Annotated in this window: 58 protein-coding genes and 1 pseudogene; 24 read left to right on the top strand and 35 right to left on the bottom strand. The window is 71.0% G+C overall.

Translation table 11 applies throughout. The annotated features are described in order from the left end of the window. Positions 1-200: 200 nt before the first annotated feature. From tatB to sigE, 4 genes are all read right to left on the bottom strand, one after another. Positions 201-659 carry a Sec-independent protein translocase protein TatB gene (gene tatB, locus IF64_RS0117960; protein ID WP_030533300.1) on the bottom strand — a complete coding sequence of 153 codons (459 nt, stop codon included), beginning with the start codon at positions 657-659 and terminating at the stop codon, positions 201-203. Positions 660-705: 46 nt separating this feature from the next. Further along, positions 706-2241 carry a S1C family serine protease gene (locus IF64_RS0117955; RefSeq protein ID WP_030533299.1) on the bottom strand — a complete coding sequence of 512 codons (1536 nt, stop codon included), beginning with the start codon at positions 2239-2241 and terminating at the stop codon, positions 706-708. A 184-nt stretch (positions 2242-2425) separates the two neighbouring features. Next, positions 2426-3361, bottom strand: coding sequence for an anti-sigma factor family protein (locus IF64_RS25545; RefSeq protein WP_084705939.1), 936 nt, complete (start codon positions 3359-3361; stop codon positions 2426-2428). Beyond that, complete coding sequence (gene sigE, locus IF64_RS0117945) at positions 3358-4122, bottom strand: RNA polymerase sigma factor SigE (RefSeq protein WP_281292273.1); 765 nt, start codon at positions 4120-4122, stop codon at positions 3358-3360. The genes IF64_RS25545 and sigE overlap by 4 nt, the downstream gene beginning before the upstream one ends. 214 nt (positions 4123-4336) lie before the next feature. On the opposite strand from sigE, the gene IF64_RS0117940 reads away from it, so the two are divergent. Further along, positions 4337-5002: an O-methyltransferase gene (locus tag IF64_RS0117940; protein WP_030533296.1), complete on the top strand. Its 666-nt coding sequence runs from the start codon at positions 4337-4339 to the stop codon at positions 5000-5002. On the opposite strand, the gene IF64_RS0117935 is transcribed toward IF64_RS0117940, so the two are convergent. Next, positions 4934-6244: an MFS transporter gene (locus IF64_RS0117935; RefSeq protein WP_246134842.1), complete on the bottom strand. Its 1311-nt coding sequence runs from the start codon at positions 6242-6244 to the stop codon at positions 4934-4936. The genes IF64_RS0117940 and IF64_RS0117935 overlap by 69 nt on opposite strands. Before the next feature lie 65 nt (positions 6245-6309). Between IF64_RS0117935 and IF64_RS0117930 the strand changes: the two genes are divergently transcribed. Then, positions 6310-7218 (top strand): LysR family transcriptional regulator, encoded by a 909-nt coding sequence (locus IF64_RS0117930; RefSeq protein WP_030533294.1) that lies wholly within the window; start codon positions 6310-6312, stop codon positions 7216-7218. A 52-nt stretch (positions 7219-7270) separates the two neighbouring features. Here the strand turns inward: IF64_RS0117930 and IF64_RS0117925 are convergent, their stop codons facing one another. Further along, positions 7271-8782, bottom strand: a complete 1512-nt coding sequence (locus tag IF64_RS0117925) for a leucyl aminopeptidase (protein WP_030533293.1) — start codon at positions 8780-8782, stop codon at positions 7271-7273. A gap of 93 nt (positions 8783-8875) precedes the next feature. Next, positions 8876-9043, bottom strand: a complete 168-nt coding sequence (locus IF64_RS26680; protein WP_048807468.1) for a DUF3117 domain-containing protein — start codon at positions 9041-9043, stop codon at positions 8876-8878. Between the two features lie 190 nt (positions 9044-9233). On the opposite strand from IF64_RS26680, the gene IF64_RS0117915 reads away from it, so the two are divergent. After that, positions 9234-10037, top strand: a complete 804-nt coding sequence (locus IF64_RS0117915) for an enoyl-CoA hydratase-related protein (RefSeq protein WP_030533292.1) — start codon at positions 9234-9236, stop codon at positions 10035-10037. A 136-nt stretch (positions 10038-10173) separates the two neighbouring features. Here IF64_RS0117915 and IF64_RS0117910 read toward each other — a convergent pair whose 3' ends face one another. Genes IF64_RS0117910 through IF64_RS0117900 form a run of 3 tightly spaced genes read right to left on the bottom strand, consistent with a single transcriptional unit; the run spans position 10174 to position 11521 of the window. Continuing rightward, the gene (locus tag IF64_RS0117910; protein WP_030533291.1) at positions 10174-10746 is read right to left on the bottom strand and encodes a DNA-3-methyladenine glycosylase I; all 573 of its coding nucleotides are present in this window, start codon (positions 10744-10746) and stop codon (positions 10174-10176) included. Further along, a complete protein-coding gene (locus tag IF64_RS0117905) occupies positions 10743-11198 on the bottom strand; it encodes an SRPBCC family protein (protein WP_030533290.1) in 456 nt (151 codons plus the stop codon). The genes IF64_RS0117910 and IF64_RS0117905 overlap by 4 nt, the downstream gene beginning before the upstream one ends. Then, positions 11195-11521 (bottom strand): DivIVA domain-containing protein, encoded by a 327-nt coding sequence (locus IF64_RS0117900; protein WP_030533289.1) that lies wholly within the window; start codon positions 11519-11521, stop codon positions 11195-11197. Before IF64_RS0117900 ends, IF64_RS0117905 begins: the two co-directional genes overlap by 4 nt. A gap of 77 nt (positions 11522-11598) precedes the next feature. On the opposite strand from IF64_RS0117900, the gene IF64_RS0117895 reads away from it, so the two are divergent. Beyond that, entirely contained in the window at positions 11599-12273 is a 675-nt protein-coding gene (locus tag IF64_RS0117895) for a lysophospholipid acyltransferase family protein (protein WP_030533288.1), read from the top strand. Between the two features lie 168 nt (positions 12274-12441). Here the strand turns inward: IF64_RS0117895 and IF64_RS26190 are convergent, their stop codons facing one another. The 4 genes from IF64_RS26190 to dapE all read right to left on the bottom strand — a co-directional run bounded on the left by IF64_RS26190 (position 12442) and on the right by dapE (position 15938). Beyond that, the gene (locus IF64_RS26190; protein WP_051757958.1) at positions 12442-13191 is read right to left on the bottom strand and encodes a DUF4232 domain-containing protein; all 750 of its coding nucleotides are present in this window, start codon (positions 13189-13191) and stop codon (positions 12442-12444) included. 259 nt (positions 13192-13450) lie between these two features. Further along, the gene (locus IF64_RS0117885; RefSeq protein WP_036877052.1) at positions 13451-14041 is read right to left on the bottom strand and encodes an LOG family protein; all 591 of its coding nucleotides are present in this window, start codon (positions 14039-14041) and stop codon (positions 13451-13453) included. Beyond that, complete coding sequence (locus tag IF64_RS0117880) at positions 14023-14799, bottom strand: LOG family protein (RefSeq protein WP_030533285.1); 777 nt, start codon at positions 14797-14799, stop codon at positions 14023-14025. The genes IF64_RS0117885 and IF64_RS0117880 overlap by 19 nt, the downstream gene beginning before the upstream one ends. A 62-nt stretch (positions 14800-14861) precedes the next feature. Further along, complete coding sequence (gene dapE / locus IF64_RS0117875) at positions 14862-15938, bottom strand: succinyl-diaminopimelate desuccinylase (protein ID WP_030533284.1); 1077 nt, start codon at positions 15936-15938, stop codon at positions 14862-14864. A 124-nt stretch (positions 15939-16062) separates the two neighbouring features. Between dapE and IF64_RS0117870 the strand changes: the two genes are divergently transcribed. Further along, on the top strand, positions 16063-16509 hold the full coding sequence (locus IF64_RS0117870) for a hypothetical protein (RefSeq protein ID WP_246134841.1): 447 nt from the start codon (positions 16063-16065) through the stop codon (positions 16507-16509). Between the two features lie 30 nt (positions 16510-16539). Next, positions 16540-17526 (top strand): 2,3,4,5-tetrahydropyridine-2,6-dicarboxylate N-succinyltransferase, encoded by a 987-nt coding sequence (gene dapD / locus IF64_RS0117865; protein WP_030533282.1) that lies wholly within the window; start codon positions 16540-16542, stop codon positions 17524-17526. A 53-nt stretch (positions 17527-17579) separates the two neighbouring features. Here the strand turns inward: dapD and IF64_RS0117860 are convergent, their stop codons facing one another. After that, positions 17580-18200: a TetR/AcrR family transcriptional regulator gene (locus IF64_RS0117860; RefSeq protein WP_030533281.1), complete on the bottom strand. Its 621-nt coding sequence runs from the start codon at positions 18198-18200 to the stop codon at positions 17580-17582. A 105-nt stretch (positions 18201-18305) separates the two neighbouring features. Here IF64_RS0117860 and IF64_RS0117855 point away from each other — a divergent pair, with 105 nt between their 5' ends. Then, complete coding sequence (locus IF64_RS0117855; RefSeq protein ID WP_051757957.1) at positions 18306-19766, top strand: FAD-dependent monooxygenase; 1461 nt, start codon at positions 18306-18308, stop codon at positions 19764-19766. A gap of 134 nt (positions 19767-19900) precedes the next feature. Here the strand turns inward: IF64_RS0117855 and dapC are convergent, their stop codons facing one another. From dapC to IF64_RS0117840, 3 genes are all read right to left on the bottom strand, one after another. Further along, positions 19901-20992 carry a succinyldiaminopimelate transaminase gene (gene dapC, locus IF64_RS0117850; protein WP_030533279.1) on the bottom strand — a complete coding sequence of 364 codons (1092 nt, stop codon included), beginning with the start codon at positions 20990-20992 and terminating at the stop codon, positions 19901-19903. Next, entirely contained in the window at positions 20989-21309 is a 321-nt protein-coding gene (gene fdxA / locus IF64_RS0117845; RefSeq protein WP_030533278.1) for a ferredoxin, read from the bottom strand. Before fdxA ends, dapC begins: the two co-directional genes overlap by 4 nt. A 148-nt stretch (positions 21310-21457) precedes the next feature. After that, positions 21458-21667, bottom strand: coding sequence for a hypothetical protein (locus IF64_RS0117840; protein ID WP_030533277.1), 210 nt, complete (start codon positions 21665-21667; stop codon positions 21458-21460). A 37-nt stretch (positions 21668-21704) separates the two neighbouring features. Here IF64_RS0117840 and IF64_RS0117835 point away from each other — a divergent pair, with 37 nt between their 5' ends. From IF64_RS0117835 to IF64_RS0117815, 5 genes are read left to right on the top strand one after another with little or no spacing between them, the layout of a single operon-like run. After that, on the top strand, positions 21705-22454 hold the full coding sequence (locus tag IF64_RS0117835; RefSeq protein ID WP_030533276.1) for a GNAT family N-acetyltransferase: 750 nt from the start codon (positions 21705-21707) through the stop codon (positions 22452-22454). A gap of 40 nt (positions 22455-22494) precedes the next feature. Beyond that, the gene (cofD, locus tag IF64_RS0117830) at positions 22495-23496 is read left to right on the top strand and encodes a 2-phospho-L-lactate transferase (RefSeq protein ID WP_030533275.1); all 1002 of its coding nucleotides are present in this window, start codon (positions 22495-22497) and stop codon (positions 23494-23496) included. Next, on the top strand, positions 23489-24835 hold the full coding sequence (locus IF64_RS0117825; protein ID WP_030533274.1) for a coenzyme F420-0:L-glutamate ligase: 1347 nt from the start codon (positions 23489-23491) through the stop codon (positions 24833-24835). The genes cofD and IF64_RS0117825 overlap by 8 nt, the downstream gene beginning before the upstream one ends. A gap of 41 nt (positions 24836-24876) precedes the next feature. Next, entirely contained in the window at positions 24877-25449 is a 573-nt protein-coding gene (locus IF64_RS0117820) for an NUDIX hydrolase (RefSeq protein WP_051757956.1), read from the top strand. A gap of 55 nt (positions 25450-25504) precedes the next feature. Next, entirely contained in the window at positions 25505-25879 is a 375-nt protein-coding gene (locus IF64_RS0117815; protein ID WP_030533272.1) for a GntR family transcriptional regulator, read from the top strand. A gap of 156 nt (positions 25880-26035) precedes the next feature. Here IF64_RS0117815 and IF64_RS0117810 read toward each other — a convergent pair whose 3' ends face one another. The 4 genes from IF64_RS0117810 to IF64_RS0117795 are packed head-to-tail and all read right to left on the bottom strand — an operon-like array spanning position 26036 to position 29707. Next, positions 26036-26818: a putative hydro-lyase gene (locus IF64_RS0117810; protein WP_030533271.1), complete on the bottom strand. Its 783-nt coding sequence runs from the start codon at positions 26816-26818 to the stop codon at positions 26036-26038. Between the two features lie 44 nt (positions 26819-26862). Next, positions 26863-27729: a 5-oxoprolinase subunit C family protein gene (locus IF64_RS0117805; protein ID WP_030533270.1), complete on the bottom strand. Its 867-nt coding sequence runs from the start codon at positions 27727-27729 to the stop codon at positions 26863-26865. Next, on the bottom strand, positions 27723-28394 hold the full coding sequence (gene pxpB / locus IF64_RS0117800) for a 5-oxoprolinase subunit PxpB (protein ID WP_246134840.1): 672 nt from the start codon (positions 28392-28394) through the stop codon (positions 27723-27725). The genes IF64_RS0117805 and pxpB overlap by 7 nt, the downstream gene beginning before the upstream one ends. Positions 28395-28438: 44 nt before the next feature. Next, positions 28439-29707, bottom strand: coding sequence for an NRAMP family divalent metal transporter (locus tag IF64_RS0117795; protein WP_048807474.1), 1269 nt, complete (start codon positions 29705-29707; stop codon positions 28439-28441). Between the two features lie 122 nt (positions 29708-29829). Between IF64_RS0117795 and IF64_RS0117790 the strand changes: the two genes are divergently transcribed. Next, complete coding sequence (locus IF64_RS0117790) at positions 29830-30534, top strand: GntR family transcriptional regulator (RefSeq protein ID WP_030533267.1); 705 nt, start codon at positions 29830-29832, stop codon at positions 30532-30534. A gap of 141 nt (positions 30535-30675) precedes the next feature. On the opposite strand, the gene IF64_RS0117785 is transcribed toward IF64_RS0117790, so the two are convergent. The 3 genes from IF64_RS0117785 to manB form a co-directional block, all read right to left on the bottom strand. Continuing rightward, positions 30676-30924, bottom strand: a complete 249-nt coding sequence (locus tag IF64_RS0117785; RefSeq protein WP_030533266.1) for a hypothetical protein — start codon at positions 30922-30924, stop codon at positions 30676-30678. A gap of 231 nt (positions 30925-31155) precedes the next feature. Next, positions 31156-32052, bottom strand: coding sequence for a DNA-3-methyladenine glycosylase family protein (locus tag IF64_RS0117780; RefSeq protein WP_030533265.1), 897 nt, complete (start codon positions 32050-32052; stop codon positions 31156-31158). After that, the gene (gene manB, locus IF64_RS0117775) at positions 32045-33133 is read right to left on the bottom strand and encodes a mannose-1-phosphate guanylyltransferase (RefSeq protein WP_030533264.1); all 1089 of its coding nucleotides are present in this window, start codon (positions 33131-33133) and stop codon (positions 32045-32047) included. Before manB ends, IF64_RS0117780 begins: the two co-directional genes overlap by 8 nt. Positions 33134-33281: 148 nt before the next feature. On the opposite strand from manB, the gene IF64_RS0117770 reads away from it, so the two are divergent. Beyond that, complete coding sequence (locus IF64_RS0117770; protein WP_030533263.1) at positions 33282-33743, top strand: hypothetical protein; 462 nt, start codon at positions 33282-33284, stop codon at positions 33741-33743. A 78-nt stretch (positions 33744-33821) separates the two neighbouring features. On the opposite strand, the gene IF64_RS0117765 is transcribed toward IF64_RS0117770, so the two are convergent. Further along, a complete protein-coding gene (locus tag IF64_RS0117765; protein ID WP_030533262.1) occupies positions 33822-34478 on the bottom strand; it encodes a response regulator in 657 nt (218 codons plus the stop codon). Next, positions 34475-35620, bottom strand: coding sequence for a sensor histidine kinase (locus tag IF64_RS0117760; RefSeq protein WP_030533261.1), 1146 nt, complete (start codon positions 35618-35620; stop codon positions 34475-34477). Before IF64_RS0117760 ends, IF64_RS0117765 begins: the two co-directional genes overlap by 4 nt. A 141-nt stretch (positions 35621-35761) precedes the next feature. On the opposite strand from IF64_RS0117760, the gene IF64_RS0117755 reads away from it, so the two are divergent. Both IF64_RS0117755 and IF64_RS0117750 read left to right on the top strand, forming a co-directional pair. After that, the gene (locus IF64_RS0117755) at positions 35762-36493 is read left to right on the top strand and encodes an ABC transporter ATP-binding protein (RefSeq protein WP_030533260.1); all 732 of its coding nucleotides are present in this window, start codon (positions 35762-35764) and stop codon (positions 36491-36493) included. Beyond that, positions 36490-37275, top strand: a complete 786-nt coding sequence (locus IF64_RS0117750; RefSeq protein ID WP_030533259.1) for an ABC transporter permease — start codon at positions 36490-36492, stop codon at positions 37273-37275. The genes IF64_RS0117755 and IF64_RS0117750 overlap by 4 nt, the downstream gene beginning before the upstream one ends. Positions 37276-37284: 9 nt before the next feature. On the opposite strand, the gene IF64_RS0117745 is transcribed toward IF64_RS0117750, so the two are convergent. The 3 genes from IF64_RS0117745 to IF64_RS0117735 form a co-directional block, all read right to left on the bottom strand. Next, positions 37285-38148: a glycosyltransferase family 2 protein gene (locus IF64_RS0117745; RefSeq protein WP_211252609.1), complete on the bottom strand. Its 864-nt coding sequence runs from the start codon at positions 38146-38148 to the stop codon at positions 37285-37287. A 145-nt stretch (positions 38149-38293) separates the two neighbouring features. Then, positions 38294-39439: a glycosyltransferase family 4 protein gene (locus tag IF64_RS0117740; protein WP_030533257.1), complete on the bottom strand. Its 1146-nt coding sequence runs from the start codon at positions 39437-39439 to the stop codon at positions 38294-38296. Positions 39440-39511: 72 nt separating this feature from the next. After that, positions 39512-40588 carry a glycosyltransferase family 4 protein gene (locus IF64_RS0117735; RefSeq protein ID WP_030533256.1) on the bottom strand — a complete coding sequence of 359 codons (1077 nt, stop codon included), beginning with the start codon at positions 40586-40588 and terminating at the stop codon, positions 39512-39514. Between the two features lie 54 nt (positions 40589-40642). On the opposite strand from IF64_RS0117735, the gene IF64_RS0117730 reads away from it, so the two are divergent. The 3 genes from IF64_RS0117730 to IF64_RS0117720 are packed head-to-tail and all read left to right on the top strand — an operon-like array spanning position 40643 to position 45199. Then, positions 40643-41557 carry a glycosyltransferase family 2 protein gene (locus tag IF64_RS0117730; RefSeq protein WP_030533255.1) on the top strand — a complete coding sequence of 305 codons (915 nt, stop codon included), beginning with the start codon at positions 40643-40645 and terminating at the stop codon, positions 41555-41557. Positions 41558-41586: 29 nt separating this feature from the next. Beyond that, the gene (locus IF64_RS0117725) at positions 41587-44100 is read left to right on the top strand and encodes a glycosyltransferase (RefSeq protein ID WP_030533254.1); all 2514 of its coding nucleotides are present in this window, start codon (positions 41587-41589) and stop codon (positions 44098-44100) included. Then, entirely contained in the window at positions 44093-45199 is a 1107-nt protein-coding gene (locus IF64_RS0117720; RefSeq protein ID WP_030533253.1) for a glycosyltransferase family 4 protein, read from the top strand. The genes IF64_RS0117725 and IF64_RS0117720 overlap by 8 nt, the downstream gene beginning before the upstream one ends. Positions 45200-45511: 312 nt before the next feature. Here the strand turns inward: IF64_RS0117720 and rfbD are convergent, their stop codons facing one another. Both rfbD and rfbB read right to left on the bottom strand, forming a co-directional pair. Then, the gene (rfbD, locus tag IF64_RS0117710; RefSeq protein WP_030533252.1) at positions 45512-46426 is read right to left on the bottom strand and encodes a dTDP-4-dehydrorhamnose reductase; all 915 of its coding nucleotides are present in this window, start codon (positions 46424-46426) and stop codon (positions 45512-45514) included. Positions 46427-46534: 108 nt separating this feature from the next. Next, on the bottom strand, positions 46535-47509 hold the full coding sequence (rfbB, locus tag IF64_RS0117705; RefSeq protein ID WP_030533251.1) for a dTDP-glucose 4,6-dehydratase: 975 nt from the start codon (positions 47507-47509) through the stop codon (positions 46535-46537). A 271-nt stretch (positions 47510-47780) separates the two neighbouring features. Here rfbB and IF64_RS0117700 point away from each other — a divergent pair, with 271 nt between their 5' ends. From IF64_RS0117700 to IF64_RS0117690, 3 genes are read left to right on the top strand one after another with little or no spacing between them, the layout of a single operon-like run. Beyond that, positions 47781-49289, top strand: a complete 1509-nt coding sequence (locus tag IF64_RS0117700; RefSeq protein ID WP_051757954.1) for an LCP family protein — start codon at positions 47781-47783, stop codon at positions 49287-49289. A 46-nt stretch (positions 49290-49335) separates the two neighbouring features. Then, positions 49336-50952: an LCP family protein gene (locus IF64_RS0117695; RefSeq protein ID WP_051757953.1), complete on the top strand. Its 1617-nt coding sequence runs from the start codon at positions 49336-49338 to the stop codon at positions 50950-50952. A 12-nt stretch (positions 50953-50964) separates the two neighbouring features. Further along, positions 50965-51666, top strand: coding sequence for a TIGR03089 family protein (locus tag IF64_RS0117690; RefSeq protein WP_030533248.1), 702 nt, complete (start codon positions 50965-50967; stop codon positions 51664-51666). On the opposite strand, the gene IF64_RS0117685 is transcribed toward IF64_RS0117690, so the two are convergent. Then, a complete protein-coding gene (locus IF64_RS0117685; RefSeq protein ID WP_030533247.1) occupies positions 51659-52081 on the bottom strand; it encodes a DoxX family protein in 423 nt (140 codons plus the stop codon). The two genes, IF64_RS0117690 and IF64_RS0117685, sit on opposite strands and share 8 nt — an antisense overlap. 270 nt (positions 52082-52351) lie before the next feature. On the opposite strand from IF64_RS0117685, the gene IF64_RS0117680 reads away from it, so the two are divergent. Beyond that, entirely contained in the window at positions 52352-53224 is an 873-nt protein-coding gene (locus IF64_RS0117680) for a hypothetical protein (protein WP_145600613.1), read from the top strand. A 67-nt stretch (positions 53225-53291) separates the two neighbouring features. Further along, positions 53292-53750 carry an SRPBCC family protein gene (locus IF64_RS0117675; RefSeq protein WP_030533245.1) on the top strand — a complete coding sequence of 153 codons (459 nt, stop codon included), beginning with the start codon at positions 53292-53294 and terminating at the stop codon, positions 53748-53750. Positions 53751-53806: 56 nt separating this feature from the next. Here the strand turns inward: IF64_RS0117675 and IF64_RS0117670 are convergent, their stop codons facing one another. After that, on the bottom strand, positions 53807-54358 hold the full coding sequence (locus tag IF64_RS0117670) for a hypothetical protein (protein WP_030533244.1): 552 nt from the start codon (positions 54356-54358) through the stop codon (positions 53807-53809). A gap of 186 nt (positions 54359-54544) precedes the next feature. After that, positions 54545-55395, bottom strand: a pseudogene (locus IF64_RS0117665) (hypothetical protein); the annotation flags it as partial.

The following is a 55395-nucleotide window of genomic DNA, read 5'->3' as shown; positions in this document are numbered from 1 at the left end:
GGATCTTCGTCCGGCGCCTTCCGAAGGGGACGGGCATGCGATGCCCGAGGGCGGGCCCGAGGCACCCGAGACTGGGGGTGGGTGCCTCGGGTACACCGCCGCAGAACGGCTGCGAATGCGACCACTCCGCCGACACGGCCGCGGCGCAGGCGTCGAGCGTCGTCCGAACCAGGTGGCGTCCGAACCAGGTGGGGTCCGGGTCAGGTGGCGTCCGGGTCGACCGGAGGGTTTTCCCCCGGCTTGAGCGGCTCGGCGGGACGTGCGGAGCCATGGGTACCCGCGCCGTTCGCGCTGCCGGCTCCGCCCACACCCGTGCTCGATCCGTTGCTCTGGACGCCGTCGCCGCCCACGGGCCGCGTGGCGTTGATGTCCTTCAGGCCGATCGGGTCGGAGTCACCGTCGAACAGGTGCTGGGTGACGGCACGTTTCGGGTCGAAGCTGCGCAGCTGGCGAAGGTCCTCGATGGGCTTGCGGAACTCCTCGTACTCCGGCCCCATCTCGTCCTTGAGCTGCTGCCGCGCGCCCGTGGCGAACTCGCGCACCTTGCGTACGGACTTGCCCAGCCATGCCGCGGCCTCCGGCAGACGTTCCGGACCCAGGATGAACAGTGCCGCCACGAGGAGAATGAGGATCTCGCTCCAGCCAATGTTCTCGAACACCTGGGAAACCTCCGCCTCTTCGGCCGCTCACGCCCAGACTACTAGGTCAGTCTGAACCGAGGGTGACATCGACGGTAAGTGCACGACCGTCCCGCACGAGCCGCACCGGGACGGTGTCGCCCACCTCGTGTTCGCGCACCGCGACCGTCAGCTCCGCCGCGTTCCGCACCTGGCGCTCGCCGACCTTGGTGATCACGTCGCCCTCGCGGATGCCCGCCCGTGCCGCGGGCCCCTGGCCTCGCACGTTCTGCACCTGGGCGCCTTCGGAGGTGTTGGCCGACACCGACGCCGCGTTCACCCCGATGTCGGCGTGCTTGACCTCGCCGTCGCGGATCAGCGAGTCGGCGATGCGCATGGCCTGGTCCACCGGGATGGCGAAGCCGAGACCGATGCTGCCGCCCTCGCCTTCGCCGACGGTGCGGATCATCGAGTTGATACCCACGAGCGCGCCGCGGGAGTCGACGAGCGCGCCACCCGAGTTGCCGGGGTTGATGGCGGCGTCGGTCTGGATGGCGTCGTAGGTGACGTTCGGGTCGCCGTTCTCGCCGGGCGCCGTCACGGGACGGTCCACGGCACTGACGATGCCCTCGGTGACGGTGTTCTCGAGACCGAACGGCGAGCCCACGGCGACGACGCCGTCACCCGGCGCCAGGTCGGAGGACTTGCCCACCTCGATCACGACCGGGTCGGACACGTTCACCTTGATCACGGCGAGGTCGGTCTTGGGGTCGGTGCCCACGACCTGCGCCTTCACGCGCGTTCCGTCGGTGAACACGGCGGAGATGTCGGATCCGTCCGATCCGACGGCCTGGGAGATCACGTGGTGGTTGGTGAGCACGTAGCCGTCGGAGTCGATCACCACACCGGAGCCGACACCGCCGTTCTGCCCCGAGGTGACCTCGATCGACACGACGGCGGGGGCCACGCGCTGGGCGATGCCCGCGATCGATCCGGCCGGCCGCTCCTTGGCGGCCTCCGCCTCGGCGACGTTGAGTTCGCCGCGGAGCTCGTCGCCGGTGGTGCCGACGGCCCATCCGACCAGGCCACCCGCGGCACCGATGCCGAGTGCGATGACCGCGAGCAGCGCCAACGCGACCGGCTTGACGCGCCTGCCGAACAGCACCTCGGGGAGGCTGAGCTGGGCTCCACGCGGCTTGTCGGTGTCCTCACCCTCGTCGTCGGGTGCCGTCACGGCGGGCGTGCTGAGCACCGCACCGGCGCCCGGGTCGCGCCACGGGTCGGTGTCGGAGCCCCACAGCGGTTCCTCGCCGTCCGGGTCGCGGCGGCCGTCACCGGTGTGGTCCCCGTGCGGCCGCTGCAGCACGACGTCGTCGGCGCCGGGAGGCCTGCTGAACGCCTCGGCGAGCGATTCGGGGGCCGGCGGCGCGGACACCGCGGGCGCCTGCTCCGAGGTGCCACGGCCCGCCGAGAGCGTGTCGAACGAACCGGCCACACCGCGGGGCCGGCCGAACGTCGCGGCCGCGGCGGGATCCACCGCGGGACGCGAGATGGGACGCGGTCGGAGCCGCGGCTCCCGGCCGTCCTCCTGGCCCTCCTGGGACGAGTTCGGTGGCTGGCTCATCTTCCCCTGACAAACGGTTCGTCGCGTGCTCGTGACTCGAACGGAGACTACGCGTGCGGGCCGGGACGCACAGACGCCCCGGGAGCATCCGAACCGATCATGTCGCGTGGGCGGTGAAGTCGGCGTGGGAAGCGCCGCCCGTCGCCGTCCCCGCGGTCGTGAGCCGTGGTGCCGGCGTGGGGGCTCAGCGTTGCTCGGCGGCCTGCGGTGCGACCGGCTCGGCCGTCGTCGCCCGCGGGGTGGGCACGGCCACCGGCGTCGTCGTGGACACCGGAGTGGTGGTCGACGTGGCCGTCGCGGCGGCCGGCGACTTCGCGGTGGAGTCGGCGGCACCCGCGCGGGCCGCGCCGGAGGGAGACGTGGTCGACGCGCGGTCACCACCGAACTGGGCGCGCAGCACCCCGGTGTTCGGCTGATCGCCGCCGGTCCGTGAGCGGTCCTCGTCGCCGATCGGGCTCGCGGTGGTGCCGACGAGCGCCAGCGCGCTCAGTACGAGCCCGGACACCACGACGCCGGCTCCCTGGACGGCGCGCCGCCTGCCACGGCCGTTGCCGTGGCTGTTGCCGTGGTCGGGTCCGTGGTCAGCGCCGTGGCCGGTGCCGTGACCAGTGCGGTTGCCGGGCTTGTCGGTGGTGTCGCCGGATGTGGAGGCCCGGGGCGTCCGGCCGCCCAGCGCGGCTCCCGACTGCCCGAGCGGGGTCGTCCCGCCGAGGGCCGACCTGCCGAGCGCGGATCTGCCCAACGGCGCGGAACCGCCCAGCGGGGTCGTGCCGCCGACGCGTCCACGCAGTCCGGCGATCCTGCCGGGCCGCTGCACGGCGACGAGCTGGCCGTCCTCGGTGACCGCGAGGTTGTCCGGGGTGGCGTCGACGTCGGTGTCCTGGGGGATCGACCGGAGACTGGCGAGGAACCCGGCCGACATCGACGGTTCGCGCGCGTCCTGCACCGCGGAGCGCACCTGACGCTGGGTCTCGACGTCCGCCGCGCACCACGGGCAGTGCGCCAGGTGTTCGGCGGCACGCTCGGTCGCGGCCGGGGACAGTTCGTTGTCCACGAACGCCACGACCGCGTCCGGCAGGAGGTGCGACTCCGGAAGGCCGAACCCCAGCTGACGGCTCATCCGAGCGCCTCCCGACTTCGTGTGGCCGCGGCCCGCTCCAGCGACGCCTTCAGCGCCTGCCTGCCGCGGTGGATCCTGCTGCGTACGGTGCCGAGCTTAACGCCGAGCGTCGCGCCGATCTCCTCGTAGGACAGTCCTTCGACGTCGCACAGCACGACGGCGGCACGGAACTCGGGAGGCAGTTCGTCGAGCGCGGTCTGCAGGTCCGGGTCGAGGTGGGTCTCCGAGTAGACCTGCTCGGGGCTCGGGTCGTCGCCCACGATGCGGTCGGTGTCCTCGGGCAGGCCCTCCATGCGCACGCGGGAGCGGCGGCGGGCCATGTCGAGGAAGAGGTTGGTGGTGATGCGGTGCAGCCAGCCCTCGAACGTGCCGGGCTTGTACGAGGCGAGCGACCGGAACACGCGGATGAACGTCTCCTGCGTGAGGTCCTCGGCGTCGTGGGCGTTCCCGCTGAGCCGGTAGGCGAGCCGGTAGACGCGGTCGGCGTGCTCGCGCACGACCTCGTCCCAGGTCGGCGGGGTCCACGCCTCGGTGGCGTCCTCCAGCGGCGCAACAGAGTTGTCGGCGCGGGTGTTGTCAGCCCGGGTGTTGTCGGCCCGGGTGTTGTTGGCCGGCTGTGGGGCGGCGCCCGTCGAGACGGCGTCGTTCGGCGTGGCCACCTGCTGGGTCGCCTGCCCGGCCTGTGCGGGCACGGTCGCGTGTTCGTCGGTGGGCTGCACCGTCGGCGTCGTGCTGCTCTGTGACAGCGGAGGCACCTCCATCGGCCTGGTCCCCTTCGTAGCCGTTCAACGTCCGGCGTGTGGTCCATGTTCCCGCCGGATCCGTGTTCCCCTCGTGAGACACAGTCTTGCCGGTTTCCTTACGGATTCCATGAGGTGCGCCTGAGAAGGGCCTGAGAGTCGCCGAGAGGTCGGCTGACCTGGGTCACCGCGTGGTGACAGGGGCCGGCGAAAGCGGCGCGCTAACCTTCTGCGCGTGACATCGGAAACAGATCCCGCCGCGGCGCTCGCCGACGGTGTCGGCGGGTTCGTCGACGGTTTCGCGGCGGAGGACGACGCGATCGCCGGTGCGCGGGCGCGCGCCGGCGAACTCGGCTGTCTTCCGGTGTCACCCGCGACCGGTGCGGCACTGTCGCTGCTGGCCACGACCGTGCAGGCCAGGGCCGTGGTCGAGATCGGCACCGGCACCGGGGTCAGCGGTCTGCACCTGCTGCGCGGCATGGCAGGCGACGGGATCCTGACGACGATCGACTGGGAGCCGGAGTTCCACCGGGCCGCGCGCCGCGTGTTCACCTCGGCCGGGTATCCCTCCGGCCGGGTACGCACGATCACCGGGCGAGCCCTGGACGTGCTGTCCCGGCTCACCTCGGGCGGCTACGACCTCGTCTTCGCGGACGCGACCCTGGTCGAGTACCCGGGCTACTTCGCCCAGGGCGTGCAGTTGCTGCGGCCGGGCGGGGTGATCGTGTTCCACAACGTCCTCGCCGACGGGCGCATCGGCGACCACGCCCAGCGCGACCCGGGTCTGCTGGCGCTGCGCGACGTCGCCAGGGCCATGCGCGACGACGAGCGGTTACGCCCTGCCGTGCTGCCACTGGGCGGTGGGCTGCTGGCGGGCGCGGTCGTGGCCGAACCCGTCTGAGCCCTCCGGCGCCGTGCCCTGCTCCGTGGTCCGCTCCGCCGTCTGCTCGTGCTCGCTCGGCCGCACGGTCCGGGACCGCAGCCGCGTGGTCAGCACCGCCGCGACGCCGAGGGCGAGCCATGCGGACACGGTCGCCACGAGCCCGCCCCAGCCCGCGTGGCCGTACACGTACGCCCCGATCGCCCCGCCGATGCTGCTGCCCAGGTAGTAGAAGGCGTTGTAGAGCCCGCCGACCTGACCACGTCCGGCCGCGGGTGCCTCGGCCGCGGCCCAGCCGTTGGCGACCGAGTGCGCGGTGAAGAAACCCATCGTGAGCACCACGAATCCGGCCGCCACCAGGGGGACGGAGTCCGGGAGGGTCAGCGCGGCACCCGCGATCGTCAGCACGAGGCCCGCGGACGCGGCACGCACCCGGCCGAGCCGGGCGACGAGGCGTCCGGCCCTGCTGGAGGCGACCGCACCGCCCGCGTAGGCGAGGAACACCAGCGACGCGATGGCCGGGCTGAGGCCGAGGTCGCCGGTGAGCCGGAAACCCGCGACGTTGTAGAGCGCCACGAACGAGCCCATCGCCAGCAGCGCCACGGCATACTGCGCCAGCAGCGTGCGGTCCCCGACGGCCGTGGCCAGTCCCCTGCCGACGTCGCCGAGCTTCGGCCGCCTGGCACGCGGCGGCAGCCCCGGCAGGGTCACCGTCGTGACCACCGCGCAGACCAGGCCGATGCCGCCGACGACCGCGAGTGCGCCGTGCCAGCCGAGCGCGTCGGTGGTCCAGCCGACCGACAGCCGTCCCGACAGCCCGCCGATCGTGTTGCCCGCGATCATCGCCCCGACGGCGGCCGCCACGCCGGCCGTGCCCAGACGTTCGGCGAGGTAGGCCGAGGCCACACCGGGAAAGCCGGCGATCGCCACGCCCTGCAGCACGCGGATCGCCAGGAACACCTCGAACGTCGGCGCAAGCGGAAGGGCGAGTCCGAGCAGCGCCGAGGTCAGCACCGAGGCGACGATGATCGGCTTCCTGCCGACGATCTCCGAGAGCACGGCCAGCGGCAGCACCGCGACGGCCAGCGCGCCGGTGGCCACGCTGATCGCCAGCGCCGCGCGTCCCGGATCGAGCGAGTACTGCTCGGCCAACTGCGGCAGCAGCGGCTGCGGCGCGTAGAGCAACGTGAACGAACAGATGCCCGCCGCCGCGATGGCGAGCGTGACCCGGCGGACGGACACGGCGCCTGTTTCGGTACTCACGGTTACCGACGCTAAGTATCCGCCGAATGATGCGTCCAATACGCCAGGCAGCGATAATCGATGCGATGATGGATGACTCGGAGAACGCGCGGGTCGCGGCGGATCTCGCTCCGTCGGTCGCCCTGCTGCGCGTGCTGAAGGTCACGGGCAATCTCACGCGCGCGGCCGCCGAACTGCGCATCCCGCAACCGACGGCCAGCAGGCGCCTCGCCGCACTCGCCGACCTCCTCGGCACCCCCGTCACCGCGCCGGACGGCCGCGGCATCCGGCTCACCCGCGCCGGGGCGCTGCTGGCCGACGCCGCCGAGCGCGCGGGCACCGAGCTCGAACACGGCGTCCGCCAGGTGCACGAGGAGGTCGACCCCGAACGCGGACACGTCGCACTCGGCTTTCTCCACCTGCTCGGCCGTTCGCTCGTGCCCGGCCTGGTGCGCGACTTCCGGGCCGGCCATCCGCACGCACGGTTCACCCTCGTGCAGGGCTCGCTGCAGGACATCGTCGACCGGCTCGTCCGCGGCGAGGTCGACCTGGGGCTGGTGGCCCCTCCACCGGAGACCGCCGGGCTGGCCTCGATCCCGCTGACCGAGCAGGAGCTGTTCGTCGCCGTGCCCGAGACGCATCCGCTCGCCGCGGCCGGCCACGTGCGTCTCGTCGACCTGGCCGCCGAACCGTTCGTGATGCTCGAACACGGCTACGGCCTGCGGCAGATCACCGACCGGCTCTGCGCCCAGGCGGGTTTCGAACCCGAGGTGGCCTTCGAAGGACAGGAATCGGAGACGGTCCGCGGGCTGGTCGCGTCGGGACTCGGTGTCGCACTGCTGCCGAAGTTCGAGCCCGGCACGCCGGCCGGGATCGTCGAGGTCCCGCTACGGCCGAGAGCCACACGGACCGTGGGACTGGCCTGGCCGAGCCTGCGCCCGTTGCCACCGGCCGTGGCGGCGTTCCGGGACTTCGTGCAGCGCACCAGGACCTGAGCCGCGCGCAGGAAGCCGCGCGCGGACCGGCGGAAACGGCGGATGCGGTCGATCAGCCGTACGAGGCGGCCAGCTCCACGAGGGTGCGGGCGGCGAATCCGGTGGCTCCTGGCACGACCTCGTCGTAGGTCGACTCGGCACGTCCGGGGCCTGCGATGTCCAGGTGCGCCCACGGCAGGCCGCCGGTGAACTCGCGCAGGAACAGCGCCGCCGTCACCCCGCCCGGTCCGGGCGCGGCCTGCTTGACGTCGGCGATCTCGCTGCGCACGTCGCCCATGTGGTCCTCGAGCAGCGGCATCCGCCACCACTGTTCACCTGCGCGCTCTCCCGCTGCGCACACGCTGTCGGCCAACGCGTCGTCGGTGGCGAACACGCCGCCGGTGCGCAGGCCGAGCGCGACCTTCATCGCGCCGGTGAGGGTCGCGACGTCGACGAGGGCGTCGGGGCGGAAACGCTGGATGCCGTAGGCGATCGCGTCGGCCATCACCATGCGCCCCTCGGCGTCGGTGTTGCCGACCTCGCTGGTGCGCCCGCCGTAGTGGCGCACGATGTCGCCCGGACGGTAGGCCGACCCGGACACGTGGTTCTCGGCCGACGGCACGAGCGCGGTGACCTTCACCGGCAGGCGCAGCTCGGCGATGGCCCGCATCGCGGCGATGACCGCACCACCACCGGCCATGTCGGTGCGCATCAGGTGCATGCCCGCGGCCGGCTTGATGGAGATGCCGCCGGTGTCGAACGTGATGCCCTTGCCGACCAGCAGCAGATGCGCGGTGGCGCCACGCGGCCGGTAGGCCAGCTCCACCAGCCGCGGCGCGCTCTCCGACCCACCGCCCACGGCCAGGACACCGCCGAAGCCCTGTTCGGCCAGCCACGTCTCGTCGCGCACGGTCACGGTGAGGCCGCGGGTCCGCTCGCCGACCGTGGCGGCCACGTCCGCGAGCCACGCCGGGTTCTTGACGTTCGACGGCGTGTTGGCGAGATCGCGGGCGAACGCGGTGGCGGCAGCAGACTCGCGGGCACGCGCGACGGCGGTGGCCAGCTCCGACGCGGTGTCGGCACCCACGGCGTCGGCGGTCAGGCCGTCGAAGCGCACCGACGTCACGGTGGGCCGGGGCTTGTCGGCCGTCACGCGGAAGCGGTATCCGCCGAGCAGGACACCGGTGGTGAAGGCCGCGATCTGCTCGGCGTCGACCCCGTCGGGCAGGCACACCGCGACCTTCGTCGGCGCCCTCCTGCCCGCGCCGGCCTCGGCCTCGGCGTAGGAGTTCGCGGCGCGCACGAAGGCGGCACCGGCAGATCGGTACCGCGCGGGCTCACCGTCGCCGATGCCGACCAGCCACCGAGGCGTGCCCGTCGACCGCGCTCCGGGCACGGTCACCGTCTCGGCCGCCCTGCCCGTGGCGCGCAGCTCCTCGGCCAGCTCGGCATGGGGTGAACCGGCCTCCGCCAGCGCCTCCGGGCCCGCGTGCACGAGGGCGATCAGCTCACCACGCTGGGCGGCGCCGCCCACCTCCACGTCGGCGATCGGGCTCGGGACGGGCGACAGAACGGCGCGCGCCATGTGAGGGCCTCCAGGCACAAGTGAACTCAGCCGGTCGGGACGACGACGCGACCCGACCGGCAGCGGGGACTGGGAAGAGTTGTCGGGCGTGGCCTAGCTCGTGGCCTCCTGAAGGGCCGCGCCGAGGTCCTTGGCCTCCTCGGCCGTCAGCTCGACGACGAGACGCCCGCCGCCTTCCAGCGGTACACGCATCACGAGGCCCCGTCCCTCCTTAGCAACCTCGAGGGGACCATCTCCGGTCCGGGGCTTCATGGCCGCCATAGCGTGCTCCCTCCATCTTCAACCAGCGCCCGGCTCGCGTTCGCGTCACACCGGGTCTCCACCCATTGTCCCCCATCGACGGTTGGCGGCGAACGCCGGACCGATCTTAGCGTCGGGGCATAGGCGCTGGTATGCGCCTCACAGGCCTGAGAGACTCGGCGGCCGAGACGAACGATTCGGAGGGCTTTCCGTGACGACAGACGACGTCCTGCAGGTGGTCGACGGCGATGCCGGCAGCGGTGTGCGCACGCTGATTCTCAATCGCCCCAAGGCATACAACGCGCTGACCGTCGAGCTGAAGGAGCGCCTGCTCGCCGCGCTCACCGAGGCGAGCGAGGACGAGAGCGTGCGCGCGCTGGTGCTGACGGGCGCGGGCAAGGCGTTCTGCGCGGGGCAGGATCTGAAGGAGCACGTGGGCCTGCTGCAGGAGGGCGACCCGGCACCGCTGCGGACGGTCGCCGACCACTACAACCCGATCGTCAAGGCGATCACAGGCATGCCGAAACCGGTCATCGCGGCCGTCAACGGTCCTGCCGCGGGAGCGGGCGCCGCGCTCGCCTACGCCTCCGACCTGCGGATCGCGGCCGGATCGGCGAACTTCCTCATGGCCTTCGCCAACGTGGGCCTCGGTCCCGACAGCGGCGCGTCGTGGACGCTGCAGCGGCTCGTCGGCTACGGGCGTGCGCAGGAGCTGATGATGCTCGCCCGCACGGTCGACTCGACGGAGGCGCTGCGGATCGGCCTGGTCGGCGAAGTCGTGGCCGACGACGAGCTCGCGGGCAGGGCGCAGGAGCTGGCGCTGAAGCTGGCCGCCGGGCCGACGGTGGCCTACGCCAAGATCAAGTCGACGCTGGCCACGGCCGCGGAGGGCACGCTGGACGACGCGCTCGCCGCCGAGGAGCAGGCGCAGGCCGAGCTCGGCGGAACGGCCGACCACACCGAGGCCGTCGACGCCTTCGTGAACAAGCGCAAGGCCATCTTCACCGGCAAATAGCCGCGGCCACATGCTCCCGAGGGCCCTTTGGTCGCGTTGAACGCAACCAATCTTCCCTTCGCGGGACCTCACGCCTCGTGCGTCCGCGATGGGAACAATAGTCGCGTTGAACGCGACTATGGGGCCCTCGGGAGCGTCAACGGGCGCGGTGACAGCCCTCGACGTGGTCGTCGACCATGCCGGTGGCCTGCATCATCGCGTAGCACGTCGTCGGCCCGACGAACGTGAATCCCCGCTTCTTCAGCGCCTTGGCCATCGCCGTCGACTCCGGCGTCACGGCGGGCACGTCGGCCATCCGCGCAGGGCGGTCGTGGTGATCGGGCGCGAACGACCACAGCAGGTCGTCGAGCGGCGTGTCGAGTTCGGCCACGGCCCTGGCGTTGCCGATCGTGGCGTGGATCTTCGCGCGGTTCCGCACGATGCCCGCGTCGGCCAGCAGCCGCGCGACGTCGTCGTCGCCGAACGCGGCGACCGCGACCGGGTCGAACCCCGCGAAGGCGGCGCGGAACGCCTCCCGTTTGCGCAGGATGGTCAGCCACGACAGACCCGATTGGAACGCCTCCAGCGACATGCGCTCGAACAGGGCGGTCACCCCGCGCAACGGGACGCCCCACTCGGTGTCGTGGTAGTCGGCGTAGTCGGGCGCCGTGTTCGCCCAGGAACAGCGGGTCAGCCCGTCGGGCCCGGCCAGTTCGGTGTCGACCGTCATGCTCCCACCTCGTAGGTCTCGGCGAACGTCGCGAACCGGCGCAGCGACACCTTCAGTCCGAGCGCCAGCGGCAGTTTCGCCACCGGCCAGCCGAGCCTGCCGACCGGTCCGAACGGCAGGTCCAGACGTTCGGACCACACCAGCACCGCACGGTGCGCCCCACGCGGGTGGACGTGGAACGACCCCGTTCCGCGCACGAAGGTCCCGAGATGCCGCACGGTGCACCGCACGGGCGGCTCCCACGCGGTGATCTCCATCGGGTCGCTGACGCCCACCCCCGAGACGGGGCCGGTCACCGCCTCGAGCCGGGTTCCGACGCTGCGGCCGTTGCCCTCGGTCACCCGCACGTGCGTACCGAGCATCCACTCGCCCTGGCGCTCCCAGTCGGTCAGCGCCAGCCACACGGTGCCCGCGGGCGCGGCGACCTCGACCGATTCGACGAGTTCGCTCACTGCGCCCCGCCGGTGGGCTGCTGGGCACGCGCGTCGAGCTGCGACTCCAGCTCGGCGACCCGCGCACGCAGACCGTCGATCTCCCCGCCGAGCCGCGCGATCACCCAGTCCACCTCCGACATCTTGTAGCCGCGTGCCGTGAGCTGGAACTTGACCGCCGCGACGTCCTCGCCGGTGATGTCGTCGGCGGGCAACCGGGTGGGCGAGCTGCCGGGCGGCAACGGGGCGAGTTCCTCACCGCGGCCGAACACGAGCGCTGCGAGCAGGAACACGACCGCCGCCACGAGCAGCATGACGAGCAGGTAGATGAGCGCGGTGGTCACATGCCGATCGTGGCACAGGCCCCACTTGGCCCGCGCGGACGTCACATCGCGACGGCCCCGCGTGCGATGCTTGAGGGGTGCTGCATCTGCTGATCCGCCGGGGACTCGCACCATTGGCCAGGACGTTGTGGCGCCCGGAGGTGCACGGCGCCGAGAACGTACCGCTCGACGGTCCCGTCATCTTCGCCTCGAACCACCGGTCGGCCATCGACACGGCGGTGATCCCCATCGTCGCTCCGCGGCCGGTCGCGTTCCTCGGCAAGGCCGAGTACTTCGAGGGGTCGAGCCCGAAGGATCGGCTGCGCGCCGGGTTCCTGTCGGCGCTCGGCTACGTGCCGGTGGAGCGCGGCAACGCGGCGGCGGGTCTCGCGGCGCTCGGTGCGGCCCAGAAGGTGCTCGCCGAGGGCGGGGCGTTCGGCATCTACCCGGAGGGCACCCGTTCGCTGGACGGCAAGCTGCACCGCGGGCACACGGGCGTGGCGGCGCTGGCGCTCGAGACGCGATCGCCGGTCGTCCCGGTCGCCTTGGAGGGCACCGAGCGGCTGCTGCCGGTCGGGAAGAAGATCCCTCGGCCGGTGAAGGTCACGGTGCGGTTCGGCAAGCCGCTCGACTTCTCCCGCTACGACGGCCTCGCGGCGTCGCCGCCGATCCGCAGGGCGGTCACGGACGAGGTCATGTACGCCATCCTCGAACTCTCCGGCCAGGAGTACGTCGACGCCTACCACAAACGCCCGGACAACGACGCCGCCTGACCCGAGACGCCGTGTTGCGCTCTCCGGGTCCCGTGTTGCGGACCCAGGAACCCGTGTTGCGGACCCAGGGGCGCGTGTTGCGGATCCAAGGTGCCGTGTCGCGGACCCAGGGGCGCGTGTTGCGGACCCAGGGGCCCGTGTTGCCGATTCCGGGGCCCGTTCAGCGCTTCACGGGACGTAGAACGCGCTGGTGTTGTACTCGCTCGCGCAGTTGGTCATCTCGCTCATGGGGATGTCGACGATGATCGGCTGGACGTCCGAAGCCTCTTCGGCGGGTGGCTGCCCGCCGGACCTCGGCGGCAGGTGAACCTCGAACGAGGGGATCTTGTGGTAGCAGGCGTTGCTCGAACCGGTCTCGAACCACGAGACGTACACGGCGGCCTGCCCGCCGGGGTCGATCTCGACGCGGGACGGCCCCGGCGAGAGCGTGTGGGACACCGTCACCGGCGTCTGGGCGTGGCCGTTGCTCTTCACCAGGTCCGGGTGTCCGTCCACGGTGCACGCCTGAGGCCCGTTGTTGACGAACTGGAACATGCCGCTGAACGAGCCGTCGGCCGACTGCTGCATCGTGCCGTCCTGGTTGCGATAGGCGCTGAACGTCGCGCTCAGGTACTCGGCCGTGCACGGGATCTCGCCCGCCTCGCCCGCACCCGGCGAGGAAGGGGTGGCCGTGTCGGCGGGCACGGGCTCCGCACTCGCCGAGGCCGGAGTGGCCGGCTGCGACGGCTGCGACGGGTTGCCCGATTCCGACGCCGAAGCAGCTGCCGACTCCGACGCGCCCGCGCTCGCCGGCGCCGAAGCCGGCGCCGACGTCGTCTCGGTCTGGTCGTCACCACCCGACTGCTGGACCGCGCACCCGCTCGCCAGGAGTCCGGTTGCGACGGTGGCGGCGATCAACGTCGCCCGTGTGGAAATCATCTCGGCCCCCAAGAATGTCGCCCAATTCCTCGAATCGCCCGTGGGGCCGCGTGATCATAGGGATCGGTTCCGCAAAGTCACGATGACCGATCTCACCGCGGAAAATGACTCGAGAAACGCAACCGAACGCGCGCCGAAACGTCCACATGGGAGAACCACCGAAAAACCACAATGGACATTGCGGAAATTCGTCGCGTCCCGCCGCGTCCCGCCCTCGGCGTGGACCCCGTCCGACGGGACCGACGTCAGTGGACCAGGCTCAGACGTCCCACTTGTTGACCGGAACGCCCGAGTGGGTGCTGAACGCGTCGAGGAGCTTCTCGGGATCGGAGTCGATACTGACGATCTCGCGACCGGGCGTGTTCAGGAATCCGGAGTCCACCATGTGGTCGAGAAACTCGCCGAGCTTGGCGTAGTAGCCGGCCACGTCGACGATGCCGACGGGTTTGGCGTGCAGGCCGAGTTGTGCCCACGTCCAGATCTCGAACAGTTCCTCGAGGGTGCCGATTCCGCCGGGCAGGGCGAGGAACGCATCCGACAACGACGCCATCGTCGCCTTACGTTCGTGCATGTCCTCGACGATGCGCAGTTCCGTCACGTCGTGATGGGCGACCTCAGCCTGCACCAGGTGCTCGGGGATCACGCCGATCACCTCGCCGCCCGCCTCGAGCGCCGCGTCGGCGACCGTGCCCATGAGCCCGACGTCGCCGCCGCCGTACACGACCCCGAGACCACGTCCGGCCAGCAGCTTCCCGAGCGAGGCCGCCGCCTCGCGGTGCACCGGGTCGTTGCCGGGCGACGACCCGCAGAAAACACAGATCCGGCGCAGCACTAGTGCGTGTCCTCCCATGCCTTGTAGGCCTCCAGCACGACCTTGACCGCGTCGTCGACGTCGTCGGTCAGGTAGAGCAGGTCGACGTCCGCCTCCCCCACCTTGCCGCCGCCCAGCACGGTGTCGCGAATCCACGAGTACAGCCCGCCCCAGTAGTCGCTGCCGAACAGCACGACCGGGAACTTGGTCACCTTCTTGGTCTGCACGAGGGTCAGTGCCTCGAACAGTTCGTCCAGCGTGCCGAATCCGCCGGGCAGGCAGATGAACGCCTGCGAGTACTTGATGAACATCGTCTTGCGGGCGAAGAAGTAGCGGAAATTCACGCCCAAATCGACCCACGGGTTCAGGCCCTGTTCGAAGGGCAGCTCGATGCCGAGGCCGATCGACAGTCCGCCCGCTTCGGAGGCGCCCCTGTTGACGGCCTCCATCGCGCCGGGGCCACCGCCGGTGATGGCGGCGAAGCCGGACTGCGCCAGCTTCGCGCCGATCTCCAGTCCGGCGGCGTACTCGGCGGACTCGCGTGGCGTGCGTGCCGAACCGAACACCGTCACCGCGCGCGGGACCTCGGCCAGCGCGCCGAAACCCTCGACGAACTCGGCCTGGATGCGCAGCACCCGCCACGGGTCGGTGTGCACCCAGTCGGTGGGCCCGCGCGAGTCGAGCAGCCGCTGGTCGGTGGTCGAGCCGGGGCCTGCTTTCTGCTCGCGCCGCAACACGACGGGCCCGCGGAACGCCTCCGAGGGCCGTTCTTCCGGGGTGTTCACGCCATCAGTCACGTCGCCAGACTACGAGGCGGCATGTCGGGATTCCGTTCGGGCGACCCGCCGCGCCGATGCGGTCAGGCGCCGGCGCTCAGGAACGTCCGGAGCGCGTCGGCGACCCGGCGGATCTCCGCGACCGACACCTGCTCGCCCTGGGTGTGGGCGAGGGTGGGGTCGCCGGGGCCGAAGTTGACCGCGGGCATCCCCAGTGCCGAGAACCTGGCCACGTCGGTCCAGCCGAGTTTCGCCGTGGCCACGCCACCCGCGGCGGCGACGAGTTCCTTCGCGGCCGGTTCCGACAGCCCCGGCCGGGCGCTCGGCGAGGCGTCGACGACGGTGACGTCGTAGCCGTCGAACAGCTCTCGCAGGTGCGCCTCGGCCTGGTCGACGTCGCGGTCGGGCGCGAACCGGTGGTTGACGCCGAGGACCGCCTCGTCGGGCACGACGTTGCCCGCCACCCCGCCGCCGATCCGCACGGCCTGCAGCCCCTCGCGATAGGTCAGGCCGTCGATGTCGACGACCCGCGGTTCGTAGGCCTCGAGCCTGCGCAGCGGTTCGGCGAGCGCGTGAATGGCGTTGACCCCCATCCAGCCGCGTGCGGTGTGGGCGCGCGCTCCGGTCGTGGTGACGTCGATGCGCATCGTGCCCTGGCATCCGGCCTCGATCGACCCGTTCGAGGGTTCGCCGACGATCGCGAGGTCGCCGCGCAACCACTCGGGCACCTCGCGCTGGATCCGGCCGAGGCCGTTGAGGCTCGCGTCGATCTCCTCGCAGTCGTAGAAGACGAACGTGATGTCGCGGTCCGGCTCGGGCAGCGTGGCCGCGAGGTGCAGGAAGACCGCGTCACCCGACTTCATGTCCACGGTGCCGAGACCGCGCAGGATGGCGCCGTCGTCGGTGCGGCTGCTCGGCAGGTTGGCGTTCTCGGGCACCGTGTCCAGGTGCCCGGCGAGCACGACGCGCGACGGCCTGCCGAGGTTGGTCCTGGCCAGCACGGCGTCCCCGTTGCGGACCACCTCGAGGTGCGGCGCCTGGCTGCGCAACGCCTCCTCCACGGCGTCCGCGATCGCCTTCTCGCTCCTCGACTCGGACGGGATGTCCACGAGCGCGGCGGTCAGGTCGACGGGATCGGCGTGCAGATCGAGCGCGGTCATGCCCGCCAGATTACGTGCAGCCGCTACCGGCGCGTGTGCTGCACCGTGCCGGAGATCCACGCCGAGCGCAGAGTGCGGGAGGACCTGGCGGCGCCGCGGCCGCGACCATGCGTACGGTGAGAACGTGCGTATCCGGACATTGCTCGTGGCCGTGGCAGGCGTGCTGATGGTGTTGGCGTCGGCGTGTTCGAGGGAAGCCGGGCCGACACCGACCGGGGGCGGCGAGGACCCGGGTCCTTCGGCACTGGCCACCAAGCTCCGGGCGATCACGCAGGACGTGTGCTACCGCGCACCCGGCGACATCGATCCGCCCAAGTGCCAGAAGTACGTCACCCAGCTCGGCAGCGTGCCCGGCCAGGCGCGGGACTACGCCAAGAACGAACATCCGGAGCTGACGTCGGCGGCCGACACGCTCGGCAAGGGACTGCGCGCGTACAACAGCGGCGGGTGCGGCGACGATCCCGGCGCGAGCGGCGACACCGAGGCCTGCACGCAGAGCCTCCAGGACATCGCCGACGCGCTCGGGGACGTCCAGGCCGGGGTCCGGCAGCTGCCCGAGGTGTCCGGGTAGCACGCCCGGCCCGCGGGTTACCGTTACGGCGTGAGTGAGCAGACCCCTGATCCCGAAACGACCGGCGCCGTCGGCGTCGGGCTGGCCACCGTCACGACGAACGGGACCGTGCTCGACACGTGGTTCCCGAACCCGCGGCTGACCGACGCGGTCGCCGAACCCGGCACCGTGCGGCTGTCGGCCGAGGAGGCTGCGGAGTCGCTCGGCTCCGAGGTGACCGCGTTGCTGGGCGCCGACGAGGCGCGTGGCGTCGAGGTGGTGGCCGTGCGCACCTCCCTGGCGACGCTGGCCACGGCACCGGCCGACGCCCACGACGTCTACCTGCGGCTGCACCTGCTCTCGCACCGGCTCGTGCGCCCGCACGGCGTGAGCCTGGACGGGCAGTTCGGCTACCTGTCGAACGTCGTGTGGACCAACCACGGCCCGTGCCCGGTCGAGGGCTTCGAGGCCACGCGCATGCGGTTGCGCGCCCGCGGTCCGGTGACGGTCTACAGCATCGACAAGTTCCCGCGCATGGTCGACTACGTCTCGCCGAGCGGCGTGCGCATCGGCGACGCCGACCGGGTCCGCCTCGGCGCCCACCTCGCCAGCGGCACGACCGTCATGCACGAGGGGTTCGTCAACTTCAACGCGGGCACGCTCGGCGCGTCGATGGTCGAGGGACGTATCTCGGCAGGCGTCGTCGTGGGCGACGGATCGGACGTCGGCGGCGGCGCGTCGATCATGGGCACGCTGTCCGGCGGCGGCAAGGAGGTCATCTCGATCGGTGAGCGCTGCCTGATCGGCGCCAACGGCGGCGTGGGCATCTCGCTGGGTGACGACTCGGTCGTCGAGGCGGGCCTCTACGTCACGGCCGGGACGAAGGTGCTGGTCGACGGCAAGTCCATGAAGGCGGGCGAGTTGTCCGGCATCTCGGGTGTGCTGTTCCGCCGCAACTCCACGACCGGTTCGGTCGAGGTCGTGCCCCGCACCGGCACCGGCGTCGAGCTCAACGAGGCGCTGCACGCCAACGACTGACTGATACCTGCAACGACGCCGCCGGGCCCGCGAGCCCGGCGGCGTCGTCGTGTTCACCCGGGTTGCGCGGCCGCCCCACACGTCAGGGCGCGGTGGATGAAGTCGGTCAGGAACTCGATCGCCTCGTCGTCGGACAGCTCACGGCCGCTGCCGTCGCCGCCCAGGGTGAGCCAGGTCCAGGCGAATTGCTCCAGCAACGCCCGGACCGCCGAGCCGACCAGCTGCGGGTCGCCGGGAAGACCGTCCACGTGGGACAGATGGCGGCTCAGGTGCTCGCGGTCGGCGGCCGTGATCTCCTGCATCCGCCCGGCGAACCGTTCGTCGACCATCGCGGCCTGGCGCAGGGCGGTGAGCTCGGGAACGTGCGCACGATGGAACCGCCAGTACGCCGCGACGTGCCAGCGCACGGCGTCCCGATCGCGAAGGTCCTCACTGTGCTCGGGGTCGGCGTACACATCGAGGTCGGCCTCGGCGAGCATGTCGGTGAGCAACGCCTCGAGCAGCTCCTCCTTACCCGCGAAGTGGTTGTAGAACGACCCCGCGGCGCGTCCCGCCTCCCGCGTGATGTCGGTGATCTTGGCGCTCAGGTACCCCTGCCGCGCGAACACGCGCCGCGCAGCGGCCTTCAGCGCCGATGCCGTCTCCGCCGACTGTGCCTTCCGCGCGGTCGCCATCCGTGCTTCCTCCTCGTGACTTGACACCGAACGCTAACAGCGCGCAATCTGAATATTAATTCACTGAATCTCGATTCACTCGAGTGTGCCCCCGGAGGAGTGCCCATGAACCCTGATGTCCTGGTCGCCGGCGCCGGCCCCACCGGCCTGACGCTCGCCATCGAGCTGGCCCGGCGTGACGTCCCCGTGCGCATCGTCGACGCAGCCGAGCGCCCCCTCGGCGGATCCAAGGGCGACGGCCTGCAACCACGCACGCTCGAGGTGTTCGACGACCTCGGCGTGCTCGACGCGGTGTTCGACGCCGGCAGAGCCGTCCCCGACCTGCACACCTATGTCGACGGCGTCTTCACGGAGGTGCGGCGCATCGCACCGTGGCAGGAGCCCACGCCGGACGTGCCCTATCCGAACGGGTGGATGCTCGGCCAGGCCCGCACCGAGGAGATCCTGCGCGGCCGCCTCTCCGACCTCGGCGTCACGGTCGAACCCGCGACCGCCGTCACCGGATTCGTCCAGGACGACGACGGCGTGACGACGTCGCTGTCCACCGGCGAGACCGTACGCAGCGCCTACCTCGTCGGCGCCGACGGCGGGCGCAGCACGGTGCGCAAGACACTGGGCATTCCCTTCGACGGCACGACCGACGAGTCGATCCGCGCACTCGTCGCCGACGTCCGAGCCGATGCGCTCGACCACTCCGTCGGCCACTGGTTCCACAGCTCGGCGGATCCAGCCGGTGGGGTCGGCCTCACGCCGCTCGCGGGCGGCAGGCACTTCCAACTCGTCACCCCGCCCGTCGACGACGCCACGGATGCGCCCACCCTCGACGCCCTGCAGACCGCACTGGACGCGACCGGGGCCGACGTCCGCCTCACCGAGCTGGCCTGGTCGACCCTGTGGCGGGTCAACGTCCGCCTCGCACGGCACTTCCGGAAGGGGCGTGTGTTCCTCGCGGGCGATTCCGCGCACGTCCACCCTCCGACCGGCGGACAAGGCCTGAACACCGGCGTCCAGGACGCCTACAACCTGGGATGGAAGCTCGCCGAGGGCTCGGTCGCGTTGCTCGACACGTACGAGACCGAGCGCCGAGCCGTCGCCCAGGACGTACTCGGGCTGTCCACCCGGCTGCTGCGCAAGCACGTCGACGGTGCCGCCGACGCCCACGAGCGGGGAACCGAGACCCGCCAGCTGGGCATCAGTTACCGCACCAAGAACGACTCGGCGGGCGGGATCTGCGCGGGCGATCGAGCGCCGGATGCGCCACTACGCGACCCGGAGGGCCGGCTGGTGCGGTTGTTCGACCTGTTCCGCGGCCCGCACCCCACGACGCTCGTGTTCGGCGACGGGCCGCTACCGGACGGGGCCCACGTTCACCGCATCGGAAGGGCGGCCAGCACCGAGGACACCGGGCTGGGCGGACTCGTCGACGTCGACGGGCACGCCTTCGCCACGTACGGCGCCGGGAACGGCATGCGGGTCGAGATCCGCCCGGACGGCTACATCGCCGCCGTCACCCGACCGGAGCCGATGGGAGCACCCGCCCCTGCTGCGCAGACCACGACCCGGTGACCACGCTGGGCCGCAACACGGGCCCCAGGGACGCAACACGGGCCCCGGAAACCGCAACACGGCGCCCCGGGGACGCAACACGGCGCCCCGGGGACGCAACACGGGGCCCTAGGGACGCAACACGGCGTGAGGGGTTACTCCGCCAGACGTTTCGCGGCGGCGGCGACGCGTTCGTCGGTGGCGGTCAGCGCGACCCGCACGTGCGAGCCGCCGCCGGGGCCGTAGAACGTGCCGGGCGCGACGAGGATGCCGCGTTCGGCCAGCCACGCCACCGTGTCGTCGGCAGGCTCGTCGCGGGTGGCCCACAGATACAGGCCCGCCTCCGAGTGATCGATGCGGAAACCGGCACCGGTGAGCGCGTCGCGCAGGGTCTCGCGCCGCGCGGCGTACAGCCCCCGCTGCCGCTGCAGCAGGTCGTCGTCGGCGAGCGCCACCCGCATCGCCTCCTGCACGGGCCGCGGCACGATCATGCCCGCGTGCTTGCGCACCGCCAGCAGATCGGCGACGAGCGCAGGGTCGCCGGTCACGAATCCGGCGCGGTAGCTCGCCAGGTTGGCCGACTTGGACAGCGAGTGCACCGCGAGCAGTCCGTCGTGGCTGCCGCCGCACACGTCGGGGTGCAGGATCGACACGGGGTCGGCGTCCCAGCCGAGCGCGAGGTAGCACTCGTCGGAGACCACCACGACGTCACGTTCCCGCGCCCATTCGACGACCTTGCGCAGGTGGTCGACACCGAGCACCCGGCCGGTCGGATTGGACGGCGAGTTCAGCCAGATCATGCGCGGGCGCGACGGGCCGAGCGCGACCGTGCTGTCGGCCCGCAGCGGCTCGGCCCCTGCGATCAGGGCACCGACCTCGTAGGTCGGGTACGCGAGCTCAGGGATGACGACGACGTCGCCCTCCCCCGCACCGAGCAGCATCGGCAGCCACGCGACCAGTTCCTTCGACCCGATCGTGGGCAGCACCGCGTCCGGCGAGACGCCGGTGACGCCGTGCCTGCGCTCGAGCGCGCCGACGGCGGCCTCGCGCAACTGCGGGGTGCCGTGGGTCGTCGGATAGCCCGGGATGTCGGACACCGACGCCAGGGCATCCCGAACGGCCTCGGGCACCGGGTCGACCGGTGTGCCGACCGACAGGTCGACGATGCCGTCCGGGTGCGCCTTCGCCCGCGCGGTGGGCCCGGCCAGCGTGTCCCAGGGAAAGCCGGGGAGCTGGAGCCGGGTCATTCGCCCTGCGGGGGCAGGTCCTTGATCCACTGCGGGTCGTGGGCGGTCTTGCCCACCTTCGACGCGCCGCCCGGCGAACCGAGCTCGTCGAAGAAGTCCACGTTGGCCTTGGTGTAGCTGGCCCACTCGTCGGGGACGTCGTCCTCGTAGTAGATCGCTTCCACCGGGCACACCGGCTCGCAGGCTCCGCAGTCGACGCACTCGTCGGGGTGGATGTAGAGCATGCGCTCGCCCTCGTAGATGCAGTCGACGGGGCACTCGTCGATGCATGCCTTGTCGAGCACGTCGACGCAGGGCTCGGCGATCACGTAGGTCACTGCGTTCTCCTGCTGTTGCTGTGTTCCTCTAGCCGGTCGGCCGGTCCGCACGCGGTAGCGGACACTTTCGGACATTACGTGGTGTCGGCTGGCATCCTAAGCTGAGGCCACCCTTATCCGACCGGGAAACGGGCGTGACGAACAACGCTTACCTGCGGGGCCTGCGTCCGGTATCGCGTTTGTCGCCGGTCACCACGAAGCGCGGCGCCTGCTGCTCGCCCGCATCCTGGGACTCGTCGTTCCCGTCGCCGGGCTGGTCAGTCCGCTCTCGTTTCTCGCCGATCGCGCGGTTGAAGCTGTCGGAGATCTCTTTCGCGAGGTCGGCGTTGTGACGGTCGTCCCTGCGCGAGATATTCATGCGTCTCCTTTCGCCCGTTGCCGGTACGCATACCGACATGATCAGTGTGACGCGTCTCGAACACGCCTGCGCCGATGCCTGGCCCGCCCAGGTCGACGAGCCGCTCGGCGAATGGCGGCTGCGCGCGGCGGGAGGCTTCACCGGGCGGGCCAACAGCGCGCTCGCCGTGGGCGACCCCGGCCGTGACCTGCCTGCCGCACTCACCGCGGTCTGTGAGTTCTCCCACCACCATGCCATCTCTCCGCTACTGCAGACGGTGCGCGGCGGTCCGATCGAGCACGCCTTGCCCGCACTCGGCTGGGCACCGCAGGACGACCGTCCCGCCGGCGGCGAGGTGGCGGTGCTGCTCGGCCCGGCGGTTCCGCCCGTGCCGGTCCCCGGGCACCGCGTCGAGGTGCGCGCCGAACCGACGCCGGGGTGGTGGGAGCTGACGGTGGGCAGACAGCAGCCCACCGACGCCGAACGCGAGGTCCTCACCGGCGGCGATCCGGTGGGGTACGGGCTGGTCACCGGCCCCGACGGGACCCGCGGGGCCGTGCGGGGAGCGCTCGGCGGCGGCCTGCTGTTCGTGGCGCGGCTCGCCGTGCGCCCGCAACACCGGCGCACGGGGCTCGCAACGGCCCTGATGGCCGGTATCGGCACGTGGGGCGAACGGCACGGCGCACCGGCCTGCGTGCTGCAGGTCTCGGCCGACAACACGGCCGCGCTCACGCTCTACGAACGTCTGGGATTCCGCGAACACCACCGTTACCGCTACTGGGCGCCGTGCGAGGATCGAGCGAGGTAAGGAACGAGGGGCGGACGAACGACGAAAGAGGCGGGCGAACGTGAAGGTCGTGGTCGTGGTCGGCGGAGTGGGCGGAGCCCGCTTCCTGCTGGGGGTCAAAGCCGCGCTGGGACTGCCGCCGACGGGAGCCTCCGACGCCGGGTCGGAGCACGAGGTCACCGCGGTGGTCAACACCGGTGACGACGTCTGGATGCACGGTCTGCGCATCTGCCCCGACCTGGACACCTGCATGTACACGCTTGGCGGCGGGGTCGACACCGAACGCGGATGGGGCCACGCCGACGAGACGTGGTCGATCAAGGCCGAGCTCGAGGCCTACAACGCCGATCCGACGTGGTTCGCGCTCGGCGACAAGGACATCGCGACGCACCTGATCCGCTCGCGCATGCTGCGCGCGGGCTATCCCCTTTCGGCCGTCACCGAGGCGCTGTGCGCGCGCTGGCAGCCGGGCGTGCGCCTGCTGCCGATGACCGACGACCGCGTCGAGACCCACGTCGTCGTCGACGACCCCGAGGACCCGACGAAGCGCAAGGCCATCCACTTCCAGGAGTGGTGGGTGCGCCACCGTGCGGAACTGCCCACGCACTCGATCGTGCCGGTGGGTGCGGAGGAGTCGGCCCCCGCGCCGGGCGTGCTCGATGCGATCGGCGAGGCCGACGCCGTACTGTTCGCGCCGTCGAACCCGGTGGTGTCGATCGGCTCGGTGCTGTCGGTGCCCGGTGTGCGGGACGCGCTCCGCAAGACCGAGGCGGGTGTCGTGGGCATCTCCCCGATCATCGGCGGCAAGGTGCTGCGCGGCATGGGCGATGCGTGCCTGTCGGCGATCGGCGTCGAGACGTCCGCCGAGGCGGTCGGTGCGCACTACGGCTCGCGGCAGACCTCCGACGAGGGCCTGATCGACGGCTGGCTGGTGCATTCGGGAGAACGTGTCGACGTGCCCGGCGTCGCGGTGCGCGCCGTGCCGATCATGATGTCCGATGTGGACGCCACGGCGCAGATGGCGCGCGACGCGCTCGACCTCGCCGGAGTGCACGTTGACTGACCACGCAGGCACGCGCGTCGAGATCCTCCCCGTCGAAGGCCTTCCCGAGTTCCGCCCCGGCGACGACCTCACCGGGGCGCTGGCTTCCGCGGCCCCGTGGCTGCGTTCCGGTGACGTCGTGGTGGTCACGAGCAAGATCGTGTCCAAGGCGGAGGGACGGCTGATCCGTGTTCCCTCCGATCCCGAGGGACGCGACGCGGCGCGGCGCAGGCTGATCGACGAGGAGTCCGAACGCGTACTCGCGCGAATCGGCCGCACACTCATCACGCAGAACCGCAACGGCATCGTGCAGGCGGCCGCGGGTGTCGACGCATCCAATGTGGAGCTCGACGAGATCGCACTGCTGCCCTACGACCCGGACGCCTCGGCGCTGGCCCTGCGCAACGGACTGCGGGAGCGCCTCGGTGTCGAGGTGGCCGTGTTGATCACCGACACCATGGGCCGCGCCTGGCGCAACGGCCAGACCGACGAGACGATCGGCGCCTCGGGACTGCGCGTGCTGCACGCCTACGAGGGCCAGGTCGACAGCCACGGCAACGAACTGGCCGTCACCGAGATCGCGGTTGCCGACGAGATCGCGGGTGCGGCCGACCTGGTCAAGGGCAAGCTCGGCAGGCTGCCGGTGGCCGTCGTGCGCGGCCTGCGGATCGGCGCGGGCGAGTCCGAGCCGTCCACGGCACGCGATCTGGTGCGGCCGGTGGAGTACGACCTGTTCCGGCTGGGCACCAACGAGGCGATCGACCAGGGCAGGCGCGAGGCCGTACTGCTGCGGCGGTCCGTACGCAGCTTCACCGACCAGGAGGTCGACCCCGAGGCGATGCGCAGGGCCGTGGGGGCCGCGTTGACCGCGCCTGCGCCGCACCACACCAGGCCGGTGCGGTTCGTCTGGCTGCGCAGCCGCCCGCAGCGCACCAAGCTGCTCGAGGCGATGCGGGACGCCTGGCGCGCCGATCTGGCCGCCGACGGGTTCACCGAGGAGCAGATCGCGAAGCGGCTGCGCCGCGGCGACATCCTCTTCGACGCGCCGGAGGTCGTCGTTCCGTTCCTGGTGCCGGACGGCGCGCACACCTACCCCGACGACCGCCGCAACGCCTGCGAGTCCACGATGTTCACCGTGGCCGGCGGCGCGGCCGTGCAGGGACTGCTGGTGTCGCTGGCCGCCGAGGGACTCGGATCGTGCTGGATCGGCTCGACCATCTTCGCCGCCGACGTCGTCCGGAACGCGCTCGACCTGGACCCGTCGTGGCAGCCGCTCGGTGCGGTGGCGGTCGGCCACCCCACCGAGACCGCCGGACCGCGACCGCCACGCGAACTCGACGAAGGGCTGCTCGAACTGTGACCCCAGGAACCGTGCCTCCAGGAACTGTGCCTACAGGACCCGTGCCTACAGGGACCGGGACGAGCGGGTCCGGGACGAGCGAACTCCACGGGGCCGCACTGTCCACACTCGAGCACTGGAAGCCGTCCGTGCCGGGACAGGAGGCCCTGCGCCAGGCCTACCTCGGCTTCCTCGCTGGACGCGCCGACGCGTGCGCGCGCTCGTGCGAGGCGGGGCACCTCACCGCCTCGGCGGTGGTGCTCGACGCCGCGGCCGAACACGTGCTGCTCACCCTGCACCCGCGCGTGGGCAGGTGGCTGCAGCTCGGCGGGCACTGCGAACCCGAGGACACCACGTTGACCGGCGCCGCGCTGCGCGAGGCGACCGAGGAGTCGGGGATCTCGGGCCTGACCATCGACGACGACCCGCTGCGGCTCGACGTCCACCCGATCACGTGCTCACTCGGAGTGCCGACGCGGCATTTCGACGTGCAGTTCCTCGTCCGCGCGCCGCAGGGTGCCGAACCCGTCGCGAGCGACGAGTCCGACGACCTGCGGTGGTGGCCGGTGCACGCGTTGCCGCCCGGCACCGAGGACCTCACCGAGGTCATCGCCGCGGCACTGGAGCGTGCCTGACCGGCTCGTCGTACCGTTTGCCCCGGTCAGCAGCCGTATGCGAGGGTGCTCGACGATGAGCGAGACGGAACCGCTGGTCGGTGTCGATCCGACGGCGAAAGTCCCGCCGTACGAACAGGTGCGGGCGGAGCTGGCGAGGAAGATCAACGACGGCACGCTGGCCGTCGGGACGAAACTGCCCACCGTGCGGGGACTCGCGGCCGAGGTCGGGATCGCGGCCAACACGATCGCCCGTGCCTATCGCGAACTCGAGGAAGCCGGGCTGATAGAGACGAAGGGCCGTTCGGGCACCTTCGTGGGTTCCACGGGCGATCGGTCGCGCCAGCAGGCGCGCGAGGCGGCGCAACGCTACGCCGAGACCGCACGCAAACTGGGTCTCGGCGACGACGAGGCCATCGCGATCGCCAAGGCAGCCATCCGCGCCACCTAACCGTGTTGCGCCCCTGGGAGCCCGTGTTGCGGATTCGGGTGCCCGTGTTGTGGATCCCGGGCCGCGTGTTGCGCCCCCAGGGTCGCGTGTTGCAGATTCCGGGCCGCGTGTTGCGGCTTCAGGGTTACCGCCACCCACCGCGAGGGCCACGAGGTGTCAGACCTCGACGAGATAGTCCTCGTCCCTGGCGTCGGTGATCGCCATGTGTCCCGGTGCGTGACCGATCGCCAGCGGTGGCTTCGACCGCATCACAGCGGCCTGCGGAGTGACCCCGCACGCCCAGAAAACCGACACCTCCCCCGGTTCGATGCGCACGGGATCACCGAAGTCCGGCCGGTCCAGGTCACGGATACCGAGCAACTCCGGCTGTCCGATATGGACAGGTGCGCCGTGCACGCGTGGGTACCGCGACGTCACCCGCATGGCGAGCTCCACCTGGTCGACGGGAATCGGCCGCATCGACACCACGAGCGGGCCGGACATCCTGCCCGCGGGGCGGCACTCGACGGAGGTGCGATACATCGGCACGTTCGACGAATCCTCGATGTGCCGCACCGGAACGCCCGCCTCCAGGAGCGCGTTCTCGAAGGTAAAACTACATCCGATGAGCACGGCCACCAGGTCGCCGCGCCACACATCCGTGACATCCGCGCGTTCGGCCACGAGCTCCCCGTTCTCGTACACTCGGTAGGCGGGCAGGTCGGTACGCAGATCGCCGTCGAAAATCGACAGCCCGACCGCGCCCGGCTCGGTCACACCGAGCACGGGACACGACTGGGGATTGCGGTCGGCGAAGCGCAGGAAGTCCTCGGCGTGGTCCTGCGGCAACGCGATCAGGTTGGCCTGCGTCCATCCCGGACAGAGTCCGGCGGTGGGCATGACCGTGCCGCCGCGGAACGCGGCACGCGCCTCGAACGGCTCGGTGAACAGAGCGGTCATGACTTCCTCCTCGTCTCCGGAACCACGTTCCGACACACGGCGGATCACCGCCGGGACGGGGTGAACCGCAGACGCATCCCCGGCCGCGCCTGGGCCGCTTTGTCGACATCGGACCCGAGCACCACGGCGATCACCGGGTAGCCGCCGGTCACCGGATGGTCGGCCAGGAACAGCGTCGGGGTGCCCGTCGGCGGAACCTGCAGCGCACCCGGCATCATGCCTTCACTCGGCAGCTCCCCCACCCCGGAACGAGGGAGCTCGGGCCCATCAAGCCGCATGCCGACCCGGTCGCATTCGGACGTCACGGTGTACCGCTCGCCGAGCAGGGTTTCCAGCGCGTCCGTGGTGAACCAGTCGTCACGTGGACCCGGCACGACCCGGAGACTCACCGTGTCGGTGGGCAGCGGCCGCACCGGAACGCTGTCGAGGACAGGGAAATCCTCCGGGGGCGGGCCCACCGGCAACACGGTGTGCGGCCTCAGGATCTCCGGCCCGAGACCGGCGAGGACGTCGGTCGACCTCGAACCCAGCACGGGTGCGACCGCGATTCCTCCGCGCACCGCCACGTAGCTGCGCAGTCCACGGTCCGGCGTCCCCAGGCGGAACTCGGCTCCCGCAGGAACCCGGACGACGCTGTGCGGAGCCGCTGCCCTGCCGTCGACGGTCACCGGACACGGCGCGCCCGTGACGGCGATCGTCAACGGCGCAGACGCCCGCGCCACGAAACCGCCCAGCGTGACCTCGACGCACGCCGCATCCTCGGGGTTGCCGACGATCCGGTTCGCCGAACGCAGCGCGCCCCGGTCGGCCGCGCCGGACACGCCCACGCCGATGCCCGCGTTGCCCGGCCTGCCGAGGTCCTGCACAGTCGACAACGGACCGGTGGCGATGACCTCGACGGCGGTCACGATCCCCCTCCCCGCACATCCACGAACCGTACGCGCACGCCGGGGCGCAACAGTGCGGGCGGATCGCGGTCGACGTCCCACATGGCCAGATCGGTGTGGCCGATCAGTTGCCACCCACCCGGTGACGACCGCGGATAGACGCCACTGAACGTTCCGGCCAGGCCGACCGCGCCGGTAGGCACCCTCGTACGTGACTCGGCACGGCGGGGAACGTCGAGTCGCCCGGAACCTCCCGTCAGGTAACCGAATCCGGGCGCGAACCCTCCGAACGCGACCGTCCACTCCGTCGCGGTGTGCTCGGCGATCACCTCGGGTTCGGACAGTCCGGTGTGCTCGGCCACGTCGGCGAGATCGGGTCCGTCGTAGACGACCGGTACCTCGACAAGTTCGCCCGACTTCCGCTGCACCGGAACCGGCTCTGCCTCCCGCACGGCCCGCTCGACCTCGCCGGGCCCGGTGCGCAGTGGATCGAAGCGGACGAGCAGCGTTCTTGCCGCAGGCACGAGGTCGACGACTCCGGCGGGAGGGCGGTCCTCGAGCGCACCGTGCAACGCCAGCACCTCGTCCAAACCGGACAACTCGACGAGCAATCCGGCATCACCGCACGGCAGCACGCGCGGTGCCGCACCTGTCTCGCCCATCTGGCCCGTGGACCCTGTCGCCGCCATGACCGTCCCCGCTCCTGTCAATCCGAACCGTCGACTCCGGATCGTCAACTCCACAGGTCGCCGATGCCACTCAGCGAGTTCCAGCCCAAGTAGAGCGTGAGCAACCACGCCAGCACACCGATCACCAGCAGCCACCGGGGATACCGGTAGCCGCCCATCAGGTCGCTCCTCCGCGCGGCCACCCACATGAGCACACCGAAGCCGACGGGCAGGATCAGCCCGTTGAGCGCGCCGGCGAGGATCAGCAACGTCGTGGGCGCCTGGTCGAGCACGACGAAACCGACCGCGGAGACGACGATGAACCCGGCGACCAGCCAGTTCTGCCTGCGCTTGAGCGCGGGCGAGAACGACACGATGAACGACACCGACGTGTAGGACGCGCCGATGACCGACGTGATGCCCGCGGCCCACAGCACCATGCCGAACAGCCGCATGCCGACCTCGCCGGCGGCGTGCCCGAACGCCTCGGCGGTCGGATTGCCTCCGGTTAGCGCGACACCGCCGGCGACCACGCCGAGGATCGCAAGGAACAGCACCACGCGCATGACACCCGTGACCAGCAACGCCGTCACCGAACTACGGGACACGCGCACGACCTCGTCGGGGCCGCTGACACCGGAGTCGATGAGCCGGTGCGCGCCCGCGTAGGTGATGTAGCCGCCGACGGTGCCGCCGATGAGGGTGGTGATCACCAGGACGTCGATGGTGTCGGGCACGACCGCCTGTGTCAGCGCCTCGCCGACCGGCGGTCCGGACACGATCGCGACGTACGTCGTCAGCGCGATCATCACGAAACCGAGCACCACGACGAGCCGGTCCATCGCGACGCCTGCGCGCTTGCTGACGAAGATCGCGATCGCGATGGCCGCGGAGAGCGTGCCGCCGATCTTCACGTCGAGACCGAACAGGGCGTCGAGGCCGAGCGAGGTGCCCGCGACGTTGCCGATGTTGAACACGAGTCCGCCGACCACGACGAGCACGGCCATCAGGTAGCCCACGCCGGGAAGCACCTTGTTGCCGAGTTCCTGCGCCCGCAGTCCGGAGATCCCGATGACGCGCCAGACGTTCAGCTGCACCGCGATGTCGACGAGGATCGAGATCAGGATGGCGAACGCGAACGCGGCGCCGAGCTGCGCGGTGAACTCGGTGGTCTGCGTGATGAAGCCGGGTCCGATGGCGCTCGTGGCCATCAGGAAGATCGCGCCCGCGAGCGCTCCGCGTTTCGTGGCGCCGGCGAGTGCCGTCTTCGGTCCGTCGGGACCGTTCCCGCGACCGGCGTCGTCGCGGGTTTCCGGGCTCACGTCGTCGGCCATGTCGGCCTCCCGAGGTCGGTGGGTTTCGCAAGACGGTAGCTAGTTGTTCAACAATCCGACAAGAGGGCAATCTGTTTGTTACCCTGCGCGTACCACCCAGAAACGGAGGGCGACGTCCACCGATGGCCGGACCCACTGCGCACGACCGGGACGATCCGTGGTCCGACCTGCTCGCCGAGGACCACGCTCTCCTCGACCGCACGAGTACCGCCGAGCGGGTCGCCGACGCACTGCGCCAGCTGATCATCGACGGCCGACTGCGTCCCGGCACCCGGCTGTCGGAGCACAGCGCGGGCAAGGCGCTCGCGGTGTCCCGCAACACGCTGCGCGAGGCGTTCCGGCTCCTGGGACACGAGCGTCTGTTGGTGCACGAGTTCCACCGTGGGGTGTACGTGCGGGTGCTGCACGCCGACGACGTGACCGACCTGTACCGCACCCGGCGACTTCTCGAGACCGGCGCGATCCGACGAGCGGCGGAGGCTCCGGCCGAGGCCGTGGCCGCCGTCGAGGCTGCGGTCGCCGACGCCGAGCAGGCAGCCGCCGACGAACGTTGGCTCGACGTCGGCAGCGCCAACATGCGCTTCCACCAGGCGATCGCCGCGCTGGCGGGCAGTCCGCGGACCGACGAGATCATGCGGCAGCTCACGGCCGAGCTCCGGTTGGCGTTCCACGCGATGTCGGAGCTGCGCCCGTTTCACGAGCCCTACATCGCGATGAACCGGGACCTCGCCCGCCTGCTCGCCGCCGGCGAGATCGACGCCGCCGCCACCGCCCTCGAGGAGTACCTCACCACCGCAGAACGCCAACTCCTCGACGCCTTCCCCTAACGCAAGAGCCGTGTTGCGCCCTCAGGGTGCCGTGTTGCGCCCTCAGGGTGCCGTGTTGCGCCCTCAGGGTGCCGTGTTGCGGGCTCAGGGTGCCGTGTTGCGGGCTCAGGGGCCCGCGTTGCGTATCCGAGGCGCGTCAGCTCACATCCCGAGCGCTTCGGAGAACGCGAGCGCGTGCTGTGCCGAAACCCAGGCCACGGCGTCACTGGAGTACACGGGCCGATGCCCGGGAGGGCCGACGTCCTCCAGGATGCCGCCGACGACGTCGCCGTCGCCCCAGTCGCCGTTGTTCTCCACGTCGTACTCACGGTGCTCGCCGTCGATCCGGTAGGCGAACGTCCCGGTGTCCGCACCGTCCTCGAGTCCGATGTCGTTGACGACTCGGAACATTGCCGGTACGCGACATCCTCGGCCGTCACTGCTTCCCGGGTTCGAAACCGAACGTGGCCAGCGTCGCCAACGCTGACGAAACGGATCGCCCACGGGATCCCTCGAAACGCAACACGGCCTCCTGAGCCCCGCAACACGGGCCCCGGAATCCGCAACACGGCCACCCCAGGACGCAACACGCCCCCCCCCGAAACCGCAACACGGCTCCCCGAACCCGCAACACGCGCCGGTTCAGATGGCTCGGTAGTCGCGGATCGGGTAGCGGGGCCCATAACGGGGCCGGGTGTGGCCTGCGGCTTCGAGGTAGCGCACGGCACGGTGGCGGTGCGGGGCGTACGGGGCGAGCACCTCGTGCATGCCCGCGTCGTCGAGTTCACGGCCGATCAGCGCGTGTCCGACCACTGCGGGCACGTGGAAGTCCCCGAAGCTCACCGCGTCCGGGTCGCCCCACGCCCGCTGGGCGACCTCCGCGGCCGTCCAGACTCCGATCCCCGGCACGGTCCGCAGCAGACGTCGCCCCTCGGCGCCACCCAACGTCGCCGCTCGTTCCACATGCGACGCCACCGTCGCGGCGGCACGCAATGCCCTGCGGCGCGCCAGATCCACACCGGCCTTGTGCCAGTTCCAGTCCACAATCGACAACACGGACTCGGCGGTCGGCGGCACGCGCATCCCGGCTGGAGCCGGTCCGGGGGCGGGTTCACCGAACCATCGGCACAACTCCCGCCACGAGCGCCGCGCCTCGTACCCCGTCACCTTCTGCTCCAGCACCGCGGGTACCAGCACGTCCCACACCCGGCCCGTCGCACCGAGCCGCAGCGCGGGCAGATTTCGCCGCGCGCGGGCGACGGCGTCGTGGTGGGCGACGAACCCGGAGTCGTCGTCGGCCGCACCCAGCAACGTGGGCAACCCGTCGAGCACCACGTCGGCACCCGCGCCCCACGCCGTGCCGACGACCTCGCCGCCGGCACGGGTCACGCGCAGCGTCGCCGAACCCTCGGACGTGGTCGCCGTCAGCCAGATACCGCCGTCGTACTGGAAACACGGGTCGCCGCGACCTCGGCGCAGTGGGGCGAGCACCGCATCGACGTCGACCTCGAAATCGGGCCGCCAGCGACGTTCACGCATCGCTGGAGAACCGGATAGCCCCGGGCGGCAGATCGACGTCGGGCCACACGCGTGCACCGTCGAGCAGTTCGCACCCCGCGCCGACGCTCGCGCCGTCGCCCAGCACCACGTCGCGCAGGACGGCGCCCTCCCCGACCCGCGAGCCCACGCCCAGCACGGAGCGTTCGACCACGGCACCCGGCTCGACGACCGCGCCGTCGAACAGCACCGACCCGTCGACGCGCGCACCGGAACGCACAACGGCGTCGGCTCCGACGGTGGTCCCGCCCGTGACCTCGGCGTCGTCGGCGACGGACGCACCGGTGAGCAGCAGCGCCCCGCCGGCAGGTCCCGGCAACGCCGACGTCGGCGCGGCGCCCTGCACGAGGTCGGCGCTGCCGCGCACGAACGTCTCGGGGGTGCCGACGTCGAGCCAGTACGAGTCGTCGACGAAACCGTGCACGTGGGCGCCCGCCTCGAGCAGCCCGGGGAACGTCTCGCGTTCGACCGACACCCGCCGCCCCGCGGGGATGCCGCCCACCACCTCGCGGCGGAACACGTAGCACCCGGCGTTGACCTGGTCGGTCGGCGGATTCGGGGTCTTCTCCAGGAAGGCCGTCACACGGCCGTCGGCGTCCGTGGGCACGGAGCCGAACCGACTCGGGTCGGCGACCCGCTGCAGGTGCAGGGTCACGTCGGCGCCGGAGCGACGGTGGGTGGCGAGCAGCGCGCCGATGTCGGTGCCGGAGAGGATGTCGCCGTTGAAGATCATCACGTCGTCGGCGCGCAGCCGGTCGTACACGTTGCGGATCGCGCCGCCGGTGTCGAGCGGCTGGTCTTCGACGACGTACTCGAGCTCGAGGCCGAACTCCGCGCCGTCGCCGAAGTGCTTCTCGAACACCTCCGCTTGGTAGGACGTGCCGAGCACCACATGTTCGATGCCCGCGGCACGGATCCGCGACAGCAGGTGGGCCAGGAACGGCACGCCGGCGGTGGGCAGCATCGGCTTGGGTGCCGACAGGGTCAACGGGCGCAGCCTGGTGCCTTTACCGCCGACGAGCACCACGGCATCGACCGCACTGCCTCCGGACGAGGACGCCATTCTCCGTGCACCTACCCTTTCTCATGGCCCTGCCGGCGACAAACCGGGGGGAAACGCTGACGGTATCGGACCGGAGGGCCTACCCTAGACGCAGAATCCGGCGGCCTTCCGGGAGAGGGCCGGGGCAAGTATCGGGGAGGACGTGGGCATGGATCCCCGCGATCGGGCGGACGCCGTACTCGCTCGGGCGCAGCAGCGCAAGGGCGTGGTGACGCCGGACAACATGGAGTCACCGATGGACTCCGCCGATACGCAGGTCATCCCCTCGTCCGTGGTCGCGGACGCCGAGCAGGACCCGGACACGACGGCCAAGGTGCCGACGTCGGTCATCGAGCGCAACGACGAGAGCCACCTGTCGCAGCCCGCACCCACGGTGCCGTTGGCCACGCCACAGGCCGACGGATCCGCGGCCCAGTCCTCGGCGCGCACCCAGCCGCTCGACACACCGGACGCCCCCGCCGACATGACGTTCACCGGTGCTCCCGTGCAGAAGCCGGCCGCCGACCAACGCGGCGACCGGAACGAGCCGGATTCCGACGGCTTCGTCCCGACCACGAAGGTTCAGACCACGGGCCAGTCCGAGCTCGCCCGCCGCCTCGAAGGTCTGTGACCACGCCGGAAGCCCCTGGATCCGCAACACCGGGTTCTGAAACCGCAACACGGGCTCCCGAGAGCGCAACACGGGTTCTCATGGTCTGCTCAGCAGGCCAAGGTGGAGTGCCCGAAGTACCGCCCTGGTGCGGTCGCGCACGTAGAGCTTCATCAGCACGTTCGACACGTGGTTCTTGACGGTCCCCTCGGCCAGGCCCACCGCGTCGGCGATCTCCCGGTTGTTGAAGCCGCCCGCGAGTAGGCGCAGGACGTCGAGTTCGCGTTCGGTCAGCGGTTCGGGTGCGGGCAGGTCGTCGAAGTCGGGCACGTCGTCGGCCACCTCGACCGCACGCAGCAGCCGCTCGGTGAGCGCGGGCTGCACCAGCGATCCGCCACGGGCAAGGGTGCGGATCGCGTGCACGAGCTGCTCGAGCGTCACATCCTTGAGCAGGTAGCCGCGCGCACCCGCACGCAGGGCCTTGAGCACGAGCTCGTCGTCGTCGAAGGTGGTCAGCACGAGCACGGGCACGTCGAGGCCACGCTGCCGCATCGCCTCCAACGTGGCGATGCCGTCGCGCCCCGGCATCCGCAGGTCGAGCAGCAGGACGTCGGGGGCGTCGCGGGTCAGGACGTCCAGCGCCTCATCACCGTCGGCCGCCTCCGCCACCACGGTCACGTCCTCCGACAGGCCGAGCAGGCTGAGCACGCCCTGCCGCACGAGTGTCTGGTCGTCGGCCACGCACACGCGGATCATGAGACCGCCACCGGGACGGCCGCCGGCGGCAGTTCGAGCCGTACCGCGAAGCCGCCGCGGCCGTCGAACGACACCTCGCCGCCGAGTTCCTCGGCACGTTCCCGCAGGCCGGTGAGCCCGTGGCCGAGTCGCAGTGCGGCGGTCCCCCTGCCGTCGTCCCTGGCGTGGAGTTCGACCCCGCCGCCGTCGCGCGTGCGGACGTCGATCCACAGGTTCTCCGCCCCCGAATGCCGGATGGCGTTGGTGACGATCTCCTGCACGCATCGGATCAGCACGGTGATGCACCGTTCGTCGACCTCCACGTCGTCGGCCACGGTGAGGTGTCCGCGCGGGCGCGGCAGGTCGCGGACGATCGTGTCGAGGGCGGTACGCAGTTCCGGGGGCCGCGACCGCAGATCGCCCACCGTGGAACGGACGTCGGCGAGCAGTTCCTTCGCCAGCAGGCGGGAGCGTTCGACGTCCGCGGAAGCCTCGCCCCGTACCCGGTGGTTGGCCGTTTCAAGGTTCAACGCCAGCGCGGAGAGCTTGTGCCCCAACAGGTCGTGCAGTTCCCGCGCGATCCGGAGCCGCTCCTGCGCCTGGCTCGACTCGGCGAGCAGTGCGGTGGCGCTGCGCAGCTCGGCGTGGGCCACCGCGAGGTTCTCGTTGGCCACCTGTTCCCGGCGTTCGGTCCAGGCGGTGAACAGGTACAGCACCTGAAGCACGGCGTAGAGGGCGGTGGTGAGCAGCACGTCCGGCCAGCCGAGGCCGTGCGAGAACACCGCCGTCGCCACGACGGCCGTGTTGACCGCGACGATGCCGACGGCGACCCGCACCGACAGGAACTGCGCCGCCAGTGCCGCGGCGAACACGAGCAGGATCGGTGTCACGCCGTGGTTGCCCGCGAGCAGCACCGTCGCGGCCCCGCAGACCACGGCGAGCGCGGCGAAGACGGCCGGGTTCACGCGCCGGGGCCCGCGATCCGCCGTCGGGACGGCCACCATCGCGGCGAGATAGCCGACGTAGCACAACAGCCACACCCAGAACGGTCCCCGCGTCGCGTCGCCGCTGGTGAACTCGACGACCACGACCGGCACACCGACGACGAGGTAGATCGCCAACCCGGCCAGCGCCATCCAGATCTCGAGGCGTTCCTTCCTCATCCGCCGAGTCTAGAAGTGCCGCGCCCGCCCCGGCATCTGCCGAAAGTCATGCCCGCGAGCCGTGACGTTCGGCAGACGACACGCAGGCCGCGCCGTCCCTAGGTTGCCGTGCACAGGGATTTCCAGGGAAAGGGGAGCGACATGGCCGTCATCGAGGTGGAGGACGTCCGCAAGCGTTACGGCGAGACCGTCGCCGTCGACGGGGTCAGCTTCACCGTCGAACACGGCGAGATCTTCGGCGTGCTGGGCAGGAACGGGGCAGGCAAGACGACGACCGTCGAGATCATCGAGGGCCTGCGCAGACCCGACTCCGGATCGGTGCGGGTGCTCGGGCTCGATCCGGTCCGCGACCGCAAGGCCCTGCGCAACGTCCTCGGCGTGCAGCTGCAGGAAGGCACCCTGCCGGACAAGGCGACGGTCGGCGAGCTCGTGCGGCTGTATCGCTCGTTCTACGCCGACGGGCACGACCCGCACCGGTTGCTGGCCGATCTCGGCCTCGACCACAAGCGCGACACGTTCGTCGACGACCTCTCCGGCGGCCAGGTGCAGCGACTGTCGATCGCGCTGGCACTCGTCGGCAAGCCGCGCGTCGCGGTTCTCGACGAGCTCACCACGGGCCTCGACCCGCGGGCGCGCAGGGACACCTGGGAGCTGATCGAACAGGTGCGCTCGGCGGGCGTGACGATCCTGCTCGTCACCCACTTCATGGACGAGGCCAAGCACCTCTGCGATCGCATCGCCGTGTTCGACGGCGGGCGGATCGCGGCACTGGACACGCCCGCGGGCCTGGTCGCCCGCACCCACGGCGAATCCGACGCCTCGCTCGACGAGGCCTTCCTGGCGATGACCGACGACGAGGAGCCGCGACGATGACCGATCACACCGCGCAGGTGGCGATTCCCCGCACCGGTCCGGGCCCGCGCGCCTGGCTGGCACTGACGGCACACGAGGGCCGCATGGTCCGCCGCGACACGGCGGGCTTGCTCATCCCGCTGGGGATGCCGCTGCTGATCATGGTGATGAACGGCGGTGGTGACTCGCCCACCGCCCCCGGCCTGGGTGGCATGACGCAGCAGACCGCGTTCCTGCTTCCGATGGCGATGGTCATGGTGGTCGCGATCGTCGGCGTGATCAACATGCCGTCGTTCCTGGCGACCTATCGTCGCTACAAGATCCTGCGACGACTGGCGGTCACGCCCGCGAGTCCGTCGATGGTGCTGGTCGCGCAGGTGGTCGTCGGCCTGCTGCAGACGCTGGCCGGGGTGGTGCTGGTGCTCGTGGTCGCGGCGATGATGTTCGACGTCGCGCCGCCGGCCGCACCGCTGGCGCTCGTGGCGGCGTTCGTCGCGACGACGGCCGCGATGTTCGCCGTCGGCATGCTGATCGCCGCCGTCTCGCCCACGCCCAACGCGGCGCTGGCGATCGGGCTCGTGGCGTTCTTCGCGATCATGGCGCTCGGCGGCGGCTTCGGTAACACCGCAAACCTGCCGGACGCCCTGGCCACCGCCGGGCAGTACCTGCCGTTCGGCGCGGGTCTCGAGTCGATGCTCGCCGCGTGGCTCGGCGAGCCGATGAACGCAGGTCAGGTGGGCGCGCTCGGGGGCGTCACGGTCGTCGCCGGACTGGTGTCGGCGCGCCTGTTCCGCTGGGAATGACCGGGCCGTTCAGCCGCCGCGGGTCTCGAGTTTGAGGCGCAGTTTCAGGCCGAGCTTCACCACGGCCAGGAACGGCTTCCACCGGAGCCCGCGGTGGCGGTCGGCCAGATACCGGTAGGCGCTGTCGTGGTGCACCGCGAGCATGGTCGCCGACGCCTTCGACGTCGACTCCCCGCCGATGTGCATCACCGCGGCCGACGGGGCGTAGACGTTGAGCCAGCCCGCCCTGGTCATGCGATCGCCCAGGTCGACGTCCTCGAAGTACATGAAGTACCGCGGGTCGAAACCGTCGACCGAGTCGAACGCCTCGCGGCGGAACAGCTGGCACGAGCCGGACAGCCAGCCCGCCGTCCGTTCGGTCGGGGCGGCGGTCTCCTGGCGGTACGCGCGCGTCCACGGGTTGCCCGGCCAGATCTTGCCGAACACGGCGTGGCCGATGCCCCTGCCCGGCGAAGGCAGCAGCCGCGCCGAGGGGTACACGGACCCGTCGGGTTCGCGGATCAGGGGGCCGAACGCACCGCCGCGTGGCCACCGTTCGGCGACCGCCAGCAGCGCGTCGAGCGAACCCGGGTCCCATTCGAGGTCGGGGTTGGCGACGACGACCCAGCCGATGTCGTCGCCGAGCTCGGCCACGCCACGGTTGGCCGCGGCCCCGTAGCCGAGGTTGTCGCCCATCGGCACGAGCCGGACGTCGGCACGTTCGGCCGCCTTCTCCGGGGCACCGTCGACCGACCCGTTGTCGGCGAGGACGACGGGCACGTCGCGGTCGGTCGCGGTGGCGAGCGTGTCGAGGAATCGCTCGAGCGTCGCGCCCGGGGAGTACGTCACGGTCACCACGGCGACCCCGTCGCCGTAGGTCTTCGGCTCGGTCACGCCGACATTCTGCACCCGCACGGCCGGCCGCCCCGGATGGCCCCGGATGTCCCTGGACGCCCTGGATCCGCAACACGGACCCCTGGGGACGCGACACGGACCCCAGGAAGCGCAACACGGGCCCCTGAGGGCGCAACACGGGCGCTCAGGCGGCGGCTCTCGCTGCGTGGGCGGCTTTCGCGTAGGCCTCGCGGTGGCCCTCCGCGGTCGCGCACCAGGAGAAGTCCTTCGCCCTGCGCTGTGCCGCCGACGCCAGCCTCGATCGGCGGGCCGGGTCGTCGAGCAGTTCCCTCAGTGCGGCCGCCACGTCGCCCGCGCCGACGCCGCAGTAGGCGACCGCGTCGCCGCCGACCTCCGGCAGCGCCAACCGGCGCGTCGTCAGCACGCACGCACCCGAGGCCATGGCCTCCAGCACCGGCAGTCCGAATCCCTCGCCGAGACTCGGATACGCCACGAGTTCGCTGCTCCCGAGGAATCCCGACAGGGTGTCGAACGGCAGATACCCCGCCCTGATCACGCGTAGCCGATACGGCACGGATTCCAGCGCGGCCTCCACCTGCCGGTCCCATCCCGGCTGGCCGGCGAGCACGAGCGCGGGAGGTTCGGACAGGTCGGCGACCGCGCGGGCGAACCCGCGGATGAGCGCGGGCACGTTCTTCCGCGGTTCGAGCGCACCGAGGAACGCGACGTACGGCGTCGATCCCACGCCGATCGCCGCCCTGGCCGCCCGCATCTCCTCGGGTGAGGGCACGTGGAACCGCTCCTCGTCCACGCCGTGGTGGACGACCTCGACGTGGGCCGGCCCGGTCTGGGCCACCCGTTCGAGTTCGTGGGCGGTCGCCTCGCTGGGCACGATGCACACGTCGGCCCTGCGCAGCGCCGTCTGCGTCCACGTGCGGAAGAACCTGGCCTTCACCGAGGAGTGCAGCACGGGGTCGGTGAAGAAGGTCGCGTCGTGCAGCGTCACCACCGAGGCGGCCCTGCTGGCCAGCGGCATCGTGTAGTGCGGCGAGTGCACGACATCGACCCCGAGTCTGCGCACCAGCCGGGGCAGCGTGGTCTGTTCCCAGGTCAACCGGGCGGTGCGGGTGGCGGTCGATTCCGCGGCGGGCACGATGCGCCCGTGCGGGGCCAGACCCGCGTACAGCTCGACGTCGCGCGGTTGGCACACGACGGAGATCGCGGCGCCGTCGGCGTCGAGCGCGGCGACGAGCGAGTCGACATACCTGCCCACGCCACCGCGGTCGGCAGGCACAGCGGTGGCGTCGATCAGAACTCGGGGATCGGCCACCCGAGCAGGGTACGACCCCGCCGAAGGTCCGTGGTGCGGGTTCGCCGAACTTCGCGAAACGTCACAGCCCGGTCAGGGGACGTGCAACCGCCACACCGCCCGCGCGGCCGACGTCCACGTGAACTCCCGTGCCCTCGCCCGGCCCGCGTCGGCCATCCGCGCGCGGTCCGGACCGGACAGGACGCCTCGCAGCGCCGACGCCAAGGCCGCGGCGTCTCCCCTCGGCACGCACACGCCCGCACCGCCGGCGACCTCGACCAGCGCGGGAGCGTCCGAATGCACCACGGGCACGCCCTCGGCCATGGCCTCGAGCACCGGAAGTCCGAACCCCTCGGCCAGGCTGGGCACCGCCACGACGGCCGCACCGCGCAGCAGACCCGCCAGCTGCGCATCGGTGACCCTGCCGAGCACGCGGAGCCGGTCGGTGGGCAGTCCGGACCGCTCGGCGATCGCCTCGGGGTCCAGTCCACCCCACCCCGGCTGCCCCGCGAGCACCAGGACGGCACCCGGCACTTCGGCCATGGCCCTGATCAGCACGTCGATGCCCTTGCGCGGCTCGAGGGTCCCGACCGCGAGGACGTAGGGCCCCGACGTGCCCACCGGCTCGGCAATCGGCTCGGCCTCGGGCCAGGCGGTCGTTCCGTGGCCGACGACGTGCACGGGGGCGGTCACCGGGACGTGGGTGGCGAGCTCGTCGGCGACCGCCCGTGTCGGCACCACGACGGCGTCCGCCCGCCGCGCCGCGGTGGCGATCGCCGCCCGGTGCCACGCCACTCCCCTGGGCGTCAGCGTCTCCGGATGCGACCACGGGACCGTGTCGTGCACCGTCACCGACAGCGTCCGCCCGCTCGGTGCACGCGGCGGTGCCAGCGGCGTGGGCGCGTGGACGGCGTCCCCGCCCGGCCACCACGGCAGGCCGCGCCGCCACAGTTCGGTCAGCACCCGGCGTGAGACGGGCAGCACCCGCGGCCCGCGCACCCCCGCGGTCTCGGCGGGTCCGACGTCGGCGTGCCGTGCGACGACGCCACGTACGCACCAGCCCTCGGGGGCGGTCTCGGCCAGCGCGCGCAGCAGTTCCGCCGTGTACCGGCCCGTCCCGCCCGGCACCGGCGCCAGCACCTGCTCGGCGACGACCGTCAACTCCCGCACGGCGGTCATTCTGCACCCGAGACCGCCGCGTCCCGCACGCTGTAGTTTCGGACCATGCCCGCCCGGCCAGCCACCACCGTCGTCGTCGTGACGTGGCGCGGCGCCGACCACCTCGCCGCATGCCTCGACGGCCTGGCCGCCCAGACACGTCCACATCGGACGCTCGTGGTGGACAACGCCTCCGACGACGGCACCGCTCGCGTGCTCGCCGAGCATCCGAGCAGGCCCGAGGTACTCCGGCTCGACGTCAACACCGGCTACGCGGGCGGAATCGCGGCCGCACTGCCCGCGGTTACGACCGACTTCGTGGCGTGGCTGAACGACGACGCGGTGCCACCACCCCACTGGCTGGACAGCCTGGAGAAGGCGATGGGCCCGGACGTCGCCGCCGTCACCTCGCGCCTGGTGCGGCCCGACGGCGGCGTCCAGTCCACCGGGGTGGGCCTCAGCGCCGACGGTCACGGCTACGACCGCACGGACGGGTCCGCCGCGTTCGGATTCTGCGGCGGCGCGGCCCTGTTGCGCACCACGGCCCTGCGCGACGTGGGCGGTGTGCCGGCCGAGTTCTTCTGCTACTACGAGGACACCGACACGTCGTGGCGGCTGCGCCTGGCCGGCTGGGACGTGGCGGTCGCCGCGGTCGACGTCCGCCACCTGCACGGCGCCAGTTCGCGCCCCGGTTCGGCGTCGTTCCACCGCTGGAACGAGCGCAACCGCCTGCTCACGCTGCTGCGCTGCGCACCGGCGCCCGTTGCACTGCGCGAGCTCGCGCGGTTCGCGGCTCTCACCGCGCTCCTGCCGCTGCGGAGGAGCCGACCGGACGCGCCCAACTTCGCGGTCCGGCTGCGACTGGGCGTACTCGCCTCCGTCGGCCGCCGACTGCCGTGGGTGTACCGCACCCGCAGGGCCGTCACGCGGCGCGGCGTCGTCGGCCGAGCCGTGGTCTGGCAGCGCTGGGCCTCCGGATAAGCTGAGGCGGCCGAGGGGAAGGAGCGCCCGTGAGTCAGCAGGCCTCGTCGCAGCCGCTGGTCTCGGTCATCGTCGTGAACTACCGCGGTGCCGACGACACGATCACGTGCCTGCGCGCGCTCGCCGACCACGACTACCCGCACCTCGAGATCATCTGCGTCGACAACGCCTCCGGTGGCGACGACGTGGCGCGCATCCGCGAGGCGGCACCGAACGTTCGGCTGATCACCTCGGAGAGCAACCTCGGGTTCGCGGGCGGCTGCAACCTCGGCGCCCGCGAGGCGAGCGGCACGGTGCTGGCGCTGCTCAACAACGACGCACGTCCCGCACCCGGCTGGGTCGAGGCCGCCGTCGCCACGTTGCGCGGCGACCCGACCGTCGGCGCGGTCGCCAGCAAGGTCCTCGACTGGGAGGGCTCTGGCACCGATTTCGTCGACGCCGGACTGACGTGGTTCGGCATGGGCTACAAGCGGCACGCGGGCGGCCCGATCGCCGACGTCCCTGCCGGCGAGCACGAGGTGGCCAAGGACGTCCTGTTCGCCACGGGCTCGGCGATGTTCGTGCGCGCGTCGGTGTTCGCCGAGCTCGGCGGGTTCGACGAACGCTTCTTCATGTTCTACGAGGACGTCGACCTGGGGTGGCGGCTCAACCTGCGCGGCTGGCGAGTGCGGTACGTGCCCGAGTCGCTGACCTACCACCGCCACCACGCGACGATGTCCGAAGTGGACACGCCGGACAGCGGCCGGGAGACGTTCCTGCTCGAGCGCAACGCGCTGGCCGCGCTGTACAAGAACGCCTCCGACGAGACACTCGCCTCGGCACTGCCCGCCGCACTCGCGCTGGCCGTGCGCCGCGCCACGGCGCGCGGCGAGCTCGACCCGAACCAGCTCGACCTCGAACACGGCACGGGGCCCGCCGACACCACCCCGGTCCCGGTACCGCGCAGCACGCTGGCCGGCGTGCTCGCCATCGACCGGTTCGTCGAGCTGCTGCCCGCGCTGGCCGAGGCCCGCGCCACCGAGCAGGCCGCCCGCGTCCGCACCGACGCGGACTTGCTTCCGCTGCTGCGCAACGCATTGGAGCCGGCCTACCCGCTCCCGAGCTACCTCGCGGCCCACGACATCCTCGTCGAGGCCTTCGGCATCGACCGCGCATTCGGCAGGCGCCGCAAGATCCTGGTCCTGACCGGTGACGCCATCACCGAACGCATGGCCGGCCCCGCGATTCGTGCGTGGAACATCGCCGAGGTGCTCTCCGGCGAACACGACGTCCGCCTGGTCACCGTCAACCCGCTCGCCGATCCCCCGCCCGCGCCGTTCCCCGTGAGTGCCGCACGCAGGCGCGACCTGACCGAACCCGTCGAGTGGGCCGACATCGTCGTGCTGCAGGGGCACGTCCTCGAGATGGCGCCCGCGCTGACCGCCGAGTACTCCCACAAGATCGTCGTGTGCGACCTGTACGACCCGATGCACCTGGAGCTGCTCGAGCAGACCAAGGACGTGCCGGACGACCGGCGCGCGGCCGATCTCGAAGGCGTCACGCGCGTACTGGAGGCCCAGCTGCAGCGCGGCGACTTCTTCCTCTGCGCCTCGGAGCGGCAACGGCACCTGTGGCTGGGCCACCTCGCCGCGACGGGCAGGCTCACGCCGCGGTTGTACGACGCCGATCCGACCATGCAGTCGCTGCTTTCGGTCGTCCCGTTCGGACTGTCGGCACGCGGACCGCGGCGCACCGGACCGGGACTTCGGCCGACCCTGGGACTGTCCGAAAGCGACCGAGTCGTGCTGTGGGCGGGCGGTGTGTACAGCTGGTTCGACCCGCTCACGCTCGTGCGCGCGGTCGAGCAGGTCAGCACCCGCCACGACGACCTGCGGCTGGTGTTCCTCGGCATGAAACACCCCAACCCCGAGGTGACCGAAATGGACATCGGGGCGCGGACGATGCGACTGTCGGACTCGCTGGGCCTCACCGGCAAGCACGTGTTCTTCAACGAACAGTGGGTGCCCTACGACGATCGGCAGAACTGGCTGCTCGACGCCGACTGCGGCGTCACCACCCACTTCGAGCACATCGAGACCACGTTCGCGTTCCGCACCCGCGTCCTGGACTACCTGTGGGCCGGCCTGCCGATCATCACCACCGACGGGGACGCGTTCGCCGACCTGGTGCGCGAGGAACGGCTCGGGGTCGTCGTCCCTGCCGAGGACCGGGACGCACTCGCCGAGGCACTCGAGAAGTGCCTGTACGACACCGAGTTCGCCGACGGCTGCCGGGAACGGATCGCCGCGGTCGCCGAGCGCTACACGTGGCCGAACGTGCTCGAGCCGCTGGTGCGGTTCTGCCGGGACCCGCGCCCGGCGGCCGACCGCCTCGCGGGCGCCGCGGACCTCACCCGTGAGCCACCGCTGAACCGGGCTCAGAAGGTGCGCCGCGACGTCGCCCTCGTCAAGGAGTACCTGGCCGACGGCGGTCCCGCGGAACTGTCGCGGCGCGCCGCCGGTCGGGTGCGCAAGATCGTGCGGACGAGGTTGCGCCGTGGCTGACCGCGGTGGGACCCGCCGTCCACTTCGGGTACTGCTCGACGGCACTCCGCTGCTCGGCAACCGCACGGGCATCGGCAGGTACACCGCGTCGCTGTCGGAACAGCTCGCCTCGTTTCCCGACGAGGTCGACCTGCGTGCCGTGGCCTTCACACTGCGCGGGTGGCGCAAGCTACGCACGGTCCTGCCCCACGGCGTGGCCGCGCGCGGGATGCCGGTGGCCGCACGCGCGTTGCGGAAGATGTGGGTGCGTTCGTCGTTCCCGCCCGTCGGCCTGTTCGCCGGCCGCTACGACGTCGTGCACGGCACGAACTTCGTCCTTCCCGCCAGCAGGCGCGGCGCGGGCGTGCTGACGATTCACGACCTGGCGTTTCTCGACGCACCCGACGAGCTCGCGCCGAGCGACGCCGAGCTGCCCCAGCTCGTGCGGCGCGGTGCCGAGCGGGCGCACGTGATCTGCACGCCCACCCACGCGGTGGCCGACGCCGTGGCCGAACGTCTCGACGTCGACCGCGACAAGATCCACGTCACGCCGCTCGGGGTCGACGCGGGCTGGTTCACCGGACGTCCGCCGAGCACGCGGACCCGCACGCGACTCGGCCTTCCGTCGCGGTATCTGCTGTTCGCGGGTGCACCCGGCCCGCGCAAGGGACTGGACTGGCTGCTGCGCGCCCACGCCGCGGACCCCGAGCTGCCTCCCCTCGTGTTCGCAGGGCCCGGCTCGTTCCCGCGGGGCGAGCGGCGACACCACGTGGGGTACCTGTCCGACGGCGACCTGCAGCGCGTGGTGGCGGGCGCGTCGGCGCTCGTGCTGCCGTCGCGGGACGAAGGCTTCGGGTTGCCCGTGCTCGAGGCGATGGCCTGCGACACCCCCGTGGTGTGCACGGACGTGCCCGCGCTGCGGGAGGTGTCGGGCGGTCTGGCGCACCTGGTGCCCTACGGCGACGTGGAGACCCTCACGCGTGAGCTGCGCGCCGCGGTGGAGGAGCCGAACGCCGCCTCGACGGCCGCCACCCGCCGCGCCCACGCGGGCAACTTCACCTGGCTCCGCTGCGCGGAGGCCACCCTCTCCGCCTACCGAACAGCCGCCGGAACCCATTAACGTCCCGTGTTGCGACCCCGGGGCCGCGTGTTGCGGTCTCGGGTGCGCGTGTTGCGGATCCAGGGACCCGTGTTGTCGATTCGGGAGCCCGTGTTGCGGATCCAGGGTGCCGTGTTGTCGATTCACGTCCGCGGAGACGTGGCGGCCTGAACCGAGGCCCAGCGTCCGGAGTACCGAACCCACAGCAACACAAGCCCCTAAGACCGCAACACGAGCCCCCAAGCGCGCAACACGCACCCCTGAGGACGCAACACGCCACCCCGAGGGCGCAACACGCGCCCCTGAGAACGCAACACGCGGTTCGGCCTTCGGTTACGAGTCGACGAGGGAGTTCTTCCCGGCACGGACGAACGCCGACAGGGCATCGCGCCACGGGCGGAGCGGGGTCAGGCCGGCCTCGCGCCACGACGCGTTCGACAGCACCGAGTACGCCGGCCTCGGCGCGGGGCGCGGAAACTCCGCGGTCGTGCACGGCGACACACGGTCCGGGTCGGCGCCGACCTCCTCGAACACCGCCCGCGCGAACTCGTACCACGTCGTCTCCCCGCCGCCGGTGCAGTGCAGCACCCGCCGCCGCGGCCCGTCCCCGGCTGCGATCACCGACGCCAGCTCCAGCAGCCCCGACGCGAGGTCCACGGTCCACGTCGGACTACCCCGCTGATCATCCACAACGGACGGATCGACACCCTCCGAAGCAAGCCGCGCCATGGTCCGGACGAAGTTCGACCCACCCTCGCCGTAGACCCACGCGGTACGCACGACCCACGCGGAAGCACCGGAGCCCAGCACGGCGTCCTCGCCCGCCGCCTTCGTCCTCCCGTAGGCGCTGCGCGGCCCCAGCGGCGCATCCGGCTCATAGGGCGTCGTGGCGTCACCGGCGAACACATAATCGGTCGACACGTGGATCAACGGAACCCGCCGCGAGGAACAGACCGCCGCCAGCACACGCGGGCCGTCCGCGTTCACCGCGAACGCGCGGTGCTCGTCGTCCTCCGCCGCGTCGACGGCCGTGTACGCCGCCGCATTGATCACGACCGGCGTCCGCCCCTCCGCGCGTGCGGTCTCGACCAGTTCGGTGACGCCTTCGAGCACGGCGCCCGCTCTGGTGATGTCGAGTTCGGACGAGGAGGTGGCCCGCACCGCGGCGTCCCGCTCGGCCCCAACGGCGGACAGATCCTTCCCGAGCTGGCCCGATCCCCCGGGTACGAGCACGGCGAGGCGGCTCATCCGATCACCTCATCAGCGACGACGACACGAGTGCGACCACGGGACGCGGGCCGAGCCGGCACCACACCCGACACAACACCAGCACAGCACCGGCACCACACCAGTGCCTCACCGGTTCTTCAGCGGTTCCCACCACGCGCGGTTGTCGGCGTACCACCGCACGGTCTCGGCGAGCCCGGTCTCGAAGTCGATGCGAGGACGATAACCCAGTTCGCTACTGATTTTGGTGATGTCGACGGAGTATCTGCGGTCGTGACCCTTGCGGTCCTCGACCGGCCGCACCATCTCCCAGCCCACACCGACGGCGCTGAGCAGGCGTTCGGTCAGCTCCCGGTTGGTCAGCTCCGTGCCGCCGCCGATGTTGTAGATCTCGCCGGCGCGGCCGGACTCGGCGACGAGGGCGATGCCGTGACAGTGATCGTCGACGTGCAGCCAGTCACGGACGTTGAGTCCGTCGCCGTACAGCGGAACCTGCAGGCCGTCGAGCAGGTTCGTCACGAACAGCGGGATGACCTTCTCCGGAAACTGATACGGACCGTAGTTGTTCGAACACCGCGTGACACATACCGGCAGACCGTAGGTGCGGTGGAACGAGCGCGCGATCAGGTCCGACGACGCCTTCGAAGCCGAGTACGGCGAGTTGGGCTCCAGGACGTGGTCCTCGGGCCACGAACCCTCCTCGATCGATCCGTAGACCTCGTCGGTGGACACGTGCACGAACTTCGTGACGCCGGCGTCGAGTGCGGCCTGCAGCAGCGTCTGGGTGCCGGCGACGTTGGTGAGCACGAAGTCGGCAGATCCGGCGATGGAGCGATCCACATGGGACTCGGCTGCGAAGTGGACAACCAGGTCGACGCCCCGCATGACGTCGGTGACCACACCGGCGTCGCAGATGTCGCCGCGCACGAACCGCAATCTGGGGCTGTCGGCGACCGGGTCCAGATTCGCCTGGTTGCCCGCGTACGTCAGCTTGTCGAGGACGACGACCTCGGCGTCGGCCAGGGCAGGGTACGCGCCGCCGAGGGTCTGCCGCACGAAGTGCGAACCGATGAACCCGGCACCTCCGGTGACGAGCACCCGCATGTGTTTCCTCCCGTGACGCCCGCAGGCCGATCCAAACCCTCCAAAAGAAGGGGAAAACGCAACAACGCTGCAACGCTGCGGCGTCTGGGGCAAGCGTTACACACCGCGATCAGTACTGTGAAAGGAGGCAGCCATCTGGGAGGAGCGACAGGTGACCGACTGGCCGGGGACAGCGGTCGTGGCCGGCTCTCGCCGACAGCGTCGTCAGCGGAGGAGACGCCCCAGTACGCCGGACGAAGGGGACTCGCGTGCCGGTGGACGGGGTACGGCCATGTGGGCGAGGCGGGGCGGCAAGACGATCGTCGCCCTGCTGTCGGTGGCCGTGCTGGTGCTGTCGTGGTACGGCTGGCAGTTCATCGGCGACGTCAATTCGGGACTGACCACGACGGACGTGTTCGGCGACGACACGATGGCTGCCGAACCGCTCGACGGCGCGATCGACATCCTGCTCGTCGGCCAGGACAGCCGCACCGACGCCCAGGGCAATCCGCTGCCCCGTGAGGTGCTCGACAAGCTGCACGCGGGCGAGGCCGACGGCGAGCGGCAGACCGACACGATGATTCTGGTGCACATCCCGCAGGACGGGCGCGGCGCCGTGGCGATCTCGTTCCCCCGCGACGCCTGGGTCGAACTCCCCGACGGATACGGCACCAACAAGCTCAACAGCGCGTTCAGTCGCGCCTACAACTACACGTCCAGGCAGCTGCACCAGGCCGGTGACAAGGACGCCGACGAGATCGACAACGAGGCCAAGGTCGAAGGCAGGAAGAACCTGATCCGCGCCGTGGAGAAGCTCATCGACCGGCCCGGCATGATCGACCGCTACGCCGAGGTGAACCTGGCGAGCTTCTACGAGATCACCACGGCGATCGGCGGCGTCGACGTCTGCCTGAAGAACGACGTCCACGAGGAGCGCTCCGGCGTGAACCTGAAGGCGGGCAAGCACACCCTCAAGGGGGCGCAGGCACTCGCGTTCGTCCGCCAACGCTACGGACTGCCGAACTACGACCTCGACCGGATCGCCCGCCAGCAGGCCTTCCTGTCGGGTCTGGTGCAGAAGATGCTCTCGCCCGACGTGCTGTTCGACCCCGGCACGCTCCGTGAGGTGGTCCGATCGGTGCAGAAGTCGGTGGTGCTGTCGGAGGACTGGGACCTGATGCAGTTCGCCGCACAGATGCGTGGCCTGTCGGCGGGACAGGTGGAGTTCCGCACCATTCCGGTGGTGGGCGCGGCGCAGTTCGGCAGCGCCTCCGCGCTCGAGGTCGACGTCGACGAGGTGCGGGAGTTCGTCGACGACATCGTCGGCACCCCTCGCGACGACGACCGGTCGCATGTCGAGCCCGGCGACTACACCGTGGACGTCTACAACGGATCGGGCGATCCCGCACTCGGTGACGAGGTGCGGAGCCTGTTGTCCGACAAGGGATTCCAGGGTGAAGGCTCGGCCATAGTGGACGGTGGCCAGGAAAGCGTCGTCCGGCACGCCCCCGGCGAGGAGGACGCGGGACAGGCCGCCGCCGACGCGCTCGGCACCGACGTCGAGGTTCAGGAGGACGCCGACGTTCCGCAGGGCCGGATCGACGTCCACGTCGGCCCCGGCTTCTCCCCCGGTGAGCCGGGCGGCGGTGACGAATCGGGGGTCACCTCCGTGGTTCCGGCGGCCGCACAGGCACCGGTACAGAACACGCCGGAGCCCGACACCGGGGCCGAGACGCGAACGGACGAATCCGATGCGCCGGACGACCCCATCACCGCAGGTGACATCCCCTGCGTGAACTAGGCTGGGGACGGGCCTGAGCAGCACACGCCGGATGGGGAGGGGCCGCGTGGACGAGCGCGAGCAGCGGGATGCGGAGATCCCGGGCTCCGAAGAGACCGAACAGCCGCAGACGGGGGGCGCACGCGAGACCTCCGACGCGTCCGGCACCCCGGACGGCGTTTCCCCCGACAGCGACACGTCGGAAAGTGACACGCCGGAAAGCGCCTCCGCGGACGGCCCCGGCGACCAAGAACGCCCGGTAGACGAGACGACCCCGGCCGCAGCAGCCCCCGGCACTACAACTCCGGACAACGCGGCTCCGGACACCGCAGCTCCGGACAACGCGACTCTGGACAACGCGGCCCCGGCCCCGACCGTGGAGACGCAGACAGCCGCGGCGGGCGCCGCGACGCCGCAACGGGTGGGCACGCCCCGTCCGACGCCGTACCCGCGGACCGGCGGCGGTGCGGCCGCCACCACGGCCGGCACAGTGGCTGACCCGGCGCCGAGCCGGCTGCGCCGGACCGGGCGTGCCGTGAGCCGCACACTGGTGACGCTGCTGTCGGTCGTGGCCCTCGTCGTCACGGGGTACGCCTACGCGCGGCTCGACCAGCTGCACGACGCACTGGAGACCACTGACGCGCTGGACGAGTGGGGCTACTCCGGTGGCGGGGACGACGAGCTGCCACCCGCCCCGCCGGAGGAGGACGCCGCGACCGACATCCTGCTGGTCGGCTCCGACTCGCGCACCGACATGCAGGGCAACCCACTGCCGCTGGACGTGTTGAAGGCGCTGCGCACCGAGAGCACCGACGACCTCAACACCGACACGATGATCATCCTGCGCATCCCGAAGGACGGAAGCGACCCGGTGGGCGTGTCGATCCCCCGTGACACGTGGGTCGACGTGCCCGGCGGCGGCAAGGACAAGATCAACTCGGTGTACGGGACCGCGAAGAACAAGGAGTGGGCCCGGCTGCAGAGTGAGGGCGTGTCGGACCGCGCGCGGCTGGAACGTGATTCGAACCAGGCGGGCAGGCGGGCACTGGTCCGCACGCTCCAGGACTTCACGCAGGTGCACATCGACCACTACGCCGAGATCAACCTGCTCGGCTTCTACATGCTGACCGAGTCGATCGGCGGCGTGGAGGTGTGCCTGAACGCACCGACGCAGGACAAGGACTCCGGTGCGGACTTCGCCGCAGGAGTGCAGACCGTGTCGGGCGGCGAGGCGCTGTCGTTCGTCCGCCAGCGCAAGAACCTGCCGAACGGTGACCTCGACCGCATCGTCCGGCAGCACACGTTCCTGTCGTCGGCGCTGAACAAGACGCTGTCGACCGGCACGTTGACCGATCCGAACAAGCTGTCCGACCTCATCGAGACGGTGCGCCGGTCACTGGTGCTGGACCCCGATCTCGACGTACTGGGCTTCGCGCAGCAGGCGAACGAGCTCGTCGGCGGCGGTCTGGACTTCGAGACGATCCCGGTGCGCGACATCGCCGCGCGCAGCGACGACGGCCAGAGCATCGTGACGGTCGACCTGGAGGAGGTCCGGTCGTTCATCCGCGGCCTGGCACACGGCCAGCGGAGCCAGGCCGACGAGGGCGCACGTGGCGGAGGTGGTGCACCACAGGGCGGGCCCGCGCTCACCCAGGCCCGCACCGACGTGCCGTGCGTCAACTAGGACAATCGCGGTGTGAGTCTTACTGATCGGTTGCTGCGCCCCCTGCTGTCCTCATCGGCCCGTCCGGCGGTGACGCACTACGACGACGCGTTGGGCAGCCGGGTCGAACTGTCGGTGGCGACCCTGACCAACTGGGCGGCGAAGACGGCGAACTGGCTGGTCGAGGAGTTCGACGTCGAGCCGGGCGACCCGGTGCACGTCGACCTGCCCGCGCACTGGCAGACCGCGGGCGTCCTGCTCGGCACGTGGTGGTGCGGTGGTCACGTGGTGACCTCGGCCGACGGCGCGCGGGTGTCGTTCATCGGCCCGGGCGGTGCGACCGGCATCGCCGACGACACCGCGGTCGTGGCGCTGGACCCGCTCGGCCGCGGACTGGGCCCGCAGGGCGCCCCCGGCGGTGCGTTCGACTACCTGTCGGAGGCGCGCACGGCAGGCGACGACTTCACGCCGATCATCCCCGCCCCCGGCGACACCCCTGCACTGCTGGACGCCGACGTCGACGACGTGCTGGCCCGCGCCCGTGCGCGCGCCGACGAGCTTGGCATCGGTGCCGGCGACCGCGTGCTGTCGACGCGCGCGTGGACCCTGCCCGACGGTGTGCTGGACGCGTTCGTCGCGCCGCTGTCGGTGGGTGCGCACGTGGTGCAGGTGTCGAACCCGGCCAAGCTCGACGCGCATCGCACCGCCGAGCGCACCACCGTGGACCTCAGCTGACCGGTTCCTCGGCCTTCTTCCTGCGGCCGAACAGCACGTGGTCTAGGGCGAGGCGTCCGCTGTTGAAGCCCAACGCGAGGCCGGCGAGGGCCAGGACGAGCACGAGTTCGTAGCCGCCCTCGCCGGTGAGCCCGGCCTCGAGGTGCACGCTGAACACGGCGCCGAGGCCCGAGATCGCGAAGCCGATGCCGACCAGCGGCGTGACGAGCCCGACGACGAACAGGATCGGGCCGACGACCTCGACGGCGATGAGGAAGATCGCGGCGAGGGTCGGCAGCGGGATGCCCACGCCGCCGAGCATGTCGGCGGTCGCGTCGATGCCGGAATTCCACTTCTCGAGGCCGTGGGCGAAGAAGACGACGGCGATGCCGATCCGCCCGACGAGCGCGGCGACGTCCTGGATGCGCGAGTACACGACGATGACAGCCTTTCAGGTTGAATTTTCAACAAGGATGCCAGGTGTGACGTAAAGGCGAGATGTGTCGGATTCGCGTGAGTTGTCCACTCGACGTGGAAGCGGCCTGCTGTGGCCGCACACTCCGTGACGACCACAGGGAGTGCTCGACGCTCACCCGCAGGCCATGGACCCGATCGGGCGCAGTCACACATCACCGCATGTACAGGGGTTGCGCTGACCGGATCATGAACGTTCCGAGAGTCCCGCCACTGTGGCTACCGTGATGGCATGCCGCTCTTCTCGCGACAGTACGCCCAGGAACTCAAAGCGGATAAGAATTTTGCGCACACGCTGACCCAGCCCATGCGCACCGATATCCTGGAACTGTTTCGTCGGCACGACCACCATTATGGTTCCCCTCAGGGAGGATCACTGCTCGGCGATCTTCCCGAGATCTTCCGCACGGAGACCGGTAAGCAACTGTCCGCCTTCGTCGCCGACGAGAACGATTTCCGGCCCGTCGACAATGCTCACCTGGCGATCGAATCGGGAGCACGAGCCAACGTCCTGGATCTGATCCAGATCTTCGTGCGACGCCTGTCCTCCATCGACTGCGAACGGGGCCAGCGAGTACTCGGCGAACTGAACGCTGTCTTCACCCACCACCGCTACCCTTGGCGGCTCGGCGAAGACGGATACCGACGATCCGAGTCGGAGATCCTGGAGCAGCAAGCCGAACGCGCGCTGGGACTGCTCGCGGACGCGCGCTTTACGGGTCCGCTCGAGGAATTTCAAGCCGCTCGCGACAGACTGTCCGCAGGTGACACCAAGGGCGCCATCCGCGCCGCGTGCAATGCGTTCGAGTCGACGTTGAAATCCGTACTCGGGGAACCACGAGGCACCGCCAGACAGCTGAGCCAGGAACTCGTCGAGCGCGGTTACTTCGACGATCTCCCCGAAGCAGCTCGACGTGGTTTCCCCGAAAACGTGCTCATGGCGCTTCCGTTCATCGGCAACCGAAACGGCCGCCACGGGCAGGGGCGCGATGTGGTCGACGTCCCAAAACCGTACGCCGAACTTGCGGTAACCCTCGCGGGCACGTTCATCACGTTCTTGCTGACGAAGAGCAATGAGGAACACCAGGGCGGCATCCCCGCATGACCGGCAGCGACGTCCGAGATATGGATTCTCCGTTGACGCACGTCGCAGCGGCGGTACCGTTCCGACCATGGTCACCGCACACGTCGAGGAGACCGTCCGGGTGCCGCCCGAGCGGTTTCTCGAGTTCGTGCTGGACATCGACCGATACGCCACCGAGGTCGACAAGAAGATCCGGCCGGTGTTGTGGTCCGAACGCGACGGCGACACCGTGACCTTCGCCTGCCGACCCAAGCTGGTCGGTCTACGTCAGCCGAAGGTCGTCCAGTACCTGCGACGCACCGGGAATCGGATCGACATCGGCCTGGAGCCCTTGCCGCGCAACCGGATCGCGCACCGGATGGCGAGCTTCAGCGCGAGCGTCGAATGCAGACCGGCGGACGAGGGCTGCCACGTGACGCGCATCCTCCAGTTCGACTTCACGGCTCCGGTGCGCCCGGTCGCCGAACCGCTGTTCCGCCGACGCCTGCAGGCCGAAGTCGAGGACGAGATCCGCCGCGCCAAGGCCTACCTGGAACGCGAAGCCTGAGCCCCTGTTCACCGGGAAGGTGGCCGCGCGGCGAGACGTCAGAACCCGGAGACCGGTCAGCCGGCGAGCAGCACCAGTCCAGCGGTCAGCACGATCCACACGACCACGTGGGCGATGCCGAGGGTGCGCCACCCGCCGCGCGGAGTGTCCCGCGTGTCCCGGAGTACACCCAGCACGTAGGCCGCCGAGACGAACAGGACCGTCAGCGTGATGAGGGTCGTCGGCAGCACCGCCCCGGCTGCGCCCGCCGACGGGCCGATCTGCATGTCGCGGACGACGTCCTCGACATGCGTGCGCTCCGGCAGCAGGACCACGAGCGCACTCGCGATCAGCCCGGGCACCACACCCAGCAGCCACCATGCGTCGCCGAACCTCGCTGCGATGCGGTGAATGGCGTACACCATCGGCAACGCCACGGCAGCCAGCACACACACCACGAGCACGAGCCCGCGGACACTGCCGCCGCCCAGGGCCCACAGCGCCTGCGCAGTCGGCACCCGCAGGAGAACGGCGATCAACGGCGTCGCGATGACGGCGGCGATGGCGAGCACCCGCAGCGGCAGGGCCGTTTCCGCACGTCCGGTCGAGGGAGATGCTTCGTGGTCCATACAGCCGACACTGTGGCAGAACCGTCGCGTCACGACCAGCACGGGGACCGATCCACCCCGCCGCGACCGTCGCGGTATGGACAAAAAGGACAGGCGGGGCAGGTGATCGGCACCCTGCCCCGCCTGTCGCGATAGGTCACGAACGGTGCTGCGAGCCCCTGTCACGGTGGGCCCGCAGCACCGCGGTCACACGTTGTCGCCTCGCCATTCCTCCGGGAAGACACCGCCATTGTCCATGGCGGGAATCATGCCGAACCGGATGAAGTCGAGCGAGCTCTTCGTGATCGTCGCTCCTGTGTTGTGGGTGAAATCGGTGAGCGTCCGTGCGATGTCCTCGAAGCGGTCGATGTGGTGGTGGCTCTCGGCAGGGAAGATCTTCTTGAGCCCCTCCGGAGTCATGTTCACGATCTGATCGACCTTCCGCTCGAACCTGGCGAGCTCGTGGGGATCGATCGACGGGTCGCGAAGCTTCGCCGCCTCGACGAACATGTCCCGGGTCTTACCGGGGCTGTCGCGGAACCACGAATCCGCCTTGCCGCCGCTCTCGCCCTGGCCACCGTTCTCGCCCTGGTTGCCCTGGCCACCGTTCTCGCCCTGGTTGCCGTTCTCGCCCTGGTTGCCGTTCTCGCCCTGGTTGCCGTTCTCGCCCTGATTACCGCCTTGGCCAGGCCGTTCGTTCACATCGGGCGAGGTCTCCGGCGACCGGTCACCGGGCGTTCCTCCGCCGTCGAGCGCGCTCGAGATCGAACCACCCGGCGAGTCAGGCGTCGTGTCCGGAGAGACCCCGCCGGAGCCGGGAGCACCACCGGCGCCCGGGGCCCCGCCCGAACCGGGCACGCCACCGCCGGAACCGCTGGCGCCCGGGGACCCACCGGCATCCGGCGACCCACTGGAACCAGGTGCACCTCCGCCGGAACCGGGAACGCCACCGTTCCCGCCCGAACCGGGAGCACCGCCCGCGCCGCTCGAGGGCTCATTCACCCACGGATTGAACGTCGGATCGTTGTTGTCACCCCACGAACCACCCGGACTTCCAC

Origin of the sequence: Prauserella rugosa (genome assembly GCF_000719975.1) — a bacterium.
Classification (GTDB): Bacteria; Actinomycetota; Actinomycetes; order Mycobacteriales; family Pseudonocardiaceae; genus Prauserella; species Prauserella rugosa.
This window is presented reverse-complemented; position numbering and strand designations above follow the sequence as displayed.

Excerpts from the sequence above, each read along its gene's own strand:
- IF64_RS0117955 (WP_030533299.1), bottom strand. The coding sequence starts at position 2,241 with ATGAGCCAGCCACCGAACTCGTCCCAGGAGGGCCAGGAGGACGGCCGG.
- IF64_RS25545 (WP_084705939.1), bottom strand. The coding sequence starts at position 3,361 with ATGAGCCGTCAGCTGGGGTTCGGCCTTCCGGAGTCGCACCTCCTGCCG.
- sigE (WP_281292273.1), bottom strand. The coding sequence starts at position 4,122 with ATGGAGGTGCCTCCGCTGTCACAGAGCAGCACGACGCCGACGGTGCAG.
- IF64_RS0117930 (WP_030533294.1), top strand. The coding sequence starts at position 6,310 with ATGATGGATGACTCGGAGAACGCGCGGGTCGCGGCGGATCTCGCTCCG.
- IF64_RS0117925 (WP_030533293.1), bottom strand. The coding sequence starts at position 8,782 with ATGGCGCGCGCCGTTCTGTCGCCCGTCCCGAGCCCGATCGCCGACGTG.
- IF64_RS26680 (WP_048807468.1), bottom strand. The coding sequence starts at position 9,043 with ATGGCGGCCATGAAGCCCCGGACCGGAGATGGTCCCCTCGAGGTTGCT.
- IF64_RS0117910 (WP_030533291.1), bottom strand. The coding sequence starts at position 10,746 with ATGACGGTCGACACCGAACTGGCCGGGCCCGACGGGCTGACCCGCTGT.
- IF64_RS26190 (WP_051757958.1), bottom strand. The coding sequence starts at position 13,191 with ATGATTTCCACACGGGCGACGTTGATCGCCGCCACCGTCGCAACCGGA.
- IF64_RS0117885 (WP_036877052.1), bottom strand. The coding sequence starts at position 14,041 with ATGGGAGGACACGCACTAGTGCTGCGCCGGATCTGTGTTTTCTGCGGG.
- dapE (WP_030533284.1), bottom strand. The coding sequence starts at position 15,938 with ATGACCGCGCTCGATCTGCACGCCGATCCCGTCGACCTGACCGCCGCG.
- IF64_RS0117860 (WP_030533281.1), bottom strand. The coding sequence starts at position 18,200 with ATGGCGACCGCGCGGAAGGCACAGTCGGCGGAGACGGCATCGGCGCTG.
- IF64_RS0117855 (WP_051757957.1), top strand. The coding sequence starts at position 18,306 with ATGAACCCTGATGTCCTGGTCGCCGGCGCCGGCCCCACCGGCCTGACG.
- dapC (WP_030533279.1), bottom strand. The coding sequence starts at position 20,992 with ATGACCCGGCTCCAGCTCCCCGGCTTTCCCTGGGACACGCTGGCCGGG.
- IF64_RS0117840 (WP_030533277.1), bottom strand. The coding sequence starts at position 21,667 with ATGAATATCTCGCGCAGGGACGACCGTCACAACGCCGACCTCGCGAAA.
- IF64_RS0117835 (WP_030533276.1), top strand. The coding sequence starts at position 21,705 with ATGATCAGTGTGACGCGTCTCGAACACGCCTGCGCCGATGCCTGGCCC.
- IF64_RS0117815 (WP_030533272.1), top strand. The coding sequence starts at position 25,505 with ATGAGCGAGACGGAACCGCTGGTCGGTGTCGATCCGACGGCGAAAGTC.
- IF64_RS0117810 (WP_030533271.1), bottom strand. The coding sequence starts at position 26,818 with ATGACCGCTCTGTTCACCGAGCCGTTCGAGGCGCGTGCCGCGTTCCGC.
- pxpB (WP_246134840.1), bottom strand. The coding sequence starts at position 28,394 with ATGGCGGCGACAGGGTCCACGGGCCAGATGGGCGAGACAGGTGCGGCA.
- IF64_RS0117795 (WP_048807474.1), bottom strand. The coding sequence starts at position 29,707 with ATGGCCGACGACGTGAGCCCGGAAACCCGCGACGACGCCGGTCGCGGG.
- IF64_RS0117790 (WP_030533267.1), top strand. The coding sequence starts at position 29,830 with ATGGCCGGACCCACTGCGCACGACCGGGACGATCCGTGGTCCGACCTG.
- IF64_RS0117785 (WP_030533266.1), bottom strand. The coding sequence starts at position 30,924 with ATGTTCCGAGTCGTCAACGACATCGGACTCGAGGACGGTGCGGACACC.
- IF64_RS0117780 (WP_030533265.1), bottom strand. The coding sequence starts at position 32,052 with ATGCGTGAACGTCGCTGGCGGCCCGATTTCGAGGTCGACGTCGATGCG.
- manB (WP_030533264.1), bottom strand. The coding sequence starts at position 33,133 with ATGGCGTCCTCGTCCGGAGGCAGTGCGGTCGATGCCGTGGTGCTCGTC.
- IF64_RS0117770 (WP_030533263.1), top strand. The coding sequence starts at position 33,282 with ATGGATCCCCGCGATCGGGCGGACGCCGTACTCGCTCGGGCGCAGCAG.
- IF64_RS0117765 (WP_030533262.1), bottom strand. The coding sequence starts at position 34,478 with ATGATCCGCGTGTGCGTGGCCGACGACCAGACACTCGTGCGGCAGGGC.
- IF64_RS0117760 (WP_030533261.1), bottom strand. The coding sequence starts at position 35,620 with ATGAGGAAGGAACGCCTCGAGATCTGGATGGCGCTGGCCGGGTTGGCG.
- IF64_RS0117755 (WP_030533260.1), top strand. The coding sequence starts at position 35,762 with ATGGCCGTCATCGAGGTGGAGGACGTCCGCAAGCGTTACGGCGAGACC.
- IF64_RS0117750 (WP_030533259.1), top strand. The coding sequence starts at position 36,490 with ATGACCGATCACACCGCGCAGGTGGCGATTCCCCGCACCGGTCCGGGC.
- IF64_RS0117730 (WP_030533255.1), top strand. The coding sequence starts at position 40,643 with ATGCCCGCCCGGCCAGCCACCACCGTCGTCGTCGTGACGTGGCGCGGC.
- rfbD (WP_030533252.1), bottom strand. The coding sequence starts at position 46,426 with ATGAGCCGCCTCGCCGTGCTCGTACCCGGGGGATCGGGCCAGCTCGGG.
- rfbB (WP_030533251.1), bottom strand. The coding sequence starts at position 47,509 with ATGCGGGTGCTCGTCACCGGAGGTGCCGGGTTCATCGGTTCGCACTTC.
- IF64_RS0117700 (WP_051757954.1), top strand. The coding sequence starts at position 47,781 with ATGTGGGCGAGGCGGGGCGGCAAGACGATCGTCGCCCTGCTGTCGGTG.
- IF64_RS0117680 (WP_145600613.1), top strand. The coding sequence starts at position 52,352 with ATGCCGCTCTTCTCGCGACAGTACGCCCAGGAACTCAAAGCGGATAAG.
- IF64_RS0117675 (WP_030533245.1), top strand. The coding sequence starts at position 53,292 with ATGGTCACCGCACACGTCGAGGAGACCGTCCGGGTGCCGCCCGAGCGG.
- IF64_RS0117670 (WP_030533244.1), bottom strand. The coding sequence starts at position 54,358 with ATGGACCACGAAGCATCTCCCTCGACCGGACGTGCGGAAACGGCCCTG.